Origin of the sequence: Aeromicrobium camelliae, assembly GCF_003850045.1 — a bacterium.
GTDB lineage: Bacteria > Actinomycetota > Actinomycetes > Propionibacteriales > Nocardioidaceae > Aeromicrobium > Aeromicrobium camelliae.
Genome location: NZ_RQJX01000004.1, coordinates 167671 through 217756 on the forward strand (window position 1 = coordinate 167671; position 50086 = coordinate 217756).

The window sequence follows — 50086 nt, forward strand, 5'->3', positions numbered from 1 at the left end:
GTCGTCGGCAGGTCTGACCTGCCGGATTCCTCCGTCGGGCCCGGCGATGGGGACGCGGAGCGGCGTCGCCGGTCCTGCCGGTCGCCAGCCGTCGAGACGTCCGAACGGCAAGCCGTCGTCCACCGGGGCGAGGAGTGCGGCCGCGAACTCCCAGCCGGCATCGGGAACCGCGGGCGCGCGCAGGACATCGGCCGCTGCCACCGGATCGTCGAGCCAGCCGGTGTGGACGTGGCCGTTCCGGAAGGGCCCGGAGTCGACGAGACGGCGCACGAACCCGGTGTTGGTGGTCAACCCGAGCACCGCGGTCTCGTCCAGCGCGTCGACGAGGGCATCGATCGCGCCTGCGCGGTCGGCACCGGACACGATGATCTTCGCCAGCATCGGGTCGTAGGCGGTGCCGACGATGCCAGGGCCGTCGATCGCCGCTTCCACGCGCGCCTCCCATCCGGGCCAGACCAGGTGCTCGATGCGCCCGGCCTGGGGCAAGAAGCCGGCGTAGGGGTCCTCGGCGTAGATGCGAGCCTCGATCGCGTGCCCGTCGCAGGAGATGTCCTCCTGTCGCAGCGGCAGCGGCTCCCCGGCGGCGACCGCGAGCTGCCACTGCACGAGGTCGACGCCGGTGACCTCTTCAGTCACCGGATGCTCGACCTGCAGGCGGGTGTTCATCTCGAGGAAGTAGGCGTCCTCACCCGCCACGAGGAACTCCACGGTGCCGGCACCCACGTACCCGACCTCACGGCACAGGGCGACCGAGGCGTCCAGAATCGTCTGCCGGACGTGGGGATCGAGCCCGGGTGCGGGGGCCTCCTCGACGACCTTCTGGTGCCGACGCTGCGCGGAACAGTCCCGCTCGTAGAGGTGGACGACATTGCCGTGGGTGTCGCCGAAGACCTGTACCTCCACGTGCCGTCCTGCCTCGACGTACCGCTCGACGAGGAGCGTGTCGTCGCCGAACGCGGCGGCGGCTTCGCGGCGCGCGGTCGCGAGCGCGTCCGGGAGTTGCTCGGGCGACCGCACGATGTGCATCCCCTTGCCGCCGCCACCGGCTGCGGCCTTGACCAGGACGGGATACGCGTCGGCGGGGATCGCGTCGGGGTCCTGCCGCGGGGTCACCGGCACGCCGGCTCGCTCGGCGATCTCGCGGGCGCGGTCCTTGCGGCCCATCGCCTCGATGACGTCGGCGCTGGGGCCGATGAACACCAGGCCCGCGTCGGCGACGGCTCGGGCGAAGGCGGCTCCCTCGGACAGGAAGCCGTAGCCGGGGTGGATCGCCTCCGCGCCGAACTCGCGCGCCGCCTCCAGGATCGCGGGGATGGAGAGGTAGGACTCGGCGGCCGGGGTGGGACCGAGTCGCACCGCCTGGTCGGCCTCATGCACGAACGGGGCGTCGGCGTCAGCGTCGGAGAAGACCGCGATGCTGCGCAGACCGGCTTCACGGCATGCGCGGATGATGCGCCGGGCGATCTCGCCGCGATTGGCAACCAGGACGCTCGAGAAACTCATAGCCGGAACACTCCGAACTGGGGAGTCGGTGGGATGGGAGCGTGAGCGGCGGCCTGCAGACCGAGACCGAGGACCCGTCGGGTGTCGGCGGGGTCGATGATCCCGTCGTCCCACAGCCGCGCGGTGGAGTAGTATGCCGACCCCTGCTCCTCGTACTGCGCGCGGATCGGCGCTCGGAAGGCTTCCTCCTCCTCGACGCTCCACGTGCCGCCCTTGGCCTCGATGCCGTCGCGGCGGACGGTGGCGAGGACCGAGGCGGCCTGGTCGCCGCCCATGACGGAGATGCGGGCGTTCGGCCACATCCACAGGAATCGCGGGTCGTAGGCGCGCCCGCACATGCCGTAGTTGCCGGCGCCGTAGGAGCCGCCGATGACGACGGTGAACTTGGGCACGACGCTGGAGGCGACCGCGGTCACGAGCTTGGCCCCGTCCTTGGCGATGCCACGGTTCTCGTACTCCTTGCCGACCATGAACCCGGTGATGTTCTGCAGGAAGACGAGCGGGATGCCGCGCTGGTTGGCCAGTTCGATGAAGTGGGCGCCCTTGACGGCGGACTCGCTGAACAGGATGCCGTTGTTGGCCAGGATCGCGACGGGGTAGCCCCAGATGCGGGCGAACCCGCATACGAGGGTCTCGCCGTAGAGTGGTTTGAACTCATGCAGCCGGGAGTCGTCGACGATGCGGCTGATGACCTCGCGGACGTCGTACGGCACACGCGGGTCGTCCGGGACGACGTCGTAGATGCTCTCGGGATCTTCACGGGGCTCGAGCACCTCGCGCTGCCCGTAGGCGGGAGCGGACGGACGTTCCAGGGTGTCGACGATCGACCTGACGATCTGCAGTGCGTGCGCGTCGTCCTCGGCGAGGTGGTCGACGACGCCGGAGGTTCGGGCGTGCACCTCGCCACCGCCCAGCTCCTCGGCCGTCACGACCTCGCCGGTCGCGGCCTTCACGAGCGGCGGGCCACCGAGGAAGATCGTGCCCTGGTCGCGGACGATGACAGTCTCGTCGCTCATCGCCGGGACGTAGGCACCCCCTGCCGTGCAGGAACCCATGACCGCGGCGATCTGCGCGATGCCCTGCGCTGACATCTGCGCCTGGTGGTAGAAGATCCGGCCGAAGTGCTCGCGGTCGGGGAACACCTCGTCCTGCATGGGGAGGAACGCGCCGCCGGAGTCCACGAGGTAGACGCACGGGAGTCGGTTCTGCAGCGCGATCGTCTGCGCGCGCAGGTGCTTCTTGACGGTGAGGGGATAGTAGGTGCCGCCCTTGACCGTGGCGTCGTTGGCGACGATCACGCATTCACGGCCGCTGACCCGGCCGATCCCTGTGACGATGCCGGCGCTCGGCACCTCTCCCCCGTACATCTCGTACGCGGCGAGCGGCGCGATCTCCAGGAACGGCGATCCCGGGTCGAGCAGACGGTCGACCCGGTCGCGCGGGAGGAGCTTCCCGCGAGCGACGTGGCGATCGCGGGCTGCGGGGGTGCCACCCTGGCGCGCGGCCGCTGTGCGCTCGCGCAGTTCGGCGACGAGATCCTGGAGCTGGCTCACACCGCGAGGTTAACAGTCATTAACCTCGGTGCGCTAGGCTGCCGCTGTGACGACCCGGCAGGAGCAGATCCTCGACACCGCGGCGATGCTGTTCGCCGAGCGGGGATTTCACGGCGTCACCGTGCACGACATCGGCGAGGCGTGCGGCATCTCGGGGCCGGCGCTCTACAAGCACTTCTCCGGCAAAGGCGATCTGCTGCGGCAGTCGCTCGTGTCGATCAGCGACCGGCTCCTCGACGAGGGGACGCGACGCCGGGACGCGGCGGCCGACGCGAACTCCGCGCTCGGCGCGCTGATCGACTGGCATGTCGACTTCGCACTGTCGCACCCTGCGCTCATCGTGGTGCAGGAGCGCGAGTGGTCCAGCCTGGACGCCGAGGCGCGCGAACGGGTCCGCCGAACCCAGCTCGCCTACATCGACGTCTGGGTGCAGGTCGTGCGCGAGCTGCGCCCCGAACTCGACCGCGCCACCGCCCGCGCTGCCGTGCAGGCCGCGTTCGGTCTGCTGAACTCCACACCCCACAGCGCCCGGCTCAGCGCGCCCGCGATGCGCTCGCTCCTCGCTCGGATGGCCCGCTCCGCCTTACTCGGGTAGGTCGGAGCGGGCCCAGCCCCTCAGCGGATCACGAGGAGGAGGTCGCCGCCCTCGACAGGTCGCGGCCCGTGGAAGGCGAGGCGCTCGACCGTCCCGCCTCGCGGAGCAGTGATCGTCGCCTCCATCTTCATCGCCTCGATCGTCGCGACCTGGTCGCCGGGCTCGACGTGATCGCCCTCGCCCACGACGATCGTCACGGCGCCCTGGAACGGTGCCGCCACGTGACCGTCGTCGGCAGGATCGGCCTTCTCCCCCGTCGGAACGTCGGCCGCAACCGCTCGGTCGCGAACGCTGACCGGTCGCAACTGCCCGTTGACCCGGCACATCACCGTTCGGTAGCCGCGCTCGTCGGGCTCGCCGATCGCCTCGACCTCGAGGAGCAGACGCTTGCCCTTCTCGATCTCGACCACGTGTTCGGCGCCTTGCGTCAGCCCGTAGAGGTACTCGAGCGTCGGCACCACGGACAGGTCGCCGTAGCGTTCGCGCCTCGCCTCGAATTCTCGCGTCGGACCTTCGAAGAGCAGACGATTGAGCGTTCGGCGGGGGTCGCCGGCGAGTCCGGACCGCTCGTCGGCCGTGAGTTCGGCTTCGGGCGGCGACCACGTGCGGCCCGCCAGAGCCTTGGTGCGAAACGGCTCGGGCCATCCACCCGGCGGAGCTCCCAGCTCTCCGTTGAGGAAGCCGATCACCGACGCCGGGATGTCGTAACGGTCCGGATGCTCGGCGAAGTCGTCGGGGTCGGCCCCCACGCCGACCAGAGCGAGCGCCAGATCGCCGACCACCTTGGACGACGGGGTGACCTTGACGATGCCCCCGAGGATCTCGTTCGCGGCGGCGTACATGTCCTCGATCTGCTCGAACTTCTCACCGAGGCCGAGCGCGACCGCCTGCTGACGCAGGTTGGACAGCTGTCCGCCGGGAATCTCATGGGCGTAGACCCGACCCGTCGGGGAGGCGAGACCGGACTCGAACGGCGCGTAGACACGTCGGACCGCTTCCCAGTACGGCTCGAGTGCGCTGACCGCCTCCAGGGACAGACCGGTCTCACGGTCCGCATGGTCGGTCGCGGCCACCAGCGCGGTCAGCGACGGCTGCGACGTCGTTCCTGACATGGGCGCTGCCGCTGCGTCCACCGCGTCCACACCAGCGGAGATCGCCGCCAGGAGCGTCGCGAGCTGACCACCGGCCGTGTCGTGGGTGTGCAGGTGGACCGGCAGGTCGAAGCCGCTGCGCAACGCGCTCACCAGACGCTCGGCCGCAGGAGCGCGCAGGAGCCCCGCCATGTCCTTGATCGCCAGTACGTGGGCACCCGCCTCGACGATGCGCTCGGCGAGCCGGAGGTAGTAGTCGAGCGTGTAGAGCTTCTCGTTCGGATCGGCGAGATCGCCGGTGTAACAGAGCGCCACCTCGGCGACCGCCGTGCCCGTGCCCCTGATCGCGTCGATGGCCGGGACCATCTGCGACACGTCGTTGAGCGCGTCGAACACCCGGAAGACGTCCACGCCGGACCGCGCTGCTTCGTCGACGAAGGCGTCGGTCACCTCGGTCGGGTACGGCGTGTATCCCACCGTGTTGCGCCCGCGCAGCAACATCTGCAGACAGATGTTCGGCATGGCCTCCCGCACGGCGCCGAGCCGATCCCAAGGATCTTCGCCCAGGAACCGGAGTGCGACGTCGTACGTGGCTCCACCCCAGACTTCAGCGGACCAGAGCTGGGGCGTCATCCGGGCCACGTGACCGCCCACAGCGACCAGATCGCGGGTACGTACACGAGTGGCCAGGAGCGACTGGTGGGCGTCGCGGAAGGTCGTCTCGGTGACCGCGACGTGCTGCTGCCCCCGCAACCGCCGGGAGAACTCCTCGGGACCGACCTCGCGCAGCAGGTCCCGCGACCCTGCCGGCGGCCGGGACTCCGCGTCGATCGGGGGGAGTTTCGTCACGGGGTCGAGGGACACCGGAGCGTCGCCGTGCGGCTTGTTGACCGTGACGTCCGCGAGGTAGTCGAGCAGTCGAGTCGCCCGGTCGGCGCTCGTCCGGGCGGTCAGGAGTTCGGGATGGTCGTCGATGAACGACGTAGTGATGCGTCCGGCGACGAAGTCGGGGTCCTCGAGGACGCCCTGGAGGAAACCGATGTTGCTCGCGACGCCGCGGATGCGGAACTCCGCGACGGCACGGCGTGCCTTCTCCACCGCCTTCTCGAAGGTCGCGCCCCGGCACGTGAGTTTGGCGAGGAGTGAGTCGAAGTGCGGACTGACCTCGGCGCCGGTGTAGGTGGTGCCGCCGTCGAGCCGCACGCCCGGTCCGCCCGGAGAGCGGTACGTCGTGATCGTGCCGGTGTCCGGGCGGAATCCGTTGGCCGGGTCCTCCGTGGTGATGCGGCACTGCAACGCCGCGCCCCGAAGCCGCACCGTCTCCTGGGCGAGCCCGAGATCGGCGAGCGTCTCTCCCGAGGCGATACGCAACTGCGCCTGAACCACGTCCACGTCCGTGACCTCTTCGGTCACGGTGTGCTCGACCTGGATGCGCGGGTTCATCTCGATGAAGACGTGGCGTCCGGCCTCGTCGACGAGGAACTCGACGGTACCCGCGTTCTCGTAGCCGATGTGCTGCGCGAAGCGGACCGCGTCGGCACAGATGCGTTCCCGCAGCTCGGGGTCGAGCCCGGGCGCCGGAGCGATCTCGACGACCTTCTGGTGGCGACGCTGGACGGAGCAATCACGCTCGAACAGATGCAGCGTGTCCCCCGTGGCGTCGGCGAGTACCTGCACCTCGATGTGCCGCGGGTTGAGCACCGCCTGCTCGATGAAGACCGCCGGGTCGCCGAACGCGGCCTCGGCCTCACGCATGCAGGTCTCGATGGCCGCCCGCAGCTGGGACGGCTCGTCCACGCGCCGCATGCCGCGACCGCCGCCGCCGGCGATGGCCTTGACGAAGAGCGGGTAGTCGAGGCCGGCGGCCCCCTCGACCAGGACGTCCGGGTCGCTCGACGGCGCGACGCTGGAGAGTGTGGGTACTCCCGCGGCCCGGGCCGCGGCGACCGCGCGGGCCTTGTTGCCGGTCAGCTCGAGTACTGCGGACGCCGGACCCACGAAGGTGATGCCCGCGGCCGAGCAGGCCTCCGCGAGGGCCGGGTTCTCCGAGAGGAAGCCGTACCCGGGGTAAACCGCGTCGGCACCGCACTCCACCGCCGTCCGCACGAGCGCGTCGGCGTCGAGGTACGCCCGCACCGGGTGTCCCCGTTCACCGATCTCGTAGGCCTCGTCGGCCTTGAACCGATGCTCGGACCATCGGTCCTCGCAGGGGAACACCGCGACGGTGCGTGCTCCGAGTTCATAGACGGCCCGAAACGCCCGGACCGCGATCTCGCCGCGGTTCGCCACAAGTACCTTGGAAAACACTCAGACCTCCTGGGGTCGGTCGGCGCGCGCGGTCCGGCCGGATGCGAGCATCATGAGCCTCCCACGAGTCCTGCCCGCTCGGCGTGAGCGACGATGCGGTTGCGCAGAGTTCCGAGGCGCTCGACCTCCACCTCGACCTCGTCACCGGGCTGCAGCAACCACGGAGGCGTCCGGGCGTAGCCGACGCCCGCGGGGGTGCCGGTGGCGAGCATGTCGCCGGGCCGCAGCGTGAACGTGCGGGAGATGAGCGAAAGCGTCTCCCCGACCGTGTAGACCATCTGGTCGGTGCTGCCACGCTGCACCTCCTCACCGTTCACCCGCGTCGTCACCGTCAGGCCGTCACGCAGGTCACCGACCTCGGCAGCCGGGACGAGGGGGCCGAGGGGGCCGGACCGGTCCGCGTTCTTGCCCAGAATCCACTGCGAGGTGAGTTTCTGAGCGCGCCGAGCGGTCACGTCGTTGAAGGTCGAGTAGCCGACGACGGCGGCGAGGGCTTCCTCGGGACTGGCGTCCATCAGCGGCGCTCCGACGTAGGCCATGACCTCACCCTCCCAGTCCAGGCCGTCCTCGTCGAGGGGCACCGGGATGGCTGCGCCTCCGACGGTCAGCGAGGCCGGCCACCGTGCGAAGAGCGTGGGGTAGGGCGGATGGTCGTCATGCGCGTACGACCCTTCGGCGACGTGCTTGAGGTAGTTCAGCCCGATGCAGATCACCCTCGCTCCGGGCAACACGGGCGGGACGATCTCGGCGCCCTCGAGCTCGATCGTCACTCCGGTCCCCCCGCGGGCGATCGCGCCGGCCGGGTCCGCCCAGAACGCCTCCAACCCGTCGAGGACCTCGGCGGTTCCGGACACCTCGTCCGTTGCCGCGACGACGACCGCCCCGCTGGCGTCCTTGATGCCGACGATTCGTTGACTCACAAGATTCTCCGTCCGGTGTCCCCGTCGTGCACTCCGGACGAGTGCGAACGCGACGGCTCTAAAGTTCTATACCTTTTAGACGGAATATGCCAGACTGCTGTCCGTGAAGGATGACCACCGTGGGCTGAAGCTCGATCCCGTGCCGGTGTCGGCCTCGCGCGCCGACCGACTGGCCACCACCGTCCAGCGCCACATCGTGGAGCAGGGCCTGGGTCCGGGGGACTTCGTCGGCACGCTCGAGACGCTTCGGCGTACGAGCGGCCTGTCCAAGCCCACCGTCAGCGAAGCCGTGCGGCTTCTGCGTGACCGCGGGGCGGTGTACATCAAGCCCGGCCGTGGCGGCGGCATCTTCGTCGCCGAGCGAGGACCCGTGGTGCGGATGCGCCACACGCTGCTGGAGGTCGCCGACGATCCGACGGCCGTCGTCGACGCGATCGAACTGCGCGATCACCTTGAGCTGCTCATCGATCTCGGCGCCGCGCGCTGCCGCGATGCTGCCGACATCGACGATCTCCGGCGCCACATCGACGCGATGGCCGCCGCCGAGGACTGGGACTCCTTCATGAGCGCCAACTGGGCGCTCCACGAGAGGATCGCCGCCATCTGCCCCAACGCGATGGCCCGGGCGGTCTACGTCGGGACGCTCGGCCACCTGATCACCACCTCGGCTCGCCGGATCGACGATGTCGACGACGAGGCGTACCGCAGGCGTCGACTGGCCGATCACGTCGAGCTCGTCGAGGCGATCGTCGCAGCAGACGAAGCTCGCGTGCGAGAAGCCGTCGAGCGCCACCGTCAACCCGCGTCGGACGAACCCTCGACGCGGTCGTCGCAGCCCACCCCGCACCACGCACACACGAGGAGTTCGACCGATGACCACTGACCCGTCGGCGTTCCGCGCCTACCTCTTCCCCCACGATCATCCTCGCCTCGCCGACATCCGCGGTCTCGACGCGTACAGCTACCGCGAAGCAGCGCGCGAGGACTCGTTCACGGGTGGGCTCATCGAGGGGTGGACCCCCCTGTATCTCAACGAGTTTCATGGGATCACCGAGGACGGGACGCTTCGTGACGGGCTCTATCCGCTGACTCCCGCCGAGCCGGGCGAGGAGGCCCCGGTCGCCGACATGGTCGCGGCGGCCGACCACCTGATCGGCCTCCTGAGCGACAGCGACCGCGACCGACTGTGTCATCGAGTCGACGCCCCGGAGTGGCAGACCTGGGCCAACCCGGAGTTCATGCAGTTCGACACCGGGATCCGCCTCGAGTTCGCCTCCTCGGAGGTGCAACAGGCGGCGCTCGGCCTCATGCGTGCCTCACTGAGCGAAGAGGGCTTCGCCGCCGCTCACCGCATGATGGTCATCAACCACTTCCTCGGCGAGGTCGTCGACCTTTCGACGATCCTCAACGAGTTCAGCTACAACATCGCGCTCTACGGCACACCCGACCTGCGAGCACCGTGGGGCTGGCAGCTCTTCGGCCATCACTGCGCCGTCAACTGCCTCGTCGTGGAGGGCCGCATGCAGGTCAGCCCGTTGTTCCTCGGCGCCGAACCCGACCAGATCGACGCCGGACCTCACGCCGGGCCGGGCGTCTTCGACCGGCGCATCGAGCTGGCGACCGCGCTGATCGGCGCGTTACCCGAGGACCAGCGGAACCGGGCGATCACGTACCCGCAGCTCGTCGACCCGGCGATGCCGGAGGGGAGGGTCCACCCCGGCGATGAACGACACCTCGCAGGTGCATTCCAGGACAATCGGATCATTCCGTTCGCCGGTGCGCCGGTGGCCGACATGCCGGCCGAAGCCCGCACCCTGGTGCTCGCCTTCGTCGAGCAGTTCGTCGCCGTCCTGCCCGACGGTCCGCGGCGCGCGCGGATGCGCGAGATCGAGCGGCACCTCGACGACACGTGGGTGGAGTGGATCGGCGACTGGCGGCCAGGAAGCGTGTTCTACATCCGCGTCCAGTCCCCCGTGGTCATCGCCGAACTGGACCACCACTGCGGGGTGTTCCTCGACTACGACACCCCCAAGAACTTCCACATCCACACAGTGCTCCGCACACCCCACGGCAACGACTACGGCCGAGCGTGGGTACGACAGTGGCAGCAGCACCACCAGGACCCCGTCGCCCTCACCCGCGCGGACACATGAGCGACGACGCCGATGCCGACAACACCGAGCGCACAGCGCCGGTGCGGGGGAAACGTCCAGCTCAAGGCGAACCCGTCATCGACCGGGCGTTCTCGATCCTGCACTCCTTCGACCCCTCGCACCGCCACCTCGGTCTGAACGAGTTGAGCCGCCGGGCAGGACTGCCGGTGAGCTCGACGCTGCGGATCGCGCGTCAACTCATGAGTTGGGGTGCCCTGGAGCGCGACGAGCACGGCCGGTTCTGTATCGGGGTACGTCTCTACGAACTCGCCGCGAGCGCTCCGCGTGGCCATGGCATCCGCAACGTCGCCTTGCCGTTCCTGCACGACCTCGCCGAGGCGACCCGCCAGCACGTGCTGCTCGCCGTACGCGACGGTCACGAGGCCATCCTCCTCGAGCGCATCTCGGACCATCAGGCGATGCCGGTGCTCTACCACGTCGGCGGCCGCCTTCCGCTGCACTCCACCGGCGTCGGCCTGGCACTGCTGGCGTTCGAATCGTCGCAATTCCGCGAGAGCTACCTGTCCCGTTCGCTGGTGCGGATGCCCGAGCAGCAGCCGGTCGACGCGACGCAACTGCGGCGCCTCATCGCCGAGATCCGGCGTGAGAAGTCGGTGATCTTCCGGCGCCGCGTTCCCACGCCGATCCTCTCGGTGGCCGCGCCGGTGTGGGGAGCCGACGAACAGCTCGCCGGCGCGATCTCGGTCGTCGTGCCCGACGACGGGTACGACCCGCGGCGGCTCCTCCCGGCCCTGCAAACCTCCAGCAAGTCCCTGTCGCGCGTACTCGGCGCAGGACTGCCGGCGGTTCCGCCCGGCGACGAATGAGTCAGCTCCTCGGTCCGCTCCCGGCGGGGACGCGGGCATCGGCGATCGCCCGACGCAGGGCAGGCGCGACGTCACCCGGCTCGCCACCTCGCCACGCGACGTGCTGATCGGGACGGACGAGCACCAGCGGCGCCTCCCACCTGGCCGTGATCGCAGGAGCCTCGATCGGCACGATCCGGCAGAGCTCCGCGTCCTCGACGAGCAGGTCCCGTACCGCCTGCACCTCGGCGCCTGTCATCGACGCCGCGTCCACGAGCAGCGTGAATCCCGGTCCGAGGACGTCGTACAGCGAGGTGGTGTCGTCGAGCCATCCGTGCGGCAGTAGACAACCGGGAGCGGCCGACGGGACGTAGTCGATCGGATCCGGTGCCGGGGGCGCACTGCCCGCGGGAGTGATGAGCGGCGAGTCTCGGTAGTCGTACCCGAGCACGAGACCCAGCGAGTGGAACTCGGACTTCTTCACCGCGAGCGCCTGCGCGGCGGCACGGCGTGCTTCCTCCCCTCGCGGCCCGGGGTCCCGGAGCGACGGATGGTTCACGTCGTCGGCCAACAGTCGCCCGTTGCGCGCAGCATCGTCGATCGTCCGGCGAGCGACCGGACGACGCTCGATCTCATAACTGTCGAGGAGCTCAGCCCCCGCCCACCCACGGCACACCGCCGCGAGCTTCCAGGCGAGGTTGGCGGCGTCCCCGATGCACGTGTTGAACCCGTGCCCGCCCCACGGCGGGTTGGCGTGGGCGGCGTCGCCGACGAGGAACGTCCGGCCGACGCGGTAGCGGGGGGCGAGCAGCATGCGCGCGGTCCACGGGTCCTCGGCGAGCACCTCGATGTCGACGTCGTCGATGCCCGTGAGCGAGCGGACCAGGTCAGCACTCGGGACTCCCGCGAAGGCGGCACTCTCGGGGTCGTACCCGTGGATGATCACCCACCACAGGTCGTGGCGGTCCATCTGCCCGACCATGCCGGCGTGCTCTCGCCCGATGATCCAGAACTGCACGGCCGGGGGCAGGCTGACACGCTCCGCGAGCTGGGTGGAGCGGAACAGGATCCCGAGGTTCGACTTGCTCGCCGAACTCCCCTCCAGGCGCATGCCGAGGTCGCGCCGCACGGCCGAGGACACCCCGTCGGCTCCGACGAGATAGCGGCAGTACACGGTCCGTTCGGTACCGTCCTCGTCCTGCACCACTGCTGCCGTCAGGTCGTCACGTTCGAGGCTCTCGGTGCGCACGAACTCCACTCCGAGGTGAAGTCGACCTCGTTCGCTGGCCGTCAGTGCTTCTCGCAGCACCTGCTCGACGACCGGTTGTGCCACCTGCTGGCCGCACTCGGGCGCGAGCTCGTAGCGTCCCTCGGCAAGCTGGAAGGCCTCATCGAAACGCAGCACCTCGAAGCCGTCGAGCCCCGTACAGAAGGCGACGCTCTGTGAGTACGCGACCTTGAGGGGAGCCGCCGTCCGGAGCGCGTCCGCGAGTCCGAGGCGGCGCAGGTGGGTCATCGTCCGCGCGTTCGTCGTCTTGGCGCGCGGGTGGAGCCAGTCGAGCTCGACCCGCGGTTCCACGACCGCCACGGACACGCCCCGCTCGGCCAGTTCCGTGGCCAGGAAGAGGCCGCTCGGACCGCCACCGGCGACGAGCACCTCGAGCGGCGACTCGGGGGTGGTCGCGGGAAGGTCGGCGATGCCGTGGTGCAGCGTCACCGGGTGGCTCCTCGAGAGGGCAGAAGGGCCGTCACGACGCCTCCGGCGAGCGCGGTCGCCGCGAACCCGACCGCAGTCGCGACGAGGGGCTGGGACTGCGACACCACCCAGGCGCCGTACGTGGGTCCGACGATCGCTCCGATACGACCGATGCCGAGCGCCCAACCCAGGCCGCTCGCGCGCGCCTCCGTGGGGTAGTGGCGGGCGACGAAGTCGTTGAGGACGTTCTGCGTGCCCAGGCCGCCGAATCCGGCCAGCAGGACGAGGACGACCAGCACGGGGGTCGAGGGGCGCGTGGAGATGGCGAGCAGGGCGCTCGCGGCGACCACGAAGCCCACGAGCACGAGGGGCTTGGGGCCGACACGATCCGCGATAGTGGCGGCGAGCACGGTGCCGACCGCGGCACCGAGGCAGTAGACGAGGAGGAACAGGATCGCCGAGCCCAGCCCGTACCCGGAGGAGTTCATCACCTGCGGCAACCACGTGGTGATGCCGAAGACGGTCAGGAGGCTGAAGAAGGTCGCCGCCCAGATCAACAGCGTGCTCGAACGCTGGCCGCGGGCCAACAAGACGGCCACACCGCCGCCCTGCGCCGCCCCGGGCTGAGCTGCGGGAGCGGGGAGCTGGTACGCCTGGCGGACCTGCTCGGCCTCGGCGACGCGGCCACGGGCCGCCAGGAAGCTCGGCGATTCCGGGAGGAGGACGACCAGCACCGGCACCATGATCACCATGACGGCAGCGACACCGTAGACGGGCCGGAAACCGAAGGAGTCCATCCACTGCGAGGCGAGCAGCGAGGCGAGCACCATGCCGGTCGGCGGGCCGGTGAGCACGATGCCCAGCCTTCGCGATCGGCCTGCCGCCGGGCTGAACTCGCTCGCCAGAGCCACGGCGGTGGGCAGCAGTCCGCCGACGCCGAGGCAGGTGAAGATCCGCGCTGCGACGAACAGCTCCAGGTTGGGCGCGAGGGCGGTGAGACCCATGCCGAGGGAGAAGACGGCCACGCCCGTGATGAAGATCTTCCGCCGACCGAGCCGGTCGGTCATCATCCCGGCGACCAGGGAGCCCACGAGCATGCCGAGCAACGCGAGGCTCGCGATGCGACCGCCGGTGCCCGGGGTCAGGTGGAACGGCTCCTGTCCGATGAGTCCGGGGAGCGTGGCCCCGTAGACCATCAGGTCATAACCGTCAGCAGCCAGGCAGAGCCAGCACAGCAGGAACACGACAGCGCGCGATCGGCGTCCGCCGGTCGGTGCCGTTGCGGCACTCGGCGAAGTACGAGAGAGGGCCATGGGTCGACCTTCCGGGAGAGGAGTGAACCAGGTCACTGTGACTGCTGACACACTTCGGCCGCAGGACCGTTTTCACTCATTGGCACGGTGGGGCGCGACGGGCGAGCGAGGACGGCGTGTTCCGCCGTCAGGACGGCTTGCCGGGCGCCTCGTCCGTGAGCGAAGCCTCGGGAGCGGGGGCGACCTTGCGACGTCCGGAGAGGCTCGCGATGGCGACGCCGACCATCATCACGACGGCACCCGCCCACTCCAGCGCGGTCGGCACCTCCCCCTGGAACACCCACGCCGACGCGATACCCACCGGCGGAACCAGCAGGATGAACGGCACGACGGAACCCGCGGGATGACGGGACAGGAGTCCATTGAAGAGCGTGTAGCCGATCAGGGACGCGCCGATCGCGGTGTACGCGGTGCTCGCCGCGGCGGCCCAACCGAACGCGGCGAGTCCGGCTCGCACGCCGTCCGGCCCCTCCAGGAGCAGGGCGAGTAACAGGCACGGGACCGGCACCACGAGGGCCGACCACACGACGAGCGACAAGCCCGACGCGACCTTGGCCTGGCGGGCGACGACGTTGCCGATCGCCCACGAGGCGGCCGCCCCGACGGTCGCCAGCAGCGGGAGCACCGGCGCGCGCAACCCGTGAGCGAGTGCGACCAGCGCGAGACCGGCGGTGCCGACCACCACGCCGACCAGCTGGCGCCCTGTGGTGCGCTCACCGAGCGCGACCCAGGCCAGCACGATCGTGAAGATGACCTGCGCCTGAAGCACGAGTGACGCCAATCCGGCCGGCATCCCGGTCGCCAGCCCGATGTACAAGAGGCTGAACTGCCCGAGGCTCATGAAGGCGCCCACCGCCACGACAGCTCGCCAGCTGGCTTTCGGCCGCGGTACCAGGAGGATCAGCGGGAAGGCCACGAAGACGAACCGGATCGCGAGGAACAGCAGCGGCGGCACGCCGTCCATGCCCTCGTCGATGACGACGAAGTTCAGTCCCCACAACACAGCGACGATGACGGCGAGCAGCCGATCCTTGACGGGCACGTCCTAACGGTGCCACGTCCCCTCCGTCGCCCACGCCGTGAGTGCGACGTTCAGCAGGCATATCGCCTCATTCCGCCTGCCGAACGTTCCCCCGCGCACTCCGCTGCGCTCCGTGCAGGGCGGCACCCCCCACACTCAGCGCGTACTCAGAGGTGGCGGAACGCCCGCCAGGAGACCAGCGCCGCGCCGAGGGCCACGAGGATCGCGGTCCCGGACGTCAGCTGCACCCCGAGGTCGAAGGCCTGCGTCGCGGACTCGGCCAGCTGCTCGCCGAGCGCGTTCGGGTACCTCGCGGCGTACTCCATCGTGCTGCCGAGCGTCTCGAACGCGTGGGATTTCTCGCCGTACGCGAGTTCGGCCGGAACCGTGAGCTGGGAGCGGTATGTCGCGGTCAAGACACTGCCGAGCACGGCGGTGCCGAGCACCGCACCCACCTCGTATGCCGTCTCCGAGATCGCCGACGCCGCACCGGCTTTGTGCACCGGGACGCTCGCCAGGATGAGGTCGTTCGTCAGCGTCTCGGCCATCCCGATCCCGATGCCCATGATCGCGAACGCGATGAGAACGCTCATGACCGTCGGATGTCCGGTGAACGCGGCGATCGCATAACCGAGCGACGAGGCCAGGAAGCTGCCGCTCACGAGCACCCGGATCGGGAAGCGCTCGACGAGCCGCACGGCGATGAAGCCGAATGCGACCGTGACGAGCAGGCCCGGGAGCAGCACCATCGCGGCGTTCATCGGCGACAGGCCGATGACGAGCTGCAACAGCTGCGACCCGAAGAAGAGGAACCCGGCCAGGCCCATCAGGCTCAGCATGTTCGCGACGATGGCGCCGGTGAAGACGCGGTTGCCGAACAGCGTGACGTCGAGCATCGGGTTCTCGCGCCGGCGCTGGCGCCGGACGAACAACCAGGCCGCGCCGATCGCGAGGCCCAACGACGCGAGAACGACATCGTCGAGGCCGTGCTTGGCGCCGTGCTTGATCGCGAAGACCGCAGGAATCATCGCCAGCATCGAGAGCATGATCGACGGCAGGTCCAGCGGGCCCGGGTTCGGATCGCGCGACTCGGGCAGGAGCACCAGCGCGAGCGGGACGAACAGCACGATGAGCGGCACGTTGATGAGGAAGACCGATCCCCACCAGAAGTGCTCGAGCAGCCAGCCGCCGACGATCGGTCCGAGGGCGGCGCCACCGGAGAACATCGCGGCCCACGTCGCGATGGCGATCCGGCGGTCCCGGGCGTTCACGAAGACGTTGCGGATGATCGAGAGCGTCGACGGCATCAGCGTCGCCCCGAAGAAGCCGAGCAGGCCGCGCGCGACGATGAGCATCTCCGCGCTCTCCGCCCGCGCCGCCACCAGGGACGCGACGCCGAAACCGACCGCACCTGCGACCAGCAGCTTGCGCCGGCCGAGACGGTCGCCGATCGAGCCCATCGCGATGAGCAGGCCGGCGAGCATGAGGGCGTACAGGTCGACGATCCACAGCAGCTGCGTACCCGTGGGCCGAAGATCCCTGCTGATCTCCGGCAGCGCGAAGCTCAAGACCGTGTTGTCGACCGACACCAGAAGGACGGGAATCATCAGCACCGCGAGCGCCAGCCACTCGCGCCGTCCGGCGCGCAGGCGCCCAGTCGTCTCCATCATGGTCATGCGCGCTACTGTACCGTCCAGACGGTACAGTCATCAAACACTTTGGAATATGAGGCTGAACACGTGATCGCCTACACTCAGGGCATGCCGCCCGAGGAGCCCTCCACCCGCGACAGACTTCTCGACGCGTTCGAGACCCTCCTGGTCACCGAGGGCAGCCGCGCCGCGACTCTCGACGCCGTCGCCGCCGAAGCCGGCGTCTCGAAGGGGGGCCTCCTCTACCACTTCCACAGCAAGGACGAGCTGGTCGAGGGGATGCTGGACCGGATGCGGCTCATGGGCGAACGCGACGCCACCGCGATGCGGACGGCCCCGCAAGGCCCGGTCGACTACTACCTCGAGACGTCCGTCGACTCCGGGTCCGCCTTCGATCGCGCGCTCATCGCCGCCGCACGCATCGCCCAGGAGAACGACGAACGTGCCAGCCATGCCCTGGCCGAGCTGCGCGACCAGTGGTTCGCGGTGCTCAGCGACCACCTCGGCGACGAGGCGCTCGCCCGCACGATCCAACTGATCGGCGACGGCCTCTACTTCGACGACACGTCGGGGTTCACCGACCCGCGCGCCCTCGAGCACGTCCGCGACGTGCTCGCGCGGCTCGACCTCTGACTCAGGCCGGCGCCGGTTCCTGCAGGCGCCGACCCGTCAGCCGGCGCAGACCCCACCAGGTCACGCGCAGCATGGCCTCGAGGATGATCGATGCGCTCATCTTGGACACGCCGTGCTCGCGCTCTCGGAAGGCGATCGGCAGCTCGACGATCCGGGCGCCGAGATCCCTGGCCCGCACGGTCATGTCGATCTGGAAGCAGTACCCCTGCGAGTGGATGCCGGCGAGGTCGAAGCGGCGCAACAGATCGGCCGAAAAGGCGCGGAATCCCGCCGTGGCGTCGTGCACGGAGAGTCCGAGCATGACGCGGGCGTAGGCGTTGGCGCCGCGGCTCAGCACCTCACGATGGCGCGGCCAGTCGACGACGCTGCCACCTCGGACCCATCGGGACCCGATCGCCAGGTCGGCTCCGCCACCACGGACGGCGTCGATCAGCGCTTGGAGCCGGTCGGCCGGGTGGGAGCCGTCGGCGTCCATCTCGACGAGAACGCCGTAGCCGCGCTCGAGCCCCCAACCGAACCCGTCGACGTACGCGGTACCGAGCCCGAGCTTGCCCGGCCGGTCGAGCACGTGGACGCGCGGTTCCTCCAGGTCGCGCACCAGCTGCGACGTCCCGTCCGGGCTGGCGTCGTCGACGACGAGCACGTCGGCGTCCGAGGCGGTGAGGATGCGCCGCAACGTGATGACGATGCTGTCGCGCTCGTTGTAGGTCGGCACGATGACCAGAGCCCTCTGGCCGCTCGAACTGCTGTCCACGTCGTCATCCTCCCCTTGATCGACGGTGGGCGCCTCGCGATCCTCGTCACAGCGCGGGGTTCGCGACGTCCCTCCACTGCGAACCCATCGGGTCGACTCGGATGCTACCTGAGCTCCAGGCGGCGAGCTGCCGGTCGAGGTCGTCCACGTCTCGCACGGCGACCGTGAAGTTCACGGCGTTGCCGTACTCGACGGCGACGACGTCGGCAACTTGACGCAGACGGTGTTCGAACGCCCCGGACTCGGCCACGGGCACGGTCACGACGCCGATCGCGAGCTCCTCACGGCGACGGACTCCGGCCTGGTCGAGGACCGCGGCCGTCGCGTCGCCGTAGGCCCGCACCAGGCCGCCCGCGCCGAGGAGGATCCCGCCGAACCAGCGGGTGACGACCACGACGACGTCGCTCAACTCCCGGCCCGTGACGACCTCGAGCATCGGCCGCCCGGCGGTGCCGGCCGGCTCTCCGTCGTCGTTGGAGCGCTGCAGGTCACCGCGTGCGCCGATGACGAACGCGGTGCAGTGATGCCGCGCATCGTGGTAGGCAGCGCGGACGTCCGCGATGAAGGCGCGGGCGTGCTCCTCGGACTCGACCCGGCAGGCCTGCCCGAGGAAACGCGAGCGCTTGATCTCGATCTCGGCGGCGACGGATTCGCCGAGACCGAGGTCGAGCGTGCGGTAGCTGGTCAGCGGCGACGCAGCTTGAGGAAGATCGACGGACCGAAGTCCTTGCGCGCGAGCGGACGCTGAACGGCCTTCTCGATCGTGGTCATGACTCCGATCGGGAGGTACTTCTTCAGCGTCTGGCTCCGCAGGTTGCTGACCGAGAGCTTGTCGGTGAGGACCAGTTCGGCGGCCGCGAGCTGCGTGAGCACCGTGTCGACGTTGTGGTTGACGAACGCGATCGCGTCGGGCTCGTCCGCCGGCGCCGTGCGAATGCTGACCGGCTCGGTCGGCAACGGCTGGCCGAGCTTCTTGTACTTGCGGCGGTTCTTGAAGTGGCCGAGGTTGGCGACCTCGATGATCGCGGTGCCGCCAGGACGCAGGACCCGGGCGATCTCGGCGAACTCCGCCGACGGCTCGGGGATGTGGTGCATGACCCGCACCATGGTGAGGAGGTCGAGCTCGCCGTCGGCGAACTTCAGGTCGTCGGCCTGCATCTGGACCTGAGCGATGTCGGTGCCCTCGAGCAGCTTGGCCGCGGCATCGAGCTGAGTGCGGCTCGGCTCGGCGAGGGTGACGTGGTCGGCGTACTCGCGCAGCAGCAGGGAGAGTCGGCCGAAGCCCCCGCCCACGTCGGCCGCGCGCTCGAAACGCTGGCCGTCGAGCAGCCGGCGGATCGCGATCTCCTCGGCGGCGTGCTCGTAGTCGCGGTTGTCCCAGTACTTCGTGTAGTCGTAGCCGCGGTCGTACTGATCGGCGACCTTCTTGCCCTTGTCACTCACGCCGCCCACCCTACCGGGCACGGCGACGAGTCCGGCGTCAGCGGAAGGTCCGGGGCCCGAACCGCGGCGTGTCCTTCTCCTGGCCTGCACGGCGGGCCTCGCGGGTGTTGGGGGACTTCAGCATCGCCCGCTGCAGGCGACGTTCCAGACGGAACGCGCGGCGGGCCGTGCTGTGCCGCGTCTCGTCGAGCAGCCGTTTGGACGCTGCGACGGAATCGGGCGAGCGCTCCATCAGGGCCTCGATGAGTTCGAGCGCCGCCTTGCCCGGATCCTCGGCCACCTGCGAGGCGATGCCGTACTCGGCTGCCCGCTCGCCGCTGAAGACCTCACCGGTCATCACGAGGCGTTTGGCGAGGTCGGCCGGTACCAACTCGGCGAGCGGCACCGTTCCACTCATGTCCGGGACGAGTCCCCACTTGGCCTCCATCACCGACCACTGGCAGTCCGGGGAGGTGATGCGGAAATCGGCGGCCAGGGCCAACTGGATACCCCCGCCGAACACGTGGCCGCGCGTCACCGCGATGACCGGGACGGGCAACTCGCGCCACACCCACAGCGGCCGCTGGAAGCCGTTGGTTCCCCGCAAGGGGTGAGGGAGGAACCGCTTGAAGACCTCGCGTCGGTTGGTCATGACGCGACCGAAGTCGAGACCTGCGCAGAAGGACGGTCCGCGTCCCTCGAGGATGACCGCCCGCACGGAACGGTCCCGCTCGATGCGCTCGGCCGCCTGCACGAGGCCGTCGAGCATCTCGAAGGTGATGCCGTTGAGCTTGTCCGGGCGGTTCAGCCAGACGCGGGCGATCGGGCCGTCGATCTCGACGTCGACGTGAGGTGCGGTCATGGCGACACCCTAGTCAGGGTGCGAGGGCTCGCGATAGCACCATTTCGACGGCTTCGCGGATGCCGCGGACCGGGGAGGCCTCCTTCGGCCAGCCCGGTCCACCGAGCACGACGAGCGTGTCCTCGTCGACCTTCTCCAGCACCTCGCGCATGGGATCGCGCGGCGGTCGTTGGAGCGAGGCCCACAGGAACAGCACCTGGGGGCGCATCGTCTCCAGCAGGCTGCGCAGGGCCGAGGCGGGCAGGCGAGGTCCGAGTTCGAGGGCCGCGAGCCCGTGCTCGCTGAGTGCGGCCTCGAGCGCGATCACGGGCAACGCGTGTTGGTCCTCCTCGGCGCTGGCCAGCACGACCGTCGCGGGGCGAGCGAGGTCGGGCAGCGACTGGCGTCGGGCGTGAGCTCGCAGCGCGGAGGACAGCACCGAGCTCGCGAGATGCTCGCCTTCGACACCGAGGTGGCCCTCAGCCCACTGCTCGCCGATCGTGATGAGGGCGGGCACGAAGACGTGCTCCCATGCCTCGACCGTGCTCAGGTCCCGCAACGCGATGGTGGCAACCCGCGCGAGCTCGCGCCCGTCGAACCGATGCGTGGCCTGGACGAACTCGTTCACGGTGTCGTCGTGGTGGTGGGGCCCGCCGGTCACTTCGCTGGACACGTCGGTCGGCGAGTGATCACCGGCGAGCTGTTTGGCGACCTGCGCGGCCTCCTGCGCAGGCACGCCGCGGGCCAGCAGCCGCCGCATCAGGTCGACGCGGTCGATGTCCAGCGAGGAGTAGCGGCGGTGGCCTCCGCTGGTGCGCAGCGTCGGGCCCAGGCCGTAGCGACGATCCCACGTGCGCAAGGTTGATGCGGAAGTTTGGAGACGTTCTGCAACAGTTCCAACGCTCCAGGTGACCTCGCCCGAACGACGCCAGGGCGCGTCGTTTTGGGCGGAATCCGAGGAAGCCACTGGTCCGTTCTCCGCCTTCATCTCGTCATGTCCCGTTGAGAACTTGTTCACCGACTTGCTCTTGTGAACAAGTTCTGAGTAAGTTTATCGTCATTGCATCGTACTCGGGGTTGAACAGCCAGCCGCGACGTCGGATCAGAACTTTCTCGTGGAAGGCCTGCAGCATGGTGAACATCAAGCGACTCCCGTCCCCGATCCTCGAGTCCTACGAGTGGCAGTGGGACGGCGCCTGCATGGGCGTCGACTCCTCCGTGTTCTTCTCGCCGGAGGCTGAGCGTGGAGCCAAGCGCCAGCGCCGTGAAGAGGCCGCCAAGGCCCTCTGCGCGACCTGCCCGGTGATCGAACAGTGCCGCGAGCACGCCCTGCGGGTGCAGGAGCCCTACGGAGTGTGGGGCGGCCTGACCGAATCCGAGCGCGCCAAGCTCCTCGAGCAGCGCGTCGCCAGCTGAACTGGGGGGATCTCATGACTTTGGAGGGCAAGAACATCGCCGTGATGACGTCGCAGACCGGCGTGGAGAAGGTCGAACTGACCTCGCCGTGCGACGCGATCATCGCTGCTGGCGGGACGCCGGTCCACGCGGCGCCGCAGCGCGACGAGGTGCAGTCCATGGTCGGCGATGTCGACAAGGACCAGGTGTTCACACCTGACATGACCATCGAGGATATCGAGGTCGATCAGTTCGACGCCCTCGTGATCCCCGGCGGAACCGTGAACGGCGACAACTTGCGCCTCGACGACAAGGCGCTGGACGTCGTCCGAGCCTTCGCGGCGGCGGGAAAGCCGATCGCCGCGATCTGTCACGGGCCCTGGGCTCTCGTCGAGTCGGGTGTGGCCAAGGGGGCCACGCTCACCTCGTACCCGAGTCTGCGGACCGACATCACCAACGCCGGGGGCACGTGGGTGGACGAGCAGGTCAGCCACGACACGTCCCAGGGGTTCGACCTCATCACGTCGCGCAACCCCGACGACCTCGACGCCTTCAACGCGAAACTTGTTCAGGTGGTGAGTTCGCGATGACCCCCGCCTCCCGCACCGCGGCGACGAAGTCCAGCAAGTCGGCCAAGATCCTGTACCAGCCGGTCGGGTTGGTCAGTTCGATCATCGCCGGCCTCGTGGCCAGCGCGGTGTTCAAGCAAGTCTGGAAACGCGTCAGTCCCAACACCGAAGGCGACCCGCCCACACCGCTGCAGTCGGAGTTCCCGTTCAAGGAGATCCTCCTCGCCGCTGTCATCCAGGGCGCGATCTTCTCGGGCGTGCGAGCCATCGTGCAGCGCCAGGGCGCCCGCGCCTTCGCCAAGGCCACCGGCGAGTGGCCGGGCAAGTAGACCCCAACAGAAGGAGAACAACCCCATGGGTTTGATCGGATTTCTCATCGTCGGCTTGATCGCCGGTTTCATCGCTCGCGCCGTGGTCCCCGGTGACGACAGCATGGGCATCCTCGGGACGCTCGTCCTGGGCATCGTCGGCTCGTTCGTCGGCGGCCTGCTCGGCTCGCTGCTGACCGGGGACGGGATCGACTTCAGCGCCGCAGGGATCATCGGCTCGATCATCGGCGCCATCATCGCCCTCATCGCGTACAACGCGATCTCGGGACGCAAGCGCGTCTGATCCACGCACGTCGAGGGGCCGTCCGAATACGCTTCGGACGGCCCCTCGTCATGTGCGGGGAGGGCACGGCGTCAGGCCCGGTCGTTGCCGCCCATCCGTTGAGCCAGTTCCCGAACGCCGTCCCCCGTCAGCTCATCCAGATAGGCAGTGCGGCCGGCCATGGCCATGACGAGGGCGATCAGCGGCCCTTCGGCGGCCGGGCCTGAGCCGTGGCGGAAGTCGGCGTCGGTCGCCACGAGCGTGAGCCCTTGCACGAGAGACTTGCTGTTCACCGCGAAGTCGCGGGTCGCGAAGAACCGCGCCACGGCGAGCAGTCCGCCGGTGTCGACACGATGGGCGAGTCCGAGCGGACGGCGGATGTCCTCGGCGTGGACGATCAGCTCGCCGAGACCTCCGGGGCTGTTCGCCAGCGGGAGTGCGATGGTGCCCGCGGCCCTGAACCGGTCGAGTGTCTGCTGCGGAGTCGCTCCGCGAAACGACTCCACGAGACGTCGATTGTGCACGTCCGCATCGAAACGGGCGCGGATCATGCTGCGCATCCAGGCCGCCATGCTGGTGCCGGCCGCCGCCGTCAGATGCGCGACGACCTCTTCGACATCCCATGCCGAGCACAGCGTGGGTGTGCGCCACTGCTCCGGCCGGAGTTCCTGAAGCTGAGCGACGAGTGCTGCCCGCTCGCGGTCCTGAATGTCGGAGAGTCGCTCGGCCACGGTGAGGAGACTAGCGCCGGGCCACCCGGATCGGCGCGAGCGAATTGCGGCGGCGCAGCGTGAGCGCGCGGCGACTCAGCAGAGCGGGACGTCGGCGGAACGGCGCTCGGCCGGCGGTGCGACCGGTTCGGGAGCGGCGGCGTCCTGCTGTGGATCGTCCGGTGCGGCGGGTGATTCCTCGTCGGGCGACTCAGCTGCGGCGTCCGGGGAGACGTCGTCGCGCAGCGCGGCGAACAGCTCCCGCGCCTCGTCCGTCATCTCCACACGGTTGGGGTCGAAGGACGCCGGCTGCCATGGCATGACCTGGAAGGTGATCGCGGACAACGGGACGGAAGCGACGCGCGAGGCGAGCGACACCAGCTCGCCGGGACTGCCGAGGGCGTCGTCCACGGTGAGTGACGACGTCACCGCGTTGAGGAAGCGCACCAGCCGGTCCGGGCGAGTCAGCAGACCCTCGCTCGTGGCCTGTTGGGCGATGGCGGACATGACTCGTTGCTGATTCTCCATGCGCGCGATATCCGAACCGTCGCCGAACGCGTGCCGGGTGCGCGCCAGCGCCAGCGCCTGCTCTCCGTTGAGCTTCTGAGGGCCGGCGGGCAGGTCGGCCATCGACCACTGGTCGCGCACCGGCTCGTCGAGACACACGTCGATGCCGCCGAGCGCGTCGACCATCTGCTCGAATCCGTCGAAATCGAGGACGACGAGATGATGGATCGGCACCCCCGTCACCGCCTCGACCGCACGGTGGGCGCACGACGGACCGAAGTCGAAGGTCGCGTTGATCATCAGCATCCCGCCAGGCCAGCCGGCGTCCTCACAGGCGGGGACTTCCATCATGAGGTCGCGCGGGATCTGGACGGCATCGATCCGGTCGTTCTGCGCTGAGAGGTGGGCGAGCACCATCGAGTCGCTGCGCCCCGTGCCGTCGTCGTCGCCGTACCGACCGCCCCCGGCCGATCGCGCGTCGGACCCGATGAGCAGCACGTTGAGGGGCCCGTCGGGCTCGCTCGCCTGGATCGTCTCGACCTCGACGGTACTGACGTTGTTGAGCATCCGGAGCACCACGGCGGCGACGAGGAGCGCCGGCAGCACGACGGCGGTGATCGCGCCGACGACCAGGCGACGACGTCGCCGCGGCCGAATGACGTGCCGGCCCCGTGGACTCATGCTCTCCCTCGCCATGGTCAGATGGATGGGACGTCCACCGTAAGGCAACGAGACAACAGCCGGCGTACGCGGTGGCGGAGGAGGGAACGATGATCCGTCAGATCGGTGCGACCGAACTCCTGCTGGTCGCCGCCGTGGCCGTCCTGATGTTCGGCGGCGCGAAACTCCCGGACCTCGCCCGGCAGAGCGGCCGCGCATTGCGGATCTTCAAGGCAGAGATGCGGGCCGCGGACGAGGACGAAGCCCGCCGTCGGCAGGACGACTGACGCGCTTCGAAGGTCGAGGACGGGCCCGCCCGTGCCTTCGGAGCGGGTCGAGGAAGCGACCGCTCACCCCGGAGCTTCGGGCTCGTGGATCGCGAAGAGGGCACTCCGGCCGCCAGCAAGGGCTACAGTCGCCCTAGGAGGCGCCATGCGGAACGACCATCGCGATCACGTACAGCCGGGCTCGGACCTGGACATCGCCATCAACCGAGCGCTCGTGGAAGCCGAGCTCCGACCTCGCGAGTCCCTCGCCCCCCAGACCGCTCTCGTCGTGGAGGTGGCGGAGCCCTTCGCCGTCGACGTCGGGGGCGGCGCCGGAGCACTCGACGACGGTGACTGACGCGGCGCCACACGCGACCTCGCTGATTCACCACGACAACGGACGTCCGGACGCGCGCCGACTGGGCCCGCCGAGTGGTGCGGTCGTCAGCGTCGGTAGTGCTCGAGGAAGCGCCCGACCACGCCGGAGGCGAACTCCAGCACGCGTTCCTCCCCCGCGCCCGCGGCGTTGAGCAGCGCGGCGTCGACGAGGTGCGCGATCAGGTCGACGTCGTCCACGTGCTCGAACCCGGACCGGTCGAGGACGACACGCAGTGCCGCCAGCAGGCGCGGTCGCGAGTCACGCATGATCGGCGCGAGCGCCGGGTCGCGAAGCGCCGAGAGCATCGGGTCGAGACGTGCGGTCACCACGCGCTCGTCCACGTGCGGCGCGAAGAACGTCTCGATCAACTCGCGCGCGGTGTCGTCCGCAGAACGTCGCCGCACCGGCAGCCCCTCGGCACGGTTCATGGCCGAGCCGGCCCGTAGATCCTCAGCGGCTCGCACCGCGGTGGCCACGAGACTCGAGCGGGTGGGGAAGTAATAGGAGGCGGAGCCCTGCGGAACGCCGGCCGCGTCGGCGACCCGGCGGTGCGTGATCGCTTCGAACCCCTCGTCGATCAACAGGACGGCGGCCGCCTCGATCATCCGCCGCTGCTTGTCCGCTCCCCTGCCTTGAACCATGGCTCGCTCGCCGTACTGACCCTCACGGCTGAGCTCCTCACGCACCTCGACATGGTAACCGGGGCGCGCCGCGGGAATAACTCATCCGCGCGTATGGTTTCTCCGAATGCGCCGGCAATCCGGCGCCACAGACAAGGAGATGATCACCATGAGCGCCTTGGCACACGAAGGCCTCGTCATCGATTGGGCCCAGATGCCCACGTACAACACGGTCATGTCGGTCGCCGTCGGCGCCGGCCTGATCCTTCTGGTCTGGCTGGGTCGCGAGCTGATCCGCACTCCGCACGAGGTCGTTCCCGAGGGCTGGGCGCTCGCGTTCGGCGTCCTCGGTTTCATCCTCACCACCACGGGTCTTCACATGACCCTCACGTGGCCACTCGCCGCGGGCGGTTTCCCGTTCGACAACATCATCTTCGGTGAGACCTCTCTCGCGTTCGGTGTGCTGCTCCTCGCCGCGTCACTGTACGTGTGGTTCCGCGGCAGGACCGTGCTCACCGCTGAGGGCGGCCTCGAGCACCTGCGCCAGGTGGCGCGGCCGGTCTCGGTCTTCGTGCTCGGCATGGGCCTCGGCCTGATCGGCATCGCCGTCGCGGGCGTGAAGTACCAGCTCTTCGCCGCGCCGCCGGAGGAGCCGATCTCCGGCGCGTTCGCCGAATGGCCGCTCGTCGAGGCGATCTTCATGTCCGGCCTCATCGCGCTGGTCGGCGTCGGCGCCGTCCTGTTCCCCTTCGCGCTGCGAGCCGTCCGCTCCGGGCTGTGGAAGGTCATCGGCTGCGCGTGGGGCATCACCGGCGTCGCGTTCCTGCTCTTCGGCGCGATGAACTTCTTCACCCACATCGGTCTCATCGTCAACACGATGGGCTGACCACGCGGGGTGAACGCCTCGTGAACGTTCGCCCGTGCCGATCCTCGTCCGTGCCTCACCGCGTCCGGCTCCACTAGCCTCGGGACGTGGTGAGGCACGACGCGCATGAGGGGCACCCGCTCGCCCGTCGCCTCGGCACCGGCCAGGCCGTGGTGCTGGGCCTCGCCGCCATGCTGGGCGCCGGGGTCTTCACGGTGTTCGCGCCGGCAGCGGCAGCGGCAGGCAGCTGGCTGCTGCTCGGGCTCGCCGTCGCCGCGGTGGTGGCGATCGCGAACGCGACGTCCTCCGCCCAGCTCGCCGCCCAGTACCCCGAGTCGGGCGGCACCTACCTCTACGGTCGTGAACGGCTGGGGGAGTGGTGGGGGTTCCTCGCGGGCTGGTCGTTCGTCATCGGCAAGACCGCCAGCTGCGCCGCCATGGCGCTGACCGTCGCGCATTACGCGGCGCCCGAGCCTTATCGCACGGCAGCCGCGGTCGTGGCCGTGCTGACGATGACGACCGCGAACTACTTCGGCGTCACCCGGACCGCGGCGGTCGCGCGGGTCGGCGTGGGGATCGTGCTGATCTCGCTCGCGACGCTCGCCGTCGCGGCGTTCTCGTCGCCGTCCGCCCCCGAAGCGAGCACCACGAGGTTCGACGCCTACGGCGTGCTTCAGGCGGCCGGGCTGTTGTTCTTCGCCTTCGCCGGGTACGCCCGGCTCGCGACGATGGGTGAAGAGGTCAGGGAACCGTCTCGCACCATTCCGCGTGCCATCAGCATTTCTCTCGCGGGCGCCCTCGCCACCTACGTGGTGGTGGCACTCGCCGCACTCCACGTGCTCGGACCGGCGGGCCTGGCCGCCTCCGACTCGCCCCTCGCCGACGCGGCGGCGGCGTCGAGGTGGAGTGAGATCGAGCCCCTCGTCCGGCTCGGTGCTCTCGCGGGAGCCCTCGGGGCGTTGCTCGCGCTCATGGCCGGGATCGGCCGCACCAGTCTGGCGATGGCCCGTCGAGACGACCTGCCGCGCTGGCTCGCCGCCGTCCACCCGAGATACCGCGTCCCGCATCGGGCGGAGCTGGTCCTGGCGGTCGCGGTGATCGCGATCGTCGTCGTCGCGGACGTTCGGGGAGCGATCGGCTTCTCGTCCTTCGGCGTTCTCCTCTATTACGCGGTGGCGAACACCGCCGCGTACACGCAGGGAGGCCGGTGGCGGCGCTACCCGCACGCTCTTCAGCTCGTCGGCCTCGTCGGGTGCCTGGTACTGGTCGCGACCCTGCCACCGGAGTCGATCGGCGCCGGCCTCGTGGTGCTGGCCGTCGGCGCGCTCTATCGTCTCCTGAAACGGCGCCTTCGCCGTTCGCGCTGACCGGGCGAGGTGAGCGGCGGTACGACAGCGGTCGTCGGTTCCGTCTCGATCGCGCCCAGGCAGCGGCGTAGCGACAGCACGAGAGCAGCGCCCGGAATCCAGGTCGTGTCGCCGCGGTCGCGCTGCACGGTGTCTTCGAGTTCATCGACGCGCGACTCCAGGTCCCGACGATCCTCCTCCGCGATGTCCTCGTCGGCCCCGATCGAACGGACGACCGTGGCGAGGCGACGCAGCACTTCAGCCACCGACTTCGACAGGTCACTGCCGCGCTCCAGCCACGGGCGGGAGGACGACTGCACCTCGGCGAGCATGAAGACGACGTTCTCGACCACGGCGCCGACCCGCACCACGACGTCGGCTTGGACCCGGTGCCGCTCGACCTGGTGCTGGTAGCGCCGAGCGCGGAGGTTGCCGATGGTCGACTCGTCGAGGGCGTCGATGGTCGTTCTCAGCCGCTGCAGGTCCGGAATGATCTCCCGGGCGATCGTCCCGCCGTCGTCGTCCTCGCTCGCCTCGGAACACAACGCCGTGGCGACGTCGTCCAACTGCCCGGCGATCTCGTCGCTCGTCGCCCACAGCCGCCGCTTGGCCAGGGTCAACGGCATCGGCGGCAGGGCAAGGGTCAGGACCACGCCGATCACGGCACCCACCGAGACCTGGGCGACCATTCCCGACACGAAATCGGTGGGGTCGACCCTGCCGAGGACGTACGTGAACAACGCGCCCGTCATCACCCACGAACGCTCGTCGCCGAGCACGTCCCATGCGGAGGCGACGACCGCGAGGAAGACGATGATCGAGACCCCGATCGGCCCGGGGACCGGGACGAACTCGATGGCCACGCCGAGGACGGCACCGAGTAGCAGCGCCCCGAACAGCTGGACACTGCGGCGGATGGAGTTGGCGAGCGTCGGATTGATGGCCAGCACGGCGCCCAGCGGCGCGTAGTAGGCGTAATCGCCTACCGGCGAGGGCAGCTGGTTGCCGAGCACCCAGGCGACACCGGCGGCCACCGCCGAGAGCACCGCGATGTGCAGACGGGAGCCCAGCAGCGGATCAGAACTCGGCTCGTGACGCAGCCGAAGTCGGACGCGGGGCATGTCCTCAGCATGGCGGACACAGCGGCGGCGCGCCGTGGCCCCGAACGCTGTGACACGCGGTTACGCAGGGCTCACACGGTGAATTCGTGACACCGACCTGCCCCGGAACGACGAAAGCCGGCCCAGTGGACCGGCTCGTCGGGTGGGGGTTTCACACAACCCGCTGACCTGCGGATCTGCTGTGGTCGGGATCGATTTTGTACAGCTCCGACCCCGATTTTTGTACACCTCGGGTTCCTGTGAGCCGAACGTGCAGTTCTGCAGGCAGCCGCCTCGGTCGGCCGAGCCATCCGGCGCGGCTCCCCCACTATGGGCCTCACCAGGCTGTCACCAGTTCGCACTGCAGGACCTACGCAATCAATACCGACCTGAGATGGGCCGTTGGCGGATGATCTCCCTACTCCGTTCCTCTTCTCGCTCGCGCTCGACGCCGGCCTGACGCGTAGCCTCAGCCGCACGCGAGAGCGCCTTCTGCTGCTCACCCAATGCCCACTGCCGATGGAGAACCGAGGCACGACTGCGCGCCCAACTGACGAAAGTGCGGTTGGCCTTGGCTTCCAAGGCGATCACCGAATTGGTCTGCTCGAGGCGGACCCACAGGATGTCAGCAGGCAGATTCCAAGCGAGCAACTCTTGGGTGACTGCCAGCACGAATCGCTCTGCCCGCTCAACAAGACCGCCTTCTAACAACCGGCGGATCTCGAGAATGAACTCATCGTCCCACGGATCCAGGTCGTTGGGAGAAGCACGCAGCCGCGCCAGATGCCACTGGGCCAACGCGGCAACCGCACTCTCCTCGCGTGCCCTCTCGGCCTCGCGCTGTGCTTGACGCGCCAATCGCTCCGCTGACTCGGCGAGCCGAGCCTCTGAACGCGCTCGTTGCGCTGCCGACTTCGTCAGGCCAGTCGGAAGGTTCGGGGATGGCGAAGAAGATCGAGGCCAGACGCCCCGCGCCGCCCGCAGTGCAGCAACCTTCTCCCGCTCCTCCGGGGTCAAAGGTGGCTTACTCACCCGCCTGTTCCGTCGCATACCGTGATGATCTCAGCCTTGACGCATAGTCGCCTAGGAACCTGGGACACCGACGCCACGCCAGCCCGGTCGGCGACAGTGGATCGATCAGCACCTGGCCGTTTGTTTCGACGGCGGATCCGGACTTGCCGACAGCGAACTCCAGGTCCAACCCTTCTTGGCGAAGGCAAACGTCCACCAATATAGCAGTGCGCGCGTCCCGCGAGGCAAGTCAGACCAGATGAGGCACATCGCGGAACTGTTGGAGACGAAGCGTCCCGGTTTCCTCGGTGTTATGCGGCGTAGGCCTAGGCCCTCTATCCCCACATCTCGTCACTTGAAGACGGGGATCGTCACCCGAGCCGCTCCACCGCCGCGGTCAAGTCCCCGGTAGTGGTGTAGCCGCCTTGTGATCCTTCGGTGCTGGGTCAGGCGCTGAGTTCGAGGGTGCTGTCGGTCGGTGTCGGGAAGTAGGCGCAGGCGGGACTTGGCGAGGATGTCGAGGCCGAGGTAGCGGCGGCCTTCGGCCCATTCGTCGGTCTGCTCGGCGAGGACGGCGCCGACGAGGCGGACGATGGCGTCGCGGTTGGGGAAGATGCCGACGCTGTCGGTGCGGCGGCGGATCTCGCGGTTGAGTCGCTCGTTGGGGTTGTTGGACCAGATCTGCGACCAGAGGCCTTCGGGGAACTCGGTGAACGCGAGGATGTCCGCCCGCGCGGTGTCGAGGTGCTCGAACGCGTCGGGGAGCTTGTCTTCGACGTAGTCGAGGAGCCGGTCGAACTGGGCGTTGACGGCGTCCTTGTCGGGCTGGTCGTAGACGGAGTGCAGCATCGCCTTGACCGCGGGCCAGAGGGACTTCGGGGTGACGGACATCAGGTTCGCCGCGTAGTGGGTGCGGCAGCGCTGCCAGGCCGCTCCGGGCAGGTTCGCCGCGATCGCCTCGACCAGACCCTGGTGGGCGTCGGAGGTGACGAGGCGGACGCCGGTGAGGCCGCGGGCGACGAGGTCGGCGAAGAACTGGTTCCAGGCCGAGGCGGTCTCGCTGGTCGCGACGCGCATGCCCAGGACCTCCCGGCGCCCGTCCGCGTTGACACCCGTGGCGACGAGGACGACGGCGTTGATCACGCGGCCGCCTTCGCGGACCTTCATCGTCAGGGCGTCGGCGGCGACGAACGTGAACGGCCCGGCATCCCCGAGCGGACGGTGGCGGAACTGGTCGACGTGCTCGTCGAGATCCGCGGCCATGCGGGACACCTGCGATTTGGACAGCGAGTCGATGCCGAGCGTCTTGACCAGCTTGTCCATCCGGCGGGTGGAGACGCCGGCGAGGTAACAGTCGGCGACGACGGTGATCAGCGCGGCCTCGGCGCGCTTGCGGCGCTCGAGCAGCCATTCCGGGAAGTAGGTGCCCTTCCTGAGCTTGGGGACGGCGACGTCGATCGTGCCGACACGGGTGTCCAGCTCGCGGTGCCGGTAGCCGTTGCGCTGCGTCACCCGGTCGGGGCTGGGCTTGCCCCATTCGGCGCCGCAGACGGCGTCTGCGTCCGCGGACAGCAGCGCGTTGATCATCGTCTGCAGCAGCTGCCGCATCAGATCCGGCGACGCCTCAGCGAGGGCTTCACCGAGCAGGCCAGCAGGGTCGACAATGTGAGGAGCGGTCATCGTGATGACTCCATTCGAGAGGGTTGTAGGAGATTCCTCGAAGGATCACACGGTGACCGCGCCCACGTTCACGACGAGGCCGACCACCGAGCAGTTACACCACTATGCGGGACGCCACTGAAGGCAGGTCGAGCTTCGCCTCTCTCAGACGCCAGGGCGCAAGTCCAGCAGGAGCCGGAGTTATACGTGCGGCGGGGTAGCGTGGATGCCGCTCGCTCCTGACCGGGCTCACAACGGCAGCCCGCCAGCCCGGCGCCTCGGGGCTGCGACTGTCCGCCGCGTGCTCTTCCTTTCCGAGCGGTTGTCGGCCGTCGCCGCCTCCGGACACCACACAGCGACAAGTAGCAGCAGGCCACCGCGCTCCACTCGCCCGCACGCCGCTGCGGGAAGCCCCCACGCCGAGTGGCACACTTGCGACGGTTGTTGTGTCGCCGACACTCAACTGTAGAGCTGGAATCCCGCTGGCCCACGGAAGGAGGATCTAGTGCACCTCGACGACCCTGACCACCCACTGCGGCGATCCTCGACCGCTCCGTGCGGCTGCGATTGGGACGGGTGGCACTGCCCACACTGCGCGAGCATGACATCTACCTCGGGCGACGCCTGGGAGCCGGCTCACACCGTCCCCTGCCACCGCAAGGCCGAAACCCTACCTGCACGGGCAAGGTGAGTCCCCCGGAAGGTCCTTCAGTCGTGGTTTCCACCAAGACTGACGGTCGTCTCCCGCATGTAACCCGTGGCCGAATCAGCCACGGATTGGACTTCGCCAGCCTCCAACAATCCGTGCAGCAGTCCCGGTCGAGGTCAACCCGCAGGTGCACTAGGTCCAGTCGCGAGACCGGCCAGGAGCCGGCGCAAACTCTCCAAGCCGCAGATCTCTGACATGGCAGACGGGTCGTCTGCTCGATCGCGCAGGCCACTGAACCTGTCACACGGAGTCATTGGCGGGCGGTGGCCATGGATCGACTCCCTGGGTCCGTCAGCTTGGTTCATGAGAACGGGTGCCCCTAGCGTTTCCGCATGCCACGAACACCCGAGAGCACAAAGCACCCTCAAGGTGGGCGCCCCTCAAAGGGGGAAAGGCACACATTCGCTGTCCGCCTGCCACGCCTCCTCGCCGAAGAAATCAAAGCCAGCGCCAAGCTGGCGAGCCTCACGCACTCGGACTACATCGGGGACATCCTGGCCGAGCACCATGGATTCGACGCTGTAAGCGCATCTTCGACTGCACCCTCCACTTCTTCTGCAGAGGAGATCGCTTTTGACAGCACGCTGGAGATAGTCATCCGAGTCAACGGGCGACTCTAGACCGGCGAGCGAGTCGCTCTAAGCACTACGGACGATTCATAGCCCAGCTCACTCATGTTGCAGGTAGCCTTGCGAACTAACAAGGGGACCTGCAAATCGATTCAAGGGCGGTAACAGTGGCGAGTTCAGATCTGATCAGCGTCGCAGAGGCCGCCCAACTCCTCGGCGTGAGTACGGCTCGTATCCGCGAACGAATCTCCGACGGCTCCATCCCCGCCGAAAAAGTAGGTAGCCAGTGGGTGATCCTGCGAGACGATGCGCTCCGCGTCCAGCGCCATAACAGACGGTCCCGGCCGTACTCGTCGCGCTCAGTCTGGGCCACGCTCATGGCCGCCCATTACCCCGACCACCGTGAGTTCACGGCGCCCGAGCGGTCTCGAGCGCGAGCGCGCCTGCGTCACTTCGTCGACGAAGCCACATCGAAGCTGGAATTCCCCGGATCCCCCATCGACGCCGACGCGTTCGCCGAGTGGGCGGCCACGACGCTGCGACACCTCCTCGGAGCACGAGCACCCCGGGCAACCTTTAGAGCCTCACCACTCGACCTGGACGATCTACGACGCGACGCCCGTGTCCACCGGGCAGGGTTGTCAGCGCCCGAGGCAGGGATCTCGGCTGCAGACGTACTGGAGGGTTACGTCGCCGCTGGCGATATCGACGCCCTGACTGCGGACTTTCTCTTGTCCCCCGCTGGACCAACGCGCGCGAACGTGTTCCTCCACCGCGTCAGCGACGATGCGCCGGGCCAGTGGCCGACCATCGTCGGATTCGGCCTTGCGCTGATGGCTGACCTTGCCGAGCACGATGGCCCTCGCGAACGCCGGGCTGCGGCCGATCTCCTCGTCCAGTGGCTCGGCGCTGTCACAGCGCAACCCGGATCGCGGGAGACCGACTAGCCCTATCTGCGATGAGCTCAGCCTGAACTCCTCGCCGACGAAGCACACGAAGCGCAAGACGACGCTGCCCCGCGACGCTTGGGCGTTCGCCTCCCCACTCGCAAGAAAATTTCCGAGACCGTGGGGAGAGTTCTACCCACCACCGCACACCTGATGGATCCAACGCCCCTCCGACAGAGAAGGATCCGCCATGAATCACTCGCTCCACTTCAACCCCACCACTCCGTGCGACTGCGCGGCTTGCACCCGCCCGACGCTGTTCGCCCCCTACGAGTGCGAAACCACCGCCACCTGGCACGAAACGGTAGCCAGGCTCGACGACATCCTTTGCGGCATCATCCGCACGACCGGACCGCTGGTCCTCACTCGGAGCATCGGTTGGCCCAGCCACCGCGTCTGGATCATCTCGGCACCGTCCGACTTCGACATCTGGAGCCTGTTCAGCGAAGTTGACGTCGATCAGGTGCTGGCGAACCCGCGCCTGGTCTCGCTCGTCATCAACGGCGACGGCACCGGGAACATCACGATCGGCGCGAACACCTTCACCTCTCACCCGGTGCGGCGTGACATCGCAGCCCTCGCCGAGACGATGCGCCCCGCGAGCGAGGGCCTGACTGCTTGGCGCGAACCCGCCTGGGTGCTCGACTGCGATCCGCCGACCATCGACCGGCTCCACGCCGTCGCAGCAAGGCACGTGCGAGTCGGCGATCGCCTCGAGTGGCGGGACCTCGCCACCCATCGTTGATGTCGTGGAACCCGGTGTGCCGGCGCGCTCCGGCACACCGGGTCCGCCCGCCACCAGCGCACCGCCGAGTGGGAGTGCGAGGTTCTCACTCGCTACCGAGCAGGTGATCCCGCACTGACGTGCGGCGAGCGCTCGACGCAGACGCAGCCTTCGTAAGATCGACCCGTGACTGACGACCTCTCCTTGTTCGGTGACGACCCTCCGCCCCCCACCGTTGAGTCACCGCCGCCACCGGCCCCGATCGCCGACTGGCAGGTAGACCTGCTGCGCAAGGCACTCGACGCACGAGGCCTCACGACGATGGACGAGCGCCAACAGGCGATCCAGGCGGCTGCAGGCCGCCCGGTCACGTCGCTGCGCGCACTCAGCCACGACGAGGCGATGACCGTACTGACGCGCCTCGGCCAGACCCGCACACCGAATCGAAGTGCGACCTCGCAGTGGGACGACCGCGACGAAGACACGTGGATCGACCGGCTCTAGACCAACCCCGGCTGGGCGGAGAGCAGGTGCGTTCAGGCCGGACTGCGCGTGAACCGACAGGCCGGGAACCTGCTACAGCCGAGGAACTCCCGTGCATCGGAGCGTCGCTTTCGAACCACGAGGACCCCCGCGCCGCAGTCCGGGCACGGCTCCGAGAGGTCGACCGTGCTCAGCGGGGACAACTCGAGTCGCTGGTCCTTCAGCAACTCCGTGACGAACGCCGACTCGCGTCCCTGCACCCCGATCAACGTGACGTGACGGCGTGCGCGCGTCAGCGCGACGTAGAAGAGCCGACGCTCCTCGGCGTGGGGGAACGGGTCCGCTTCTGACATGGCGAGCGCGAGAACTGGGTCGTCGACCACCTCGCTGGGGAACCCGTAGGTGCCGGACCCGACGTTGGGGAGGACGACGAAGTCGGCCTCGAGTCCCTTCGACGAGTGCACGGTGCGGAAGCGCACCCGCAGCTCGGGTGGGGTGGACCGCGGCACCGCGTCCCGGTCGAACCGGTAGCGCCCCAGCACGTCGACCTCGACCACACCCGACCGCCCTGGTCGGATCTCGCCGGAACGGACTCGCGCCGCCAGGTCGACCAGCACCCGTTCGACCGCGGAGGGAACCTCGTGCGGCTGCCCGACGCGCACGAGCGAGACGGGTGGACCGTACTCGGCGTGAATCGAGGTGACGTCCTTGCAGAACTGTCGGGGGTTCTTAGCGACGAACTCCCCAGCGGTGTCGCAGATGGACTGGGGCGAGCGGAACGTCTTCTGCAACCGCAGCGTCGGCCCCTCGCCGAACCACTCGCTGAACGACGTCATGACCGACAGATCTGCGCCGGCGAATCGGTTGATCGACTGCCAGTCATCGCCGACCGCCAGCAGGTAGCGATGCGGCTTCGCCACCAGGGCACGGGCGAGCCGGGCGCGTGCCTGGCTGGCGTCCTGGAACTCGTCGACGAGGACCAGATCGAAGCCCATGTCGACGTCGCCGGCCTCGAGATGCTCAGCAGCGCGCACCAACATGTCCTCGAAGTCGATCGCGTCGTCCTCGTCGAGTCGGCGCTGCCACTCGTCGTGGATGGTCCAGTACAGGTCGACGAAGACGCGCGCCCGGTAGCGCGGAATACCTGCTGGTGACGCATCGAGACGCCGACCGAGATCTTCGCGAGTCAGTGAGTTCGACTTCACGTGCGCCATGAAGGATCGCATCAGGCGCGCCAGGTCTTCGTGCTTAACGGGGGTCGCGCCACGGATGGGGCGGTCGGGGTTCCAGTCGAGCGTGATTCCTCGTGCCCGCAGGTCCGCTGCCAGTGGCTGGAATCCGCTCTGATCGATGATGGAGGCCCACGTCGTCTCGATCAGCGCGGTTCCGTAGCGGTCGTGGAGGCTCTTCTTCCAGTTCATCCCGGCGGCGTACCCGTCGAAGTCAGCCGGCGGCTCGCCGTTGCGGTCCAGCGCCCAGTGCTCGTGCCACACGTCGACGTCGGGGTAGTAGAAGTCCGGCCGGTACTGCGAGTGCTCGGTGTCGGCGACGTCGTGGACGTACGGCCGCTCGTACTCGTAGGTCACGCCGTTCAGGAACAGGAAGTCGGCGATCATCCGTTCGCCCTGGCTCTTCACGGTCTCCCCGTTGAAGGTGCGGAACCCGGTCGCGCGGGTGACGTAGTCGTAGGCGTCCGGCTCACCGCCCGCGGGGTCGTCCGCCATCCGCGCGAACAACAGCCGGTACATGTCCCACTTGAAGCGGAAGTCGGGAGAGCGGTCGCGCAGCTCGTCGACGATCCGGCTGACCATCGCGACGTCCTGCCCGCCGTCGAGCCAGGGCGCGAGCCGCGGCTTGCGGCCGGTGGCCTTCCCGATCACGTTCAGGCCGAAGGCGTGGAACGTCGAGGCACCCAGTCCGGACGGGTCGATCCCCGCTGCGTCGAGGCGTTCGTCGACGCGTCGTTGGAGTTCCGCTGCGGCGTCCTTGTTGAAGGCGAGCAGGAGGATCCTGTCGGCAGGCACGATCTCGCGCCGGATCGCGTACGCCGCCCGCGCCACCATCACCGACGTCTTTCCCGACCCGGCGGCTGCGATGACCTGAACCCGGTTGTCGAACGTCGCAACGGCGCTCGCCTGCTCGTCCGTCAGCGGCTTCGTCTCGATCGTGTCGAAAAAAGCGCGCTGGCGCTCGAGCTCGTCGCTCAAGATCCGTTCATTGGTGGAGCCGATGACGTCACGCAGGTCGTGGTCGACGAAGGTAATCAGGTCGCGGGCCTCCGCGCCGGCTTCTTTCCGCTCCGTCAGTTTCAATGCCGCCGATGACGGAGCGGGCCGTCGCGCCTCCCAGTCGAGTCGCACGTCGCGGGTTACCCAGCGGCCGTCTGCGACGGCGGTCGCCAGACCCTGCTCGACCGTCTCCCTCCACGCGCGCAGCTCGCGCAGCGACGGTTCCGCGTCGTCCACCAAGGCGGCGAGCCGTGCCGCGCGCGTTCGCGCGATCGCGACGACGACCGCCGCCATCGCGAGCGCGCCGAACACGGCGAGCACTACCGGTTCCATCGCGATCCCCGTCCGGCGTTGCCGCGTCCGCTCGACCCTCAGAGCGCGTCGTAGTCGACCGCCAAGTCGCTGCGGTACAGAACCTCCGGCGCGTCGGTGCTCGCGAGGATCCCCGCTCGGACTCGGTCCACCTGGAGGTCGAGGACGCGCATCTTCCCGTCGATCTCGGCGAGCGCTTCGATCCGGTGGAACTCCGAGCCGTAGTCGTTCGCGAACCGCACGAGCGCCTGCAGCTTCAGCAGCGAGTCCTGCAGGTGGTGTCCGTGCGGGTCGACGATCGACGGGCGGATGGCGCCGTCGATCTCGTTGAAGAAGATGAAGTCGGGGTGCATCGAGCGCCAGTTGCCGACGTCGTCGCGGTAGCTGACTCCGAGCGAGTCGACGGCCGCGCGGGCGGGGTTGCGATACCACGCCCGGCACGAGGACCGCGCGAGCTCCGCCTGGACGACGTCGAACTCCCACCCGTTGAGCGAGCTGAGCGGGAACTCCCCGTTCTCGTCGGACATCAGGTGGCGGTCGGCGAGGGGGGCGACGGCGATCTGGCCGTCCTCGTCGACGACGGCGTAGTCCTCCATTCGGGTCCGCGGACGCTTGAGTTCCCCGCGCTTCGGCTCGGTCGCCTCGGCGCGGATGTCCTCGAACGCCTGCTGCCGTTCGTCCGACAGCTCCTTGATCTGGACGCGGTGCTCGGCGAACCACTTCTCCGCCAGTTCGTCGGCCTCGCGGTCGACCTTCTCGCGGACGGCCTTCACGATCGCGAGGGCCGACGCCTTGACGTACGCCTCGCGCAGTCCGTCGTCCTCGCCGTCGTCGTCGCCGGCGAGGTGGTCGACGTACGCCTGGGCGACGTCCGCGCCGAACGCCTTCTTCGCGTCGTCGAACGCGACGCGGATCGCGCGGTCGTCGGCGCGCTCGACGAACTCGGTGTAGGTCAGCTTCCCGGTCTTGCGGCGCCCGGAGATCGTGACGCCGCGCACGGCCCACACCTCCTCGATCGCGGACTCGAGCTCGGACCGGTGGCGCACCGCGAGGGAGTCGAGGACGGTCGCCATGATGGCCTCGACCTCGGCGAGGGCGCCGGGCCGGACGCCGTCCGCCGACAACGCCTGAGCGAGCGCGACGAGCCGCTTCACGGGCCGCGACCCGCGCTGCGGCATGGTCTCGGTCGGCATCGCGTCCCACGCCGGCCACACGAAGTCCGGAACGAACGGGTTCTTTTGCAGTTCGCGGCCGTCGATGAGGACCTTCCGGCCCTTCCCGCCGGGCAGCTCGCCGATGCTCCCCGACAGGAACTTCGCGACGTTGCCGGCCGTGGTCTTGTCGAAGAACGGCAGGATGCAGTCGACCGAGTTCAGGCGCTCGTCGCCCGGGACCGGGCGCGCGAGCGGGTTGCGGACCATCCGGCCGAGCAGCTGGGTGATGTGGTCCTGGTCCTTCGCCGGCCGGAAGGACACCATCACCTCGGCTCGGGGGCAGTCCCAGCCCGTCGAGATCGCGTCCTTCGCGACGAGCACCCTGACGTTCGTCTTCGACTCGACGCGCTGGGGCTCGATCCAGTCGACCTCCCACGAGCCGAACTTCTGGACCGTGTGGTCGCCGAACACGTGTCGGACGGAGTCCCCGGACAGTTCCGGCATGACCCGCAGGATCTCGTCGAGGGCCAGGCCGATCTGGTCGTGGTCGGGCGTGTTCGGCACCTGGAGCACGAGCAGCGGCTTGACGACGTCGGCGGACCCTTCCGACTTCGCGTACCGCTCCCACCGCGCGCTCGAGTCGGCGAGGAGCTTCGCGGCCCGACGGACGAGGACCGTGTCGAAGTTCCCCGCTTCGTCTGGGATGTCGAGGTTGACGACGTCCTTGACGAGACCCGAGTCCTGCACACGGATCGGGTCGACCTGGACGGCCGGGAACGCGCGGCGCGACTGATCCGCATCGGCCGCCTTCATCGCGTCCGTGAACGCGGACAGCGTGGCCGAGATCCCCCACACGATCGGCACCGCCGACTGGCTATTCGTGCCGTTGATCAGCTGCCGCACGAGCGTCGGCTTCTCCGCGCTCGTCCGCTTGTTCTTGAACCCGCGGTGCGCCTCGTCGAGGATCAGGTACACCGTCAAGTCTGGGTCGTCGATCGTGTTGCCGATGATCTCCCAGATCGTCGACGCCTGCTGGTCAGGCGCAGCCGTCCCCGGGAGCGTCTCAAACGCACCGTCGTCGTCGAGGGTCGCGGTGCGCGTCAGCCGGGAGTTCTTCGCAAGCTTGTCGGTGTTGAGGAAGTAGACCTTCCTCGGCTCCAGCTTCGACCGCGGGAACGGGAACTGGACCGTGACCAGCTGGTCGTACGTGAACTTCTCGCTCGCCTGACGCAGGCGGTCCTTCGTCTGCTCGTTCAGACTCGGGTCATCGGAGAACCAGATCACGACCGCACCCGGGTCGGGGTCGGTTCCGAACTTGTCGCTGCCCCAGAACAGTGACTCGATGACCGCCGCCGCCATGACCGTCTTGCCGGCACCGGTCGTCGCCGACAGCGCCACTGACGAGTTCGTGCCCTCGGAGCGGTACGCCGCGCGAGCGCGCTCAAGCGTCCTGAGGACGTCGTCGACAGCCTCGGATTGGTACGACTTTAGGGTGAACTTCATCGGGTGCCTCGACCTGCCTCGATCTCGAAGTTCCGCAGGTACGACTCGTACAGCCGGACCGGCTCGACGTGGTCGGGGAGGGCCGCGACCATCGACTCGAACAGTCGGTCCTCATCGGTCACGATGAACGCCATCGCAACGTCGTCGTTCTCGGCGATCCCCTTCAGGAACGGCTCCGCTTGGTCGAGGTCGGAGATTACGCCGTACACGTCCGCGACGTCCCAGCCCTTGGAGATATCGTCGATCCGCCGTCCCCTAGAGCCTGCACGCAGCCACAGCAGCGCTGCGATCTTCTCGAACTCGCGGTTGGACGCGACGCGAAGCGGTGCTTCATACGTCAGCGTGAAGAACTCGACGTTCTCCATGAATCCTTCGGCCAGCGGGAACTCATCTGTGAATCGGTAGTCTCCCTTGAGGGGTTTCCCATCAGGGTCCTTGCCCTCGACAGCGGCTCGAATCCGGGGCTTGGTGATGTAGTCGCAGATTCCCCATTGTTCCCATTCGGGGTCGCCCGGTCGCAACCCCTGCTTGATCAGGGTCTTCTGCTCTGCGTTCGCGACCTCGTTGTTAGTCACCGTGATCGACCGCCGTAGGCCTCCGTCCTGCTTGTTCAGTCGCATGACGGCATGAGCCGTTGTGCCCGAGCCCGCAAAGAAGTCCAGGACAAGCGCGTCCGGTTTTGGAGAGATGAAGAATCGCAGGCTGTCTTCGACGGAGTACAACGACTTCGGGAATGGAAAACGTCGACCGCCGAGCAGTGACTTGACCATGCGCGACCCATGGGTCCCCGCATCATGGGACGTGCGATTCCAGACAGTCTTTGCATACAGAGTGCGCGCAACCTGATCTGAATAGCTCAGAATATGCCAGCCTTGCTCCGATCGTCCTTCTGAAACGAGTTCACCGGAGGCGACTCGTTCCATTTCCGCATTGCGCAGGTACTGAACAATGAAGGTGTTCGTCTTCGCATCTCGGGACGTCCTGACATAGCCCTGACCCAGTCGCTCATGGAAGGAAGCTCGGTTAAGCTCCCAGCGACCGTCACGTCCGTCGGGCATCGTCGGCCAGATTGCAATACACCCCTGAGGGACAGCGGCGTATTCCGACCGGTCGAGAGGCAGGGGCAGGGGCTCCCCAGCTCCCAACACCGCCCCGTCTGCGGCGCGGACAAAGACTGGGTAAAACTTGCTCGGGGAGTCGGTTCGGAGAGGGCCTGCGCCACGCCGCCTGAGCGAATTCCAGATCGCCGAACGGTTCTTCTCGGGCGGTCGATAATCGGTCAGGAGCATGTCATTGTCGGTCTTGATCGGCACGGCGCCACCAATCATTACGAAGAAGACAAACTCGTTGACACGGGTAAATTCCGACGTGCGGGATGCCCCGCCCGGGCTGATGACGTCGGAAATCATTTGTATGTTCGCGTCAGGGAAAATCTGTTCGAGGAGCAGTCCCAGCCGGAGGTACTCCTTTTCGTCTATGGTCACGATGAGGACTGAGTCGTCGGGATTCAGAAGGTCCTTTGCAAGGAGGAGTCGACGCTCCATAAAGGCGAGCCACTTGGAGTGACGGTATAGGTCGTCGCTCTCCACGTAGTCGTTGTTGTACTTCCAGTCCTTCGCGCCGGTGTTGTAGGGCGGGTCGATGTAAATGCAGTCGACCTTGCCGCGGTTGGTGAACAGCAGTGTCTGGAGGGCGTGGTAGTTCTCCGCGTTGATGACGGCATGGAACGGCTTGTCACCGCCGCGCTCGACCTTCCCTGTAGACACGAGGCCGGGGTAGATCGGGTCGCGGAACTCGGCCACGACGACGAGGTCGTCGACGGCTGCGGAGGTTTCATCGCCGTCGTTGTCGAGGGCGATGAGGTCGGCGTGACGAACGCCGTCCTGGGTCGAGAAGCTGATCACCCGCCACAGCCGGTCGTTGTCCTTCTTCCGCGCCTGGCCGCGCGGCGGCAGGACGCGGACCTTGTCGCCCTTGCGCACCTTCCGTCCTGGAAGCTCGACGGCCTCCGGCACGTGGCGCTCGAAGTTCAGTCCAAACGAGCGCCGGTCCGCGAGGGCGTCGTACTCCCGTTGGAGGTCGTCTGCCAGTCCTGGGTTCTCCATCCGGAGTTGGCGGAGCAGGTCGTTCAAGCGCGACAAGACGGCGGTCTTCCTTTCGGTTCACGGACGATCACAGCCTATTACCGGGTGCCGATCCTTCGCGCCGAGACCGTCGAATATAGCGAATCTGGCGAATCTGTCGGGGGACTTTGCGAGCATGTCTGGCATGCGAGGACAAGCAACATCACCGTCGCTCGACGGCATCCGTGGCACGCTGCCGCGTGCCCGCGCCAACGCCCGCTCGGTCGCGGCGCTCACGCAGAACCCGGGGTGCACCCGCCGGCGCGTCATCGACTCCGCCGGCCTCCCGGCGCACGACCTCGCCGCGAAGCTCGGGCGCCCGACGCTGCGTGGCCAGTCGCCGTTCGCGATCGAGGGCGGGAACCGCTTCGAGGACCGCCTGAAGGAGCGCAGCGGCTACGGGTTGCTGGTCGAGGCGCTCGCGCCGTACGTCGAGCTCCCGATGCCGCCCGGCCTCGTCGTCGAGGACGTCAACCAGGTGGGTGGCAAGGTCGGCAGCAAGGCATGGATGGACGCGCGCGTCGCGAAGACCGACGAAGTTCTGGCGAAGATCACGAGCGGAGACTCGACCGCCCCGCACATCGTCGACCACCCGGTGCTGCGGTTCGACCTCGCCGGCGCCGAGGTCAACCTCGAGCCCGACGCGCTGGCGTTCCGCGTGGGCGACCGACTCGAGCTGGTCGAGATCAAGTCGTATCCGATCATCGACGGGCAGGCCGATCCGGGGAAGCTGTCCGCGACGGCCGGACAGACGGCCGTCTACCACATGGCGTTGCGGTCGACGCTCGAGCGACTCGGCTTCGACCCCGACCTGCTGGTGTGGTCGGTGATCCTGGTGGCGCCGCGCAACTTCGGTCGGCAGCCGGTCGCGCACCGGGTCCCGCTGAAGAAGAAGAGCCTGTCGTTGTCGCGGGTCCTGTCCGCCGTCCCGAAGACCGCGGAGGTGCTGGCCGGCCTCCCTGCGGACCTCACCTTCGACGTCGACCCCGGCGGCACGATGGACGAGGCGACGTTGCGGGCGGCGTTGACCAAGGCCGTCCAGCAGGTCGGCGCCCTCTTCGTGCCGGACTGCGTCACCGCGTGCGACATGGCCGCGTTCTGCCGCGCAGAAGCCTGGGCCAAGGACGACCCGGCTCGGTTGGGACGGGACGCTCGCGACAACCTCGCCGGTGTCCACACGCTGGCCGACGCCCTCAGGCTCGCCGAGGACGGTCCGGCGGCAGGGGAGGACGAGCTCGCGGACGTCGCCGAGGCACTCGGTGCGGCGCGCTCCGCGATCGTGAGGGCGCGCTCGCTCGTCCCAACCGCCGACCTGACCCCGGTCCCGGCTGTGCCACCGGCGGGCGGCGCCGCATGAGCCTGATCGACCTGCTCCTGACGGCCGAAGCCGCACGCGCGCACCGGGCGGTCCGTCGCACTGCGTACCGACACGTCCACCTCGCCGACCGGCCGTTGATCGTCGTCGCGTACAACCTCTCCGGCGAGGCCGCCGCGCCGCTAGGCATCATGTACGGGACCGACCCGGCCGCGCCGAAGCTCGTCGTGGCCGCCGAACCGCGCAACCGCGAGTGCCGCTTCGACGCGATCAACAAGTTCGCTGAAGACCTCGACGCGTACGTCCGCCCGTTCCTGACGTTGAAGACCGAACCCAAGCGCGGAGGCGGGTTCCGCCAAGTCGCTTCCGGAGCGCCGCAGGTGATCGTCCCGAACCGTGCCACGCGGTCCTACCTCGGGTCGCGACTCGGTCGATCGCTGAGGTACCTCGGCCTCGCCGGCACCCACGACGTGCCGGAGGCGACCAAGTGGGCGGGCTCCCACCTGTCGTGGCTGGCCGAGCACGCCAACCTGCCGGGCCAGGCGAACTTCCTGGCGATGACCGAGACCTTGTCCGAGCACTTCGCGACCGGGCAGTCCGCGCTCGAGGACGAGAGCCTGGCGGCGCTGCTCGCGTGGATCGACGGCGTCGCGGGCGACCTGCTGGCCGAACTCGAGCGAGTCGAGCTCGAGGAGGCGTTCGGTCCGGTCCCGAACCCGAAGTGGGAGGCCAAGCTCGAACCGCACGTGAAGAGGTGGGGCGACGGACTTCGGACCGACGACGCAGCGAAGATGGCGGCGGCCGAGGCCGCGGTCAGGACGGCGGTCGACGCCGCGCTCACCGACGCGTACGCGGCGACGCACCGCGCCGTGGACATCCTCCGCGCCATCGACCCGGCGGCCACCGTCCCCGACAGGTGGGCGAACGACGTGTACGAGTGGGGGGCCCACGCGAAGCGCGCCAAGACCGGGATACCGATGTTCGCCCGTCGACACGACGCGTTGAGGGCGGCCGCGATGCTGCAGCGGTGGAGTGCGGCGGCGGACGAGCTCGAGACCGCCCGAGCGTTCGACGACCCGATGATCATGGCCCGTCTCGACGCTGAGGGCCGGTGCGTCACCGGCGCCATCACCAGCGTCGACGCGCAGAACAAGGAGGTCAAGCCGGGCAACCAGCGCGCGACCCGCGTCCCGCTTGTCGAGCTGTCCCTGACGGGGGCGACCCGCCTGCTCGCGGGCGAGGTCGTCCGCTGGGTCGGCGACAAGAAGATCCGCGGCGTCGTGCGGTCGGTCGACGACGGTTCCGCCGTCGTCGCCGTCACCGACCAGGTGAAGGCGTTCGACACCTACGCCTGGTCGCCCGGCGTCGAGGTGATGTTCGTCGGACTGGACCCGTGGGAAGGTCCGAACCCGTGGGGGCCGGACGAGATCCCGTGGACCCACAAGGAGGCGACGACCACCGAGCTCGCCGGCGAGGCCGAACCGGGCGACGGGGCGACCGACGGGTCGCCCGACATGACGCCGGCGGAGCTGGCAGAGGTCGTCGTCGTCGGGACCGTCGCGCCGGACGCAGAGCCGGGAGTCGTCGTATGAGCCATCCCACGCCGAAAGTCGACTTCCAGTGGGTGAACACCGACTACACGAACCGGGTCGTCGCCGACCTCGGCGCTCTCGACAAGGGAGGGGCCGTCCTGGTCGAGGCCCCTCCGGGGGCGGGGAAGAGTTCACTGACCGTGTCGGTGTCGAAGGCGCTCGCCGACGCCGACTCGAAACTCCGCCTCCCGATCGTGACCCAGACGAACGAGCAGGCCGACGACCTTGTCGCGTCGTTGCTGAAGCGTCACCCCGACCTCCCCGTGACTCGGCTGGTCGGCGGCGCCGGCGGTTCGAACGCGATGCGGACCCTCGCCGCGGCCAATCCGGACCTGGTGATCTCGAGCAAGCACGACGACCCGGCCGTGAAGGGGACGCAGGTCGTCGTCGCGACCGCGCGGAAGTGGGAGTTCGTCAGGTCCGGCCAGCAGCAGAGCGGACTGATCCAGGGGTACGACCTGGCGCTGATCGACGAGGCGTACCAGATGCGTTCGGACGCCCTCCTCGGTATCGCAACGATGTTCGACCGACTCATGTGCGTCGGTGACCCCGGACAACTCGACCCGTTCACCACGATCGACGACGCACTGTGGAAGGGGCTGGAGTACGCGCCGTCTCGGACAGCGATGGGCACGTTGTCGGCGTTCCACCCGGACCTGACGCCCCACCAGTTGCCGTTGTCGTGGAGGCTGCCGCCGTCCGCGGCCGGGATCGTGTCGCGGGCGTTCTACCCGTACACGGGGTTCTCGGCCGGAACCGACGCGACCCAGCGCTCGCTGGCGCTCGGTGCCGGAGGCGGCGCGCCAGAAGACGACGCGCTGGACCGGGCGGCCGCCGAAGGGTGGGCGTACGTCGAGCTCCCCGAGAAGCTCTCGGTCCGCACCGACGCAGAGGTGGCGACCCAGCTCGCTCGACTGGTGCGACGGTTGCTCGACCGCGGCGCCGACGTGGTCGACGAGTTGGACGCGACCGGTCGGAAGCTCGAGGCGAAGGACGTCGCGGTCGTGGTCGCTCACAACGACCAGGTCCACGCGGTGCGATTCGCTCTGAGCCAGCTCAGTCTCGATCCGGACTCGCTGGTTGTGTCGACCGCGAACAAGGTCCAGGGACGCGAGTACGAGGTCGTGCTCGTCTGGCACCCGCTCGCGGGTCGCCGCGACGCGACCGCGTTCCACCTGGAAGCCGGCCGCATGTGCGTCATGCTGTCGCGCCACCGTCAGGCCTGCATCGTCGTGGGCCGGGCCGGCGCCGACCGGCTCCTCGCCGAGTTCCCGGACTCCGATCCGATCTTCCTTGACGAGCCCGAGAAGTTCCCCGACGGGTGGGAGGCGAACTCACTGGTCCTCGACCACCTGGCCGGGTTCAAGGTCTGACGGCGTCGATGCGCCCTCGGATTTCTTCGGGCGGAGTGAACGCCTGAACGTGTCCACGGCAGCGAGGCCGGTCGCGGACGCGCGGAGACGTCCTACGGCCGACGCCCCGCGGGACCGCTCCCGCCCCCGAGGGCAGGAAAGGGCCAGGTCAAGATCGATCCGTTCGTTCTTCCTGTCGAACGATCGACTACTGAGATCAGCGGACCGAACGCGTCGTTGAGGATCAACAGGTCCCGTATGGACAGATGCGCTGATCCTGTCAGGATTCGATGCAACTGGACGTACGACAGACCCGGCGTCGTCGCGGCGAGATCGCGAAGCGACTGCTCGGGGTGGTCTGCGCGGATGGACGCGGCGATCCAATGCTGGAACTGCGCTGCTTGACGCATCGCGGCGACCTCGACACCCGCGTTCTCGGGTAGCGATCTCCAGTACGCCTGCCCGGAGTGACCGAAGGTGTCCGGTTCGCGGGCCCAGTCGCGAGGCCGTGGCATCGGTCGGCGTGGCACGCCTGGCACGGTAGCGGGACCGCTCGACCTTCGGCGGAAGTTCGCTGGCGTGTTTGCGTATTACGCGAAACTGGCCGGATTCCTACGCCTGTTCCTAGGCATGACGACATCACCTCGCCCCCGTCGACGGGCCCGCCGGAGCGACCGCCAAGAAACTCTGTCTGGGGTGGGGAGAACTCCGCCCGTCCGCACACCTGCCCTCCGAAGGCGCTGCCACTGACCGAACGTGGCGGCTTTGGAGAAGAGGACGCTGGATGGACGCGCACGAGGCGATCGAGGTGTACCAGCCCCGATCAATCGCCCCCGAACAGTGGGCACTGATCCGCCCGACCGTACTCGCCTGGGTGCGGCGCACCCTGCCGTGCAGTGCCTCTGCTGCCGTGCAGCGCATGCGAATCACCGGCAACTACGTGATCTGGTCACTGGGCCGAGATCTGCCGCTGGACGCCGAGGTGATCCTGACCGAGGACCGCATCGAGGGCTATTTCCAGTCCGTTGCGGTCACCGCCGCCGCGAAGGGCACCTACCGCTCCCACCTGCGCACCGTCGCACGCGCCAACACCCGACGCGCGGTGTGGACCCCGACCCCGCAGCCGATGAGGCGCACTGACCTGCGTGATCCGTACACCGGCGAAGAGATCTCGACCTTCTTCCGACTCGTCGACGTTCAGCCCACTCCGCGACGCAGGCGGGTCCTGGACGCGCTCCTCCACCTCGGGCTGGGGATGGGGTTGTCCGCCGGTGAAATGCATTCACTGCGCGTGGCTGACTTCACCCGCACCGACGACCTCGTCCTCGTGCACCTGGCCGACCGAATCGTTCCCGCTCTGCAGGGCTACGCCGACGGCGTCTGGCGCGTCGTCAACGCCACTGAAGGCGAACGGATCTTCGGCGACCACCTTGGTGCGCACCGGCGCTTCTACCGCCTCGTCGAGTCCCTAGAGATCCCCGCGTACGCTCCGTCGCTGCGAACCCAACGCCTGCGTACCACGTGGCTGGTCAGCGTCCTCGGCCTGCGCGAACTCACCCTGGCGGAGTTCCGCAAGGTTTCCGGCCTCAACTCTGGTCGCGCACTCGACGACCTCGTGCGCTACCTGCCGGTCGACAGCGAGAACTACCTGCGGCGGGCGGCCGGGCGATGACCAACCGAGCCCGCGTCCTCAAGGCCGAGAGGCGCCGCGACCTCGAACGCCGCGCACGTGACTGCCGCGTCTCCACCCTGACCGTGCGTGAGGCGACGACCCTCATCGACCGCTGGAGTTGGACTGACGACCTCATCGACAGACTGACCTCCAGCGTCGGCCGCCCCCGCTATCTGGCGTGGCGCGGGTTCTTCAGCCTGCTCGTCGTCCACGCCATGCGCACCCGCGGCACCATGGTCCTCACCGAGGTCCTCCTCACCGCCCTGGCGATGGACGACAAACAGCGACGCATCGCCGGACTCCCGCCCTTCCTCGAGTACCACCACGTTGAGGGCAACTTCACCGACTGGCGCAACGCGTTCGAAGAGACCGTCGACCGCGCCACCGGTGAGATCTTTCCCCCGCGGATCCCGTACTCGGTGGACCAGCTGATCACCGACCTGCTCAACGCCACCGCCCCGCCGTTCCTGACCCAGTACTCCAGCCTCGCGGCCGACGGCACCGCTATCGAGTCGCCGTACCGACGCCGCTCCCGCGCCAAGGACGGCCGCCCCGACGTTGCGCAGGGACAACTCCCCGTCGACGCGAGCGAATCGGCCCCTGCCGTCGCGACTCCCGGGTGGCCGCGCGTCGGCGTCGATGGCCGCGCCCAGCACACCGTCGACCCCGACGCCCGCGAGGGGTACCGCAGCCCCAAGCCTGGCCAGACCAAGGTCTACATCGGCTACGAACCCACCACGCTGTGCGACGTCCCCGGCATCGGGGCCCGCTCCCGCTACACGCTGATCCGCGCGATCGCCATGCGCCCCGCCGGAAGCGACCGCTGCGAAGCCGGTCTCGCCGCCGTCGACACCCTGCCCTCGCCCCCCGAGGAATTGATCGTCGACCGCGGCTACAGCTACACCAAGGAGTTCGGCGCCGGCCTCGTCCACCGCGGGATCGGCATGGTCGCCGACCTGCACAAGAACCAACGGACCACCCGACCGGGACCGCGCGCGGGGACCGTCTTTATCGACGGCCAACTGTTCACCGCCGCGGTCCCCAAGGACCAACGCAGTCTCGCCACGTTCCCTCAAGGCGCCACCCAGGACGAACGCCTCGCGGTCGCTGCCACCTACGACAAGCGATCCGCCTACGCCTTCAAGCCCTTCGGCCGGCCCCGGTCCAGCGGCAGCCAACGCTTCCGCGGGCCCGCCCTGGAAGGCCGAGTGCGATGCGTCAACACCCCCGCATCGATGCGAAAGCCCGAGACCGCGAAGCGTCCCACCACCAACTGCGTCCCCGGCCAACCCTGCGGATGCGGCATCACCGTCACCCTCCCCGTCCGGGACTACGCCCGCACCCACCAGACGAAGATCTACGGCACCACCGCCTGGCTCAAGTTGAACCGTCCCGGCAAGTCCGGAGGCTCTTTTCGTTGGCTCAGCCGGTCGGCGTGAGCTCGTTCCTTGCAGCGTAATGGAGT

General features: G+C 68.7%; 42 protein-coding genes and 1 pseudogene (1 of these 43 cut by a window edge). 21 read left to right on the plus strand and 22 right to left on the minus strand.

Annotated features, from left to right (window positions below):
* Together EHW97_RS04955 and EHW97_RS04960 are read right to left on the minus strand one after the other, a co-directional pair.
* Positions 1–1503, minus strand: partial view of an acetyl/propionyl/methylcrotonyl-CoA carboxylase subunit alpha gene (locus EHW97_RS04955; protein ID WP_124236054.1) — the 5' portion only. 345 nt of this gene lie to the left of the window's left edge; the window shows 1503 of its 1848 coding nt (coding positions 1–1503); its start codon is at positions 1501–1503; its stop codon lies off the left edge, out of view.
* The gene (locus EHW97_RS04960) at positions 1500–3056 is read right to left on the minus strand and encodes a carboxyl transferase domain-containing protein (protein ID WP_124236055.1); all 1557 of its coding nucleotides are present in this window, start codon (positions 3054–3056) and stop codon (positions 1500–1502) included. The genes EHW97_RS04955 and EHW97_RS04960 overlap by 4 nt, the downstream gene beginning before the upstream one ends.
* Before the next feature lie 46 nt (positions 3057–3102).
* Between EHW97_RS04960 and EHW97_RS04965 the strand changes: the two genes are divergently transcribed.
* Positions 3103–3651 carry a TetR/AcrR family transcriptional regulator gene (locus tag EHW97_RS04965; protein WP_208001892.1) on the plus strand — a complete coding sequence of 183 codons (549 nt, stop codon included), beginning with the start codon at positions 3103–3105 and terminating at the stop codon, positions 3649–3651.
* Positions 3652–3671: 20 nt separating this feature from the next.
* Here the strand turns inward: EHW97_RS04965 and EHW97_RS04970 are convergent, their stop codons facing one another.
* Complete coding sequence (locus tag EHW97_RS04970) at positions 3672–7049, minus strand: pyruvate carboxylase (protein ID WP_124236056.1); 3378 nt, start codon at positions 7047–7049, stop codon at positions 3672–3674.
* 50 nt (positions 7050–7099) lie between these two features.
* The gene (locus EHW97_RS04975) at positions 7100–7969 is read right to left on the minus strand and encodes a fumarylacetoacetate hydrolase family protein (RefSeq protein WP_124236057.1); all 870 of its coding nucleotides are present in this window, start codon (positions 7967–7969) and stop codon (positions 7100–7102) included.
* A 103-nt stretch (positions 7970–8072) separates the two neighbouring features.
* On the opposite strand from EHW97_RS04975, the gene EHW97_RS04980 reads away from it, so the two are divergent.
* The 3 genes from EHW97_RS04980 to EHW97_RS04990 are packed head-to-tail and all read left to right on the plus strand — an operon-like array spanning position 8073 to position 10949.
* Positions 8073–8852, plus strand: a complete 780-nt coding sequence (locus EHW97_RS04980) for a FadR/GntR family transcriptional regulator (protein WP_124236058.1) — start codon at positions 8073–8075, stop codon at positions 8850–8852.
* Positions 8842–10122 carry a DUF3500 domain-containing protein gene (locus tag EHW97_RS04985; RefSeq protein WP_124236059.1) on the plus strand — a complete coding sequence of 427 codons (1281 nt, stop codon included), beginning with the start codon at positions 8842–8844 and terminating at the stop codon, positions 10120–10122. Before EHW97_RS04980 ends, EHW97_RS04985 begins: the two co-directional genes overlap by 11 nt.
* Positions 10119–10949 (plus strand): IclR family transcriptional regulator, encoded by an 831-nt coding sequence (locus EHW97_RS04990; RefSeq protein ID WP_124236060.1) that lies wholly within the window; start codon positions 10119–10121, stop codon positions 10947–10949. Before EHW97_RS04985 ends, EHW97_RS04990 begins: the two co-directional genes overlap by 4 nt.
* 1 nt (position 10950) lies before the next feature.
* Here the strand turns inward: EHW97_RS04990 and EHW97_RS04995 are convergent, their stop codons facing one another.
* The 4 genes from EHW97_RS04995 to EHW97_RS05010 all read right to left on the minus strand — a co-directional run bounded on the left by EHW97_RS04995 (position 10951) and on the right by EHW97_RS05010 (position 16634).
* Complete coding sequence (locus EHW97_RS04995) at positions 10951–12645, minus strand: FAD-dependent monooxygenase (protein WP_208001893.1); 1695 nt, start codon at positions 12643–12645, stop codon at positions 10951–10953.
* Positions 12642–13937 (minus strand): MFS transporter, encoded by a 1296-nt coding sequence (locus tag EHW97_RS05000; protein ID WP_124236061.1) that lies wholly within the window; start codon positions 13935–13937, stop codon positions 12642–12644. Before EHW97_RS05000 ends, EHW97_RS04995 begins: the two co-directional genes overlap by 4 nt.
* Positions 13938–14064: 127 nt before the next feature.
* On the minus strand, positions 14065–14979 hold the full coding sequence (locus EHW97_RS05005) for an EamA family transporter (RefSeq protein WP_243696306.1): 915 nt from the start codon (positions 14977–14979) through the stop codon (positions 14065–14067).
* Positions 14980–15125: 146 nt separating this feature from the next.
* Positions 15126–16634, minus strand: coding sequence for an MFS transporter (locus EHW97_RS05010; RefSeq protein ID WP_208001894.1), 1509 nt, complete (start codon positions 16632–16634; stop codon positions 15126–15128).
* 63 nt (positions 16635–16697) lie between these two features.
* On the opposite strand from EHW97_RS05010, the gene EHW97_RS05015 reads away from it, so the two are divergent.
* Complete coding sequence (locus EHW97_RS05015; protein ID WP_243696307.1) at positions 16698–17243, plus strand: TetR/AcrR family transcriptional regulator; 546 nt, start codon at positions 16698–16700, stop codon at positions 17241–17243.
* Position 17244: 1 nt separating this feature from the next.
* On the opposite strand, the gene EHW97_RS05020 is transcribed toward EHW97_RS05015, so the two are convergent.
* Genes EHW97_RS05020 through EHW97_RS05040 form a run of 5 tightly spaced genes read right to left on the minus strand, consistent with a single transcriptional unit; the run spans position 17245 to position 21248 of the window.
* Positions 17245–17997, minus strand: coding sequence for a polyprenol monophosphomannose synthase (locus tag EHW97_RS05020; protein WP_124236062.1), 753 nt, complete (start codon positions 17995–17997; stop codon positions 17245–17247).
* Positions 17998–18043: 46 nt separating this feature from the next.
* Positions 18044–18685 (minus strand): IMPACT family protein, encoded by a 642-nt coding sequence (locus EHW97_RS05025; protein WP_124236063.1) that lies wholly within the window; start codon positions 18683–18685, stop codon positions 18044–18046.
* On the minus strand, positions 18682–19440 hold the full coding sequence (locus EHW97_RS05030) for a class I SAM-dependent methyltransferase (RefSeq protein WP_166367390.1): 759 nt from the start codon (positions 19438–19440) through the stop codon (positions 18682–18684). The genes EHW97_RS05025 and EHW97_RS05030 overlap by 4 nt, the downstream gene beginning before the upstream one ends.
* A gap of 37 nt (positions 19441–19477) precedes the next feature.
* A complete protein-coding gene (locus EHW97_RS05035; protein WP_124236065.1) occupies positions 19478–20281 on the minus strand; it encodes a crotonase/enoyl-CoA hydratase family protein in 804 nt (267 codons plus the stop codon).
* Between the two features lie 13 nt (positions 20282–20294).
* A complete protein-coding gene (locus tag EHW97_RS05040) occupies positions 20295–21248 on the minus strand; it encodes a MerR family transcriptional regulator (protein ID WP_279432301.1) in 954 nt (317 codons plus the stop codon).
* A gap of 143 nt (positions 21249–21391) precedes the next feature.
* Between EHW97_RS05040 and EHW97_RS05045 the strand changes: the two genes are divergently transcribed.
* Genes EHW97_RS05045 through EHW97_RS05060 form a run of 4 tightly spaced genes read left to right on the plus strand, consistent with a single transcriptional unit; the run spans position 21392 to position 22836 of the window.
* The gene (locus EHW97_RS05045) at positions 21392–21676 is read left to right on the plus strand and encodes a WhiB family transcriptional regulator (protein ID WP_121792728.1); all 285 of its coding nucleotides are present in this window, start codon (positions 21392–21394) and stop codon (positions 21674–21676) included.
* Between the two features lie 14 nt (positions 21677–21690).
* Positions 21691–22245 carry a type 1 glutamine amidotransferase domain-containing protein gene (locus tag EHW97_RS05050; protein ID WP_124236067.1) on the plus strand — a complete coding sequence of 185 codons (555 nt, stop codon included), beginning with the start codon at positions 21691–21693 and terminating at the stop codon, positions 22243–22245.
* Positions 22242–22553 carry a DUF4235 domain-containing protein gene (locus tag EHW97_RS05055; RefSeq protein WP_124236068.1) on the plus strand — a complete coding sequence of 104 codons (312 nt, stop codon included), beginning with the start codon at positions 22242–22244 and terminating at the stop codon, positions 22551–22553. The genes EHW97_RS05050 and EHW97_RS05055 overlap by 4 nt, the downstream gene beginning before the upstream one ends.
* Before the next feature lie 25 nt (positions 22554–22578).
* Positions 22579–22836 (plus strand): GlsB/YeaQ/YmgE family stress response membrane protein, encoded by a 258-nt coding sequence (locus tag EHW97_RS05060; protein ID WP_124236069.1) that lies wholly within the window; start codon positions 22579–22581, stop codon positions 22834–22836.
* 71 nt (positions 22837–22907) lie between these two features.
* On the opposite strand, the gene EHW97_RS05065 is transcribed toward EHW97_RS05060, so the two are convergent.
* Positions 22908–23546, minus strand: a complete 639-nt coding sequence (locus EHW97_RS05065) for a maleylpyruvate isomerase family mycothiol-dependent enzyme (RefSeq protein ID WP_124236070.1) — start codon at positions 23544–23546, stop codon at positions 22908–22910.
* Between the two features lie 75 nt (positions 23547–23621).
* On the minus strand, positions 23622–24713 hold the full coding sequence (locus tag EHW97_RS05070; RefSeq protein WP_208001895.1) for an LCP family protein: 1092 nt from the start codon (positions 24711–24713) through the stop codon (positions 23622–23624).
* Positions 24714–24802: 89 nt separating this feature from the next.
* Here EHW97_RS05070 and EHW97_RS05075 point away from each other — a divergent pair, with 89 nt between their 5' ends.
* Positions 24803–24979 (plus strand): twin-arginine translocase TatA/TatE family subunit, encoded by a 177-nt coding sequence (locus tag EHW97_RS05075; RefSeq protein WP_124236072.1) that lies wholly within the window; start codon positions 24803–24805, stop codon positions 24977–24979.
* Between the two features lie 145 nt (positions 24980–25124).
* Positions 25125–25316 (plus strand): hypothetical protein, encoded by a 192-nt coding sequence (locus EHW97_RS05080; protein WP_121795625.1) that lies wholly within the window; start codon positions 25125–25127, stop codon positions 25314–25316.
* An 86-nt stretch (positions 25317–25402) separates the two neighbouring features.
* Here EHW97_RS05080 and EHW97_RS05085 read toward each other — a convergent pair whose 3' ends face one another.
* Positions 25403–26023, minus strand: a complete 621-nt coding sequence (locus EHW97_RS05085; RefSeq protein ID WP_124236073.1) for a TetR/AcrR family transcriptional regulator — start codon at positions 26021–26023, stop codon at positions 25403–25405.
* Positions 26024–26126: 103 nt separating this feature from the next.
* On the opposite strand from EHW97_RS05085, the gene EHW97_RS05090 reads away from it, so the two are divergent.
* Both EHW97_RS05090 and EHW97_RS05095 read left to right on the plus strand, forming a co-directional pair.
* Positions 26127–26843, plus strand: coding sequence for a DUF981 domain-containing protein (locus tag EHW97_RS05090; protein ID WP_124236074.1), 717 nt, complete (start codon positions 26127–26129; stop codon positions 26841–26843).
* An 86-nt stretch (positions 26844–26929) separates the two neighbouring features.
* Positions 26930–28189: an APC family permease gene (locus EHW97_RS05095; RefSeq protein ID WP_243696309.1), complete on the plus strand. Its 1260-nt coding sequence runs from the start codon at positions 26930–26932 to the stop codon at positions 28187–28189.
* Here the strand turns inward: EHW97_RS05095 and EHW97_RS05100 are convergent.
* The 3 genes and pseudogenes from EHW97_RS05100 to EHW97_RS05110 all read right to left on the minus strand — a co-directional run.
* Positions 28150–29289, minus strand: a complete 1140-nt coding sequence (locus tag EHW97_RS05100) for an FUSC family protein (protein ID WP_124236075.1) — start codon at positions 29287–29289, stop codon at positions 28150–28152. The two genes, EHW97_RS05095 and EHW97_RS05100, sit on opposite strands and share 40 nt — an antisense overlap.
* Before the next feature lie 357 nt (positions 29290–29646).
* Positions 29647–30066, minus strand: a complete 420-nt coding sequence (locus EHW97_RS05105; RefSeq protein WP_124236076.1) for a hypothetical protein — start codon at positions 30064–30066, stop codon at positions 29647–29649.
* A 681-nt stretch (positions 30067–30747) separates the two neighbouring features.
* Positions 30748–31959, minus strand: a pseudogene (locus tag EHW97_RS05110) (IS256 family transposase); the annotation flags it as partial.
* Positions 31960–33383: 1424 nt separating this feature from the next.
* Between EHW97_RS05110 and EHW97_RS05115 the strand changes: the two are divergent.
* The 3 genes from EHW97_RS05115 to EHW97_RS05125 all read left to right on the plus strand — a co-directional run bounded on the left by EHW97_RS05115 (position 33384) and on the right by EHW97_RS05125 (position 35391).
* Positions 33384–34163 (plus strand): helix-turn-helix domain-containing protein, encoded by a 780-nt coding sequence (locus tag EHW97_RS05115; RefSeq protein WP_166367392.1) that lies wholly within the window; start codon positions 33384–33386, stop codon positions 34161–34163.
* A gap of 190 nt (positions 34164–34353) precedes the next feature.
* Positions 34354–34908, plus strand: coding sequence for a hypothetical protein (locus tag EHW97_RS05120; protein WP_124236078.1), 555 nt, complete (start codon positions 34354–34356; stop codon positions 34906–34908).
* A 165-nt stretch (positions 34909–35073) separates the two neighbouring features.
* The gene (locus EHW97_RS05125; RefSeq protein ID WP_124236079.1) at positions 35074–35391 is read left to right on the plus strand and encodes a hypothetical protein; all 318 of its coding nucleotides are present in this window, start codon (positions 35074–35076) and stop codon (positions 35389–35391) included.
* A gap of 32 nt (positions 35392–35423) precedes the next feature.
* On the opposite strand, the gene EHW97_RS05130 is transcribed toward EHW97_RS05125, so the two are convergent.
* From EHW97_RS05130 to EHW97_RS05140, 3 genes are read right to left on the minus strand one after another with little or no spacing between them, the layout of a single operon-like run.
* The gene (locus EHW97_RS05130; protein WP_124236080.1) at positions 35424–37931 is read right to left on the minus strand and encodes a UvrD-helicase domain-containing protein; all 2508 of its coding nucleotides are present in this window, start codon (positions 37929–37931) and stop codon (positions 35424–35426) included.
* A 38-nt stretch (positions 37932–37969) separates the two neighbouring features.
* Complete coding sequence (locus EHW97_RS05135; protein ID WP_124236081.1) at positions 37970–40567, minus strand: DEAD/DEAH box helicase; 2598 nt, start codon at positions 40565–40567, stop codon at positions 37970–37972.
* On the minus strand, positions 40564–42699 hold the full coding sequence (locus EHW97_RS05140; protein WP_208001897.1) for a site-specific DNA-methyltransferase: 2136 nt from the start codon (positions 42697–42699) through the stop codon (positions 40564–40566). The genes EHW97_RS05135 and EHW97_RS05140 overlap by 4 nt, the downstream gene beginning before the upstream one ends.
* Positions 42700–42835: 136 nt before the next feature.
* Between EHW97_RS05140 and EHW97_RS05145 the strand changes: the two genes are divergently transcribed.
* The 5 genes from EHW97_RS05145 to EHW97_RS05165 all read left to right on the plus strand — a co-directional run bounded on the left by EHW97_RS05145 (position 42836) and on the right by EHW97_RS05165 (position 50060).
* Positions 42836–44047 (plus strand): hypothetical protein, encoded by a 1212-nt coding sequence (locus EHW97_RS05145; protein ID WP_124236083.1) that lies wholly within the window; start codon positions 42836–42838, stop codon positions 44045–44047.
* A complete protein-coding gene (locus EHW97_RS05150; protein ID WP_124236084.1) occupies positions 44044–45597 on the plus strand; it encodes a hypothetical protein in 1554 nt (517 codons plus the stop codon). The genes EHW97_RS05145 and EHW97_RS05150 overlap by 4 nt, the downstream gene beginning before the upstream one ends.
* Positions 45594–46970, plus strand: a complete 1377-nt coding sequence (locus EHW97_RS05155; RefSeq protein ID WP_124236085.1) for an AAA domain-containing protein — start codon at positions 45594–45596, stop codon at positions 46968–46970. The genes EHW97_RS05150 and EHW97_RS05155 overlap by 4 nt, the downstream gene beginning before the upstream one ends.
* A 763-nt stretch (positions 46971–47733) precedes the next feature.
* Positions 47734–48621 carry a hypothetical protein gene (locus EHW97_RS05160; protein WP_124236086.1) on the plus strand — a complete coding sequence of 296 codons (888 nt, stop codon included), beginning with the start codon at positions 47734–47736 and terminating at the stop codon, positions 48619–48621.
* Positions 48618–50060 (plus strand): hypothetical protein, encoded by a 1443-nt coding sequence (locus EHW97_RS05165; protein ID WP_124236087.1) that lies wholly within the window; start codon positions 48618–48620, stop codon positions 50058–50060. The genes EHW97_RS05160 and EHW97_RS05165 overlap by 4 nt, the downstream gene beginning before the upstream one ends.
* Positions 50061–50086 lie beyond the last annotated feature (26 nt).

Coding starts and splice junctions, on each gene's coding strand:
- EHW97_RS05000 (WP_124236061.1), bottom strand. CDS start 13,937: ATGGCCCTCTCTCGTACTTCGCCGAGTGCCGCAACGGCACCGACCGGC.
- EHW97_RS05150 (WP_124236084.1), top strand. CDS start 44,044: ATGAGCCTGATCGACCTGCTCCTGACGGCCGAAGCCGCACGCGCGCAC.
- EHW97_RS05100 (WP_124236075.1), bottom strand. CDS start 29,289: ATGCCCCGCGTCCGACTTCGGCTGCGTCACGAGCCGAGTTCTGATCCG.
- EHW97_RS05050 (WP_124236067.1), top strand. CDS start 21,691: ATGACTTTGGAGGGCAAGAACATCGCCGTGATGACGTCGCAGACCGGC.
- EHW97_RS05040 (WP_279432301.1), bottom strand. CDS start 21,248: ATGAAGGCGGAGAACGGACCAGTGGCTTCCTCGGATTCCGCCCAAAAC.
- EHW97_RS05135 (WP_124236081.1), bottom strand. CDS start 40,567: ATGAAGTTCACCCTAAAGTCGTACCAATCCGAGGCTGTCGACGACGTC.
- EHW97_RS04990 (WP_124236060.1), top strand. CDS start 10,119: ATGAGCGACGACGCCGATGCCGACAACACCGAGCGCACAGCGCCGGTG.
- EHW97_RS05160 (WP_124236086.1), top strand. CDS start 47,734: ATGGACGCGCACGAGGCGATCGAGGTGTACCAGCCCCGATCAATCGCC.
- EHW97_RS05045 (WP_121792728.1), top strand. CDS start 21,392: ATGGTGAACATCAAGCGACTCCCGTCCCCGATCCTCGAGTCCTACGAG.
- EHW97_RS05060 (WP_124236069.1), top strand. CDS start 22,579: ATGGGTTTGATCGGATTTCTCATCGTCGGCTTGATCGCCGGTTTCATC.
- EHW97_RS05130 (WP_124236080.1), bottom strand. CDS start 37,931: ATGGAACCGGTAGTGCTCGCCGTGTTCGGCGCGCTCGCGATGGCGGCG.
- EHW97_RS05155 (WP_124236085.1), top strand. CDS start 45,594: ATGAGCCATCCCACGCCGAAAGTCGACTTCCAGTGGGTGAACACCGAC.
- EHW97_RS05055 (WP_124236068.1), top strand. CDS start 22,242: ATGACCCCCGCCTCCCGCACCGCGGCGACGAAGTCCAGCAAGTCGGCC.
- EHW97_RS05145 (WP_124236083.1), top strand. CDS start 42,836: ATGCGAGGACAAGCAACATCACCGTCGCTCGACGGCATCCGTGGCACG.
- EHW97_RS05080 (WP_121795625.1), top strand. CDS start 25,125: ATGCGGAACGACCATCGCGATCACGTACAGCCGGGCTCGGACCTGGAC.
- EHW97_RS05035 (WP_124236065.1), bottom strand. CDS start 20,281: ATGACCGCACCTCACGTCGACGTCGAGATCGACGGCCCGATCGCCCGC.
- EHW97_RS04985 (WP_124236059.1), top strand. CDS start 8,842: ATGACCACTGACCCGTCGGCGTTCCGCGCCTACCTCTTCCCCCACGAT.
- EHW97_RS05010 (WP_208001894.1), bottom strand. CDS start 16,634: ATGACCATGATGGAGACGACTGGGCGCCTGCGCGCCGGACGGCGCGAG.
- EHW97_RS05075 (WP_124236072.1), top strand. CDS start 24,803: ATGATCCGTCAGATCGGTGCGACCGAACTCCTGCTGGTCGCCGCCGTG.
- EHW97_RS05165 (WP_124236087.1), top strand. CDS start 48,618: ATGACCAACCGAGCCCGCGTCCTCAAGGCCGAGAGGCGCCGCGACCTC.
- EHW97_RS05120 (WP_124236078.1), top strand. CDS start 34,354: ATGAATCACTCGCTCCACTTCAACCCCACCACTCCGTGCGACTGCGCG.
- EHW97_RS05070 (WP_208001895.1), bottom strand. CDS start 24,713: ATGAGTCCACGGGGCCGGCACGTCATTCGGCCGCGGCGACGTCGTCGC.
- EHW97_RS05090 (WP_124236074.1), top strand. CDS start 26,127: ATGAGCGCCTTGGCACACGAAGGCCTCGTCATCGATTGGGCCCAGATG.